Origin of the sequence: Bradyrhizobium manausense (assembly GCF_018129685.1) — a bacterium.
GTDB classification, from domain to species: Bacteria; Pseudomonadota; Alphaproteobacteria; order Rhizobiales; family Xanthobacteraceae; genus Bradyrhizobium; species Bradyrhizobium manausense_D.
This window is the reverse complement of record NZ_JAFCLG010000011.1, coordinates 115,344-173,014: the sequence shown is the minus strand read 5'-3', so window position 1 is coordinate 173,014 and position 57,671 is coordinate 115,344. Positions and strand designations below refer to the sequence as shown.

At 64.1% G+C, this 57,671-nt stretch carries 45 protein-coding genes (2 of these 45 cut by a window edge); 26 read left to right on the top strand and 19 right to left on the bottom strand.

Annotation, left to right across the window (positions count from 1 at the left end; genetic code table 11):
• From JQ621_RS24335 to pcaF, 4 genes are all read right to left on the bottom strand, one after another.
• On the bottom strand, positions 1-292 hold the 5' portion of the coding sequence (locus JQ621_RS24335; RefSeq protein ID WP_212237391.1) for a methyl-accepting chemotaxis protein. 1,703 nt of this gene lie to the left of the window's left edge; the window shows 292 of its 1,995 coding nt (coding positions 1-292); it begins with the start codon at positions 290-292; the stop codon falls past the left edge of the window.
• 214 nt (positions 293-506) lie between these two features.
• Complete coding sequence (gene pcaG / locus JQ621_RS24330; protein WP_212237389.1) at positions 507-1,109, bottom strand: protocatechuate 3,4-dioxygenase subunit alpha; 603 nt, start codon at positions 1,107-1,109, stop codon at positions 507-509.
• A 1-nt stretch (position 1,110) separates the two neighbouring features.
• Entirely contained in the window at positions 1,111-1,812 is a 702-nt protein-coding gene (gene pcaH, locus JQ621_RS24325; protein ID WP_212237387.1) for a protocatechuate 3,4-dioxygenase subunit beta, read from the bottom strand.
• Between the two features lie 260 nt (positions 1,813-2,072).
• Positions 2,073-3,281: a 3-oxoadipyl-CoA thiolase gene (pcaF, locus tag JQ621_RS24320; protein WP_212237385.1), complete on the bottom strand. Its 1,209-nt coding sequence runs from the start codon at positions 3,279-3,281 to the stop codon at positions 2,073-2,075.
• A gap of 219 nt (positions 3,282-3,500) precedes the next feature.
• On the opposite strand from pcaF, the gene mutS reads away from it, so the two are divergent.
• Positions 3,501-6,239 carry a DNA mismatch repair protein MutS gene (gene mutS / locus JQ621_RS24315; RefSeq protein ID WP_212237383.1) on the top strand — a complete coding sequence of 913 codons (2,739 nt, stop codon included), beginning with the start codon at positions 3,501-3,503 and terminating at the stop codon, positions 6,237-6,239.
• A 23-nt stretch (positions 6,240-6,262) separates the two neighbouring features.
• On the opposite strand, the gene JQ621_RS24310 is transcribed toward mutS, so the two are convergent.
• The 5 genes from JQ621_RS24310 to JQ621_RS24290 form a co-directional block, all read right to left on the bottom strand.
• On the bottom strand, positions 6,263-7,069 hold the full coding sequence (locus JQ621_RS24310) for a hypothetical protein (protein ID WP_212237381.1): 807 nt from the start codon (positions 7,067-7,069) through the stop codon (positions 6,263-6,265).
• Between the two features lie 174 nt (positions 7,070-7,243).
• Positions 7,244-7,753, bottom strand: coding sequence for an OsmC family protein (locus JQ621_RS24305; protein ID WP_212237379.1), 510 nt, complete (start codon positions 7,751-7,753; stop codon positions 7,244-7,246).
• 54 nt (positions 7,754-7,807) lie between these two features.
• Positions 7,808-8,593 carry an ABC transporter ATP-binding protein gene (locus JQ621_RS24300; protein ID WP_212237377.1) on the bottom strand — a complete coding sequence of 262 codons (786 nt, stop codon included), beginning with the start codon at positions 8,591-8,593 and terminating at the stop codon, positions 7,808-7,810.
• Between the two features lie 4 nt (positions 8,594-8,597).
• Complete coding sequence (locus JQ621_RS24295) at positions 8,598-9,443, bottom strand: ABC transporter permease (RefSeq protein WP_212237375.1); 846 nt, start codon at positions 9,441-9,443, stop codon at positions 8,598-8,600.
• Between the two features lie 215 nt (positions 9,444-9,658).
• Positions 9,659-10,630: an aliphatic sulfonate ABC transporter substrate-binding protein gene (locus JQ621_RS24290; RefSeq protein WP_212237373.1), complete on the bottom strand. Its 972-nt coding sequence runs from the start codon at positions 10,628-10,630 to the stop codon at positions 9,659-9,661.
• 188 nt (positions 10,631-10,818) lie between these two features.
• Between JQ621_RS24290 and JQ621_RS24285 the strand changes: the two genes are divergently transcribed.
• Positions 10,819-13,608: a [protein-PII] uridylyltransferase gene (locus tag JQ621_RS24285; RefSeq protein WP_212237371.1), complete on the top strand. Its 2,790-nt coding sequence runs from the start codon at positions 10,819-10,821 to the stop codon at positions 13,606-13,608.
• Positions 13,609-13,768: 160 nt separating this feature from the next.
• Here JQ621_RS24285 and JQ621_RS24280 read toward each other — a convergent pair whose 3' ends face one another.
• Positions 13,769-14,299 carry a methylated-DNA--[protein]-cysteine S-methyltransferase gene (locus JQ621_RS24280; protein WP_212237369.1) on the bottom strand — a complete coding sequence of 177 codons (531 nt, stop codon included), beginning with the start codon at positions 14,297-14,299 and terminating at the stop codon, positions 13,769-13,771.
• A 48-nt stretch (positions 14,300-14,347) separates the two neighbouring features.
• On the opposite strand from JQ621_RS24280, the gene JQ621_RS24275 reads away from it, so the two are divergent.
• From JQ621_RS24275 to JQ621_RS24265, 3 genes are all read left to right on the top strand, one after another.
• Complete coding sequence (locus tag JQ621_RS24275; protein WP_212237367.1) at positions 14,348-14,746, top strand: DUF1304 domain-containing protein; 399 nt, start codon at positions 14,348-14,350, stop codon at positions 14,744-14,746.
• Positions 14,747-14,919: 173 nt separating this feature from the next.
• Complete coding sequence (locus JQ621_RS24270) at positions 14,920-16,161, top strand: ABC transporter substrate-binding protein (protein ID WP_212237359.1); 1,242 nt, start codon at positions 14,920-14,922, stop codon at positions 16,159-16,161.
• Between the two features lie 238 nt (positions 16,162-16,399).
• Positions 16,400-17,626 carry an ABC transporter substrate-binding protein gene (locus JQ621_RS24265; protein ID WP_212237357.1) on the top strand — a complete coding sequence of 409 codons (1,227 nt, stop codon included), beginning with the start codon at positions 16,400-16,402 and terminating at the stop codon, positions 17,624-17,626.
• Positions 17,627-17,754: 128 nt separating this feature from the next.
• On the opposite strand, the gene JQ621_RS24260 is transcribed toward JQ621_RS24265, so the two are convergent.
• Entirely contained in the window at positions 17,755-18,180 is a 426-nt protein-coding gene (locus JQ621_RS24260) for a DUF1330 domain-containing protein (RefSeq protein WP_212237355.1), read from the bottom strand.
• Between the two features lie 167 nt (positions 18,181-18,347).
• On the opposite strand from JQ621_RS24260, the gene JQ621_RS24255 reads away from it, so the two are divergent.
• Entirely contained in the window at positions 18,348-20,585 is a 2,238-nt protein-coding gene (locus JQ621_RS24255) for a transglycosylase domain-containing protein (protein WP_212237353.1), read from the top strand.
• 264 nt (positions 20,586-20,849) lie between these two features.
• Here the strand turns inward: JQ621_RS24255 and JQ621_RS24250 are convergent, their stop codons facing one another.
• The 4 genes from JQ621_RS24250 to JQ621_RS24235 form a co-directional block, all read right to left on the bottom strand.
• A complete protein-coding gene (locus JQ621_RS24250) occupies positions 20,850-21,689 on the bottom strand; it encodes a M48 family metallopeptidase (RefSeq protein ID WP_212237351.1) in 840 nt (279 codons plus the stop codon).
• A gap of 218 nt (positions 21,690-21,907) precedes the next feature.
• A complete protein-coding gene (locus tag JQ621_RS24245) occupies positions 21,908-23,236 on the bottom strand; it encodes a polyhydroxyalkanoate depolymerase (protein ID WP_212237349.1) in 1,329 nt (442 codons plus the stop codon).
• Positions 23,237-23,357: 121 nt separating this feature from the next.
• Positions 23,358-24,176, bottom strand: a complete 819-nt coding sequence (locus JQ621_RS24240; protein ID WP_212237346.1) for an ABC transporter permease — start codon at positions 24,174-24,176, stop codon at positions 23,358-23,360.
• A 285-nt stretch (positions 24,177-24,461) separates the two neighbouring features.
• Positions 24,462-25,280, bottom strand: coding sequence for an ABC transporter ATP-binding protein (locus tag JQ621_RS24235; protein ID WP_212237344.1), 819 nt, complete (start codon positions 25,278-25,280; stop codon positions 24,462-24,464).
• Positions 25,281-25,407: 127 nt separating this feature from the next.
• On the opposite strand from JQ621_RS24235, the gene JQ621_RS24230 reads away from it, so the two are divergent.
• Both JQ621_RS24230 and JQ621_RS24225 read left to right on the top strand, forming a co-directional pair.
• Positions 25,408-26,718 carry an ActS/PrrB/RegB family redox-sensitive histidine kinase gene (locus tag JQ621_RS24230; RefSeq protein ID WP_212237341.1) on the top strand — a complete coding sequence of 437 codons (1,311 nt, stop codon included), beginning with the start codon at positions 25,408-25,410 and terminating at the stop codon, positions 26,716-26,718.
• Positions 26,719-26,822: 104 nt separating this feature from the next.
• Positions 26,823-27,377, top strand: coding sequence for an ActR/PrrA/RegA family redox response regulator transcription factor (locus tag JQ621_RS24225; protein WP_212237339.1), 555 nt, complete (start codon positions 26,823-26,825; stop codon positions 27,375-27,377).
• A 125-nt stretch (positions 27,378-27,502) separates the two neighbouring features.
• Here JQ621_RS24225 and JQ621_RS24220 read toward each other — a convergent pair whose 3' ends face one another.
• On the bottom strand, positions 27,503-27,994 hold the full coding sequence (locus JQ621_RS24220) for an MmcB family DNA repair protein (RefSeq protein WP_212237337.1): 492 nt from the start codon (positions 27,992-27,994) through the stop codon (positions 27,503-27,505).
• A gap of 265 nt (positions 27,995-28,259) precedes the next feature.
• On the opposite strand from JQ621_RS24220, the gene JQ621_RS24215 reads away from it, so the two are divergent.
• Positions 28,260-29,957: an alpha-amylase family protein gene (locus JQ621_RS24215; protein ID WP_212237328.1), complete on the top strand. Its 1,698-nt coding sequence runs from the start codon at positions 28,260-28,262 to the stop codon at positions 29,955-29,957.
• Positions 29,958-30,051: 94 nt separating this feature from the next.
• Here the strand turns inward: JQ621_RS24215 and JQ621_RS24210 are convergent, their stop codons facing one another.
• Complete coding sequence (locus JQ621_RS24210) at positions 30,052-31,707, bottom strand: alpha-amylase family glycosyl hydrolase (protein WP_212237326.1); 1,656 nt, start codon at positions 31,705-31,707, stop codon at positions 30,052-30,054.
• 172 nt (positions 31,708-31,879) lie between these two features.
• Here JQ621_RS24210 and JQ621_RS24205 point away from each other — a divergent pair, with 172 nt between their 5' ends.
• Complete coding sequence (locus JQ621_RS24205) at positions 31,880-32,548, top strand: MBL fold metallo-hydrolase (RefSeq protein ID WP_212237324.1); 669 nt, start codon at positions 31,880-31,882, stop codon at positions 32,546-32,548.
• A gap of 60 nt (positions 32,549-32,608) precedes the next feature.
• On the opposite strand, the gene JQ621_RS24200 is transcribed toward JQ621_RS24205, so the two are convergent.
• Positions 32,609-33,793: an extracellular catalytic domain type 1 short-chain-length polyhydroxyalkanoate depolymerase gene (locus JQ621_RS24200; RefSeq protein WP_212237322.1), complete on the bottom strand. Its 1,185-nt coding sequence runs from the start codon at positions 33,791-33,793 to the stop codon at positions 32,609-32,611.
• Between the two features lie 502 nt (positions 33,794-34,295).
• Between JQ621_RS24200 and sthA the strand changes: the two genes are divergently transcribed.
• From sthA to JQ621_RS24125, 15 genes are all read left to right on the top strand, one after another.
• Entirely contained in the window at positions 34,296-35,687 is a 1,392-nt protein-coding gene (gene sthA, locus JQ621_RS24195) for a Si-specific NAD(P)(+) transhydrogenase (protein ID WP_212237320.1), read from the top strand.
• Between the two features lie 128 nt (positions 35,688-35,815).
• The gene (locus JQ621_RS24190; protein ID WP_212237318.1) at positions 35,816-37,051 is read left to right on the top strand and encodes an LLM class flavin-dependent oxidoreductase; all 1,236 of its coding nucleotides are present in this window, start codon (positions 35,816-35,818) and stop codon (positions 37,049-37,051) included.
• 57 nt (positions 37,052-37,108) lie between these two features.
• A complete protein-coding gene (locus JQ621_RS24185) occupies positions 37,109-38,518 on the top strand; it encodes a cytochrome P450 (RefSeq protein ID WP_212237303.1) in 1,410 nt (469 codons plus the stop codon).
• A gap of 178 nt (positions 38,519-38,696) precedes the next feature.
• Positions 38,697-39,662, top strand: coding sequence for a sensor histidine kinase (locus JQ621_RS24180; RefSeq protein ID WP_212237294.1), 966 nt, complete (start codon positions 38,697-38,699; stop codon positions 39,660-39,662).
• Between the two features lie 293 nt (positions 39,663-39,955).
• Positions 39,956-41,692: a putative bifunctional diguanylate cyclase/phosphodiesterase gene (locus JQ621_RS24175; protein WP_212237292.1), complete on the top strand. Its 1,737-nt coding sequence runs from the start codon at positions 39,956-39,958 to the stop codon at positions 41,690-41,692.
• 291 nt (positions 41,693-41,983) lie between these two features.
• The gene (locus JQ621_RS24170) at positions 41,984-43,426 is read left to right on the top strand and encodes a sigma-54 interaction domain-containing protein (RefSeq protein ID WP_212237290.1); all 1,443 of its coding nucleotides are present in this window, start codon (positions 41,984-41,986) and stop codon (positions 43,424-43,426) included.
• A 195-nt stretch (positions 43,427-43,621) separates the two neighbouring features.
• Positions 43,622-44,932, top strand: a complete 1,311-nt coding sequence (locus JQ621_RS24165; protein ID WP_249125522.1) for an MFS transporter — start codon at positions 43,622-43,624, stop codon at positions 44,930-44,932.
• A gap of 105 nt (positions 44,933-45,037) precedes the next feature.
• Entirely contained in the window at positions 45,038-47,083 is a 2,046-nt protein-coding gene (locus JQ621_RS24160) for an acyl CoA:acetate/3-ketoacid CoA transferase (RefSeq protein WP_212237278.1), read from the top strand.
• A 104-nt stretch (positions 47,084-47,187) separates the two neighbouring features.
• On the top strand, positions 47,188-48,372 hold the full coding sequence (locus JQ621_RS24155; RefSeq protein WP_212237276.1) for a substrate-binding domain-containing protein: 1,185 nt from the start codon (positions 47,188-47,190) through the stop codon (positions 48,370-48,372).
• 165 nt (positions 48,373-48,537) lie between these two features.
• Positions 48,538-49,314, top strand: coding sequence for an ABC transporter ATP-binding protein (locus JQ621_RS24150; protein ID WP_212237262.1), 777 nt, complete (start codon positions 48,538-48,540; stop codon positions 49,312-49,314).
• A complete protein-coding gene (locus tag JQ621_RS24145) occupies positions 49,311-50,033 on the top strand; it encodes an ABC transporter ATP-binding protein (protein ID WP_212237260.1) in 723 nt (240 codons plus the stop codon). Before JQ621_RS24150 ends, JQ621_RS24145 begins: the two co-directional genes overlap by 4 nt.
• Entirely contained in the window at positions 50,030-51,040 is a 1,011-nt protein-coding gene (locus JQ621_RS24140; protein WP_212237258.1) for a branched-chain amino acid ABC transporter permease, read from the top strand. Before JQ621_RS24145 ends, JQ621_RS24140 begins: the two co-directional genes overlap by 4 nt.
• Entirely contained in the window at positions 51,037-52,122 is a 1,086-nt protein-coding gene (locus JQ621_RS24135; RefSeq protein WP_212237256.1) for a branched-chain amino acid ABC transporter permease, read from the top strand. Before JQ621_RS24140 ends, JQ621_RS24135 begins: the two co-directional genes overlap by 4 nt.
• A 215-nt stretch (positions 52,123-52,337) precedes the next feature.
• The gene (locus tag JQ621_RS24130; RefSeq protein ID WP_212237436.1) at positions 52,338-55,415 is read left to right on the top strand and encodes a bifunctional diguanylate cyclase/phosphodiesterase; all 3,078 of its coding nucleotides are present in this window, start codon (positions 52,338-52,340) and stop codon (positions 55,413-55,415) included.
• 1 nt (position 55,416) lies between these two features.
• Positions 55,417-56,484, top strand: a complete 1,068-nt coding sequence (locus JQ621_RS24125) for a sensor domain-containing diguanylate cyclase (protein WP_212237254.1) — start codon at positions 55,417-55,419, stop codon at positions 56,482-56,484.
• A gap of 621 nt (positions 56,485-57,105) precedes the next feature.
• On the opposite strand, the gene JQ621_RS24120 is transcribed toward JQ621_RS24125, so the two are convergent.
• The gene (locus JQ621_RS24120; protein ID WP_212237252.1) at positions 57,106-57,288 is read right to left on the bottom strand and encodes a hypothetical protein; all 183 of its coding nucleotides are present in this window, start codon (positions 57,286-57,288) and stop codon (positions 57,106-57,108) included.
• A gap of 149 nt (positions 57,289-57,437) precedes the next feature.
• Between JQ621_RS24120 and JQ621_RS24115 the strand changes: the two genes are divergently transcribed.
• Positions 57,438-57,671, top strand: the 5' portion of a protein-coding gene (locus tag JQ621_RS24115) for an Ada metal-binding domain-containing protein (protein WP_212237250.1). It continues 36 nt past the right edge of the window; only the first 234 of its 270 coding nucleotides appear in the window; the start codon lies at positions 57,438-57,440; its stop codon lies beyond the right edge, outside the window.

The window sequence follows — 57,671 nt, the reverse complement described above, 5'->3', positions numbered from 1 at the left end:
TGCGGTCTTCATAGTCCTTGCGGAGCTGGACGAGACGCTCGCCGTGAGCGGCAAGCTGATCCGGCTCGCGCATGGCCAGCGTTGCTTCCAGATAGGCTTCGAGCACGTAGGCCGGCGGCGGCAGAATGTCGGCGACCAGGTCGTTGCCGAGCTTGATGTCGGAATAGAGCGGACCGCCGACCTTGAGTTCGCGCAGCGCATAAGCGCCACTGGCGACGACCGCCGCGAAGCCCAGCACTAACAGAATACCAAATGCGATGATGGCCGAGGAAATCGACAAACGCAGTTTCATGACGGTGCTCGCAATATGAATCGCTCGACTCATATCGTAGTGGCGTCAACGGACCCTGAATGCGACTATCGAAATTCAGCAGGCCGTGCTTCCGTAGGACAACTGAGGTCGCGCGGCGCGACGCGAGCACTCGCCCACCAACAATCGAAGCTTGAAACACGAATGCCCGGGCAAGGCCCGGGCATTGCAAAAAGAACGTCGCGAACTCGGTGGTTCACACGTCGAAGAATACCGTCTCGTTGTCGCCCTGCAAGCGCAGGTCGAGCTTGTAGACGGCCTTGCCGGCCTCACGGACCGCAGTCAACGTGGCGCGGCGGTCGGCAGGGACCAGCGCCAGCACGGGATCGGCGGCGTTGCCGGCCTCGTCGCTGAAATAGATGCGGGTATAGAGATGCCGCAGCATGCCGCGCGCAAACACCGCCAGCACGACGTGCGGCGCCTGCGGCTTGCCATCGGGATCGGGAACGACGCCCGGCTTGATGGTGTCGAAGGAATAATGGCCGTCCTTATCGGTGCCGCAGCGGGCGAAGCCGCGGAAACTGGCGTTCGGCAGCGCGCGCTTGTCCTGCGGGTCGGCGTAGCGGCCCTGCGCATCCGCCTGCCAGATCTCCAGCATGGCATCAGGCACGACTGCGCCGTCACCATCGAGCACCCGGCCCTCGATGCGGACGCGGTCGCCTGACACGTCCGGTGTCAGCGTCGAATTGGTGAACGCGTCGTTCCAGGAATATTCGCCTGTTGGCGTCAGGCCGTATTTGAAGAACGGGCCGACGGTCTGCGACGGCGTGATCCCATCGGGCTTCACAGAATCCTGCACGTTACTTGGTCTCCATGGGGGTGGCGTTCTGGCCGCGCAGCACGATGTCGAAGCGGTAGCACAGCGCCCATTCGGGCTTGGTATTCTCGAGGTCGAACGACGAGACCATGCGCATCCGCGCCTTCTCGTCCGGTACCGAGTTGAAGATCGGATCGAACGGGAACAGCGGATCTCCCGGGAAATACATCTGCGTCACCAAACGCGAGACGAAGGAATGGCCGAACACCGACAGATGGATGTGGGCGGGGCGCCAGGCATTGTGGTGATTGCCCCAGGGATAGGCGCCGGGCTTGATGGTGACGAAGCGATAATAGCCTGATGCATCGCTTAACGTGCGGCCCGCGCCGGTGAAGTTGGGATCGAGCGGCGCCGGATGCTGGTCGCGGACATGGACGTAGCGGCCGCAGGCATTGGCCTGCCAGATCTCGACCAGGGAGTCCGGCACGCCGCGGCCGTCCTCGTCACGGACATGGCCGTGCACGATGATGCGCTCGCCGAGCGGCTCGCCCTTGTGCTGGGTGGTGAGGTCGCTGTCGCCCTCGCGTACGGTCTCGTGACCGTAGACCGGGCCGGTCAATTCCGACAGCGTGTGACGCATCGGGATCAAGGGCTTGTTCGGCGCGCGCTTGATCGAGCTCTTGTACGCGGGCGACAGCGGCAGCGGATGCGCCTTGTTGCTGCCGGTGGGATAGATGAATGTCATTGGCGAGTTCCTCCCCCGGCCGTTTTCAGTCCAGCCGGTCAACGCTTTCGCCGATCATTATAGGATATAACTAATCGGGGGAAGCGGATTTCGGGGACCCTGGCTCCTCGCTTCCGTCATGGCCGGGCTTGTCCCGGCCATCCACGACCTTCGGGCGTCGCCAAGAACGTGAATGCCCGGGACAAGCCCGGCCATGACGAATTTGTGGCGTAGGGACTCCGCCCACCTCTCCGTGCAAATGCCGGGAGAAGGAGGGAGAGTCAGTTCACCTTCTCGATCGCAACCGCGACGCCCTGGCCGACGCCGACGCACATGGTGGCGAGCGCGAGTTTGCCGCCGCGCTTCTCCATGCCGTGCACGGCGGTGAGCGCGAGACGGGCGCCGCTCATGCCGAGGGGATGGCCGAGCGCGATGGCGCCGCCATGCGGATTGACGAAATCGGCGTCGTCGGCGACGCCGAGCTGGCGCATGCAGGCAATGCCCTGCGAGGCGAAGGCTTCGTTGAGCTCGATCAGGTCGAAATCGCTGATCTTCTTGCCGAGCCGCTCCATCAGCTTGCGGGTCGCCGGCACCGGGCCGATGCCCATGATGCGCGGCGGCACGCCCGCCGAGGCGAGCCCGAGGATGCGCGCGCGGGGCGTGAGGCCATGCTTCTTCACGGCGGCCTCCGATGCGAGGATCATCGCCGCCGCGCCGTCGTTGACGCCCGAGGCATTGCCCGCGGTCACCGTGCCGGGGTTGCGCACGATCGGCTTCAGTTTTGCCAAGCCTTCCAGCGTGGTCTCGGGACGCGGATGCTCGTCCTTGTCGATCGTGATCGGGCCGGCCTTGCCGCCGGGAATGGTGATCGGGGTGATCTCTTCCGCGAAATAGCCTGATGCGATCGCCGCACCCGCGCGCTGCTGGGAACGGATGGCGAAGGCATCCTGGTCGGCGCGCGAGACCTGGAATTCCTCGGCGACGTTCTCGCCGGTCTCCGGCATCGCATCGACGCCGTACTGCGCCTTGAGCAGCGGATTGATGAAGCGCCAGCCGATCGTGGTGTCGAAGATTTCGGCAGAGCGCGAGAAAGCTTCCGCCGCCTTGCCCATCACGAAGGGCGCGCGGGTCATGGATTCCACACCGCCGGCGATGGCAAGCTCGATCTCGCCGGAACGGATGGCGCGCCCCGCCGCACCGACCGCATCGAGGCCGGAGGCGCAGAGCCGGTTCAGGGTCTGGCCGGGAACCGAGTCCGGCAGACCCGCGAGCAGCAGCGCCATGCGCGCGACGTTGCGGTTGTCCTCGCCGGCCTGGTTGGCGCAGCCGAAGAAGACTTCGTCCACCTGCGCCCAGTCCAAATTCGGGTGCTTGGCCATCAGCGCCTTGATCGGGGCCGCGGCGAGGTCGTCGGCGCGCACCTTGGCGAGCGAGCCGCCGAAACGGCCAATCGGGGTCCGCACGGCATCGCAGATAAAGACGTCACGCATCATGGTTCTCCCTGAATGCCGCGGTTCGGCGGAAATTCTTCAATGTCGGCGGAGTTTTAGGAGCGCGCCCGCGGCAGGTCAATTGACGGTTTCGCAGGCTGAGCATTCCGCCCTCGCCGTCATTCCGGGGCTCGCCCTTCGGGCGCCCCGGAATGACGGGGTGGAAAACCGGCCAAAGCGATAGGAGCAGGAGGCGAAATTTTGTAGGTTGCGCCGCCCATGACCATGCAACAGCCGATCCCCGCACCGCCTCCCGACGAAGCGCCAGCACCGGCAGCAGAAGCCGCCGCGCGCGTCACGCCGATGATGGAACAGTATCTGGAGATCAAGGCGGCGCATCAGGGCTTGCTGCTGTTCTACCGGATGGGCGATTTCTACGAGCTGTTCTTCGAAGATGCCGAGATCGCCTCCAGGACACTCGGCATCGTCCTGACCAAACGCGGCAAGCACCAGGGCAACGACATCCCGATGTGCGGCGTGCCGGTGGAGCGCTCCGAGGATTATCTCCATCGCCTGATCGGCGCCGGCCACCGGGTCGCGGTGTGCGAGCAGACCGAGGATCCAGCGGCGGCGAAAGCGCGCGGCAACAAGAGCGTCGTGCGCCGCGGCGTGGTTCGGCTGGTCACGCCGGGCACGCTGACCGAGGACACGCTGCTCGATGCGCGCGCCAACAATTACCTGCTGGCGATCGCGCGAGCACGTTCATCGGCCGGCGGCGATCGCTTCGGGCTTGCCTGGATCGACATCTCGACCGCCGAATTCATGGTCACCGAGGTTTCGGGCGGAGAACTCGCCGCGACGCTCGCGCGCATCAATCCGAACGAAGCGATCGTCACCGACGCGCTCTATGGCGATAACGAACTCGCACAGACCTTGCGCGAGCTGCCGGCCGTGACGCCGGTGACCCGCGACGTCTTCGACGGCGCGACCGCCGAGAAGCGGCTCTGCGACTATTTTGCCGTCGCGACCATGGACGGTCTGGCGCAGCTCTCGCGGCTCGAAGCCACAGCTGCCGCCGCCGCCGTCACCTATGTCGACCGCACCCAGGTCGGCAAGCATCCGCCACTGTCGCCGCCCGCACGCGAGGCCCCGGGCGCGACCATGGCTATTGATCCGGCCACCCGCGCCAATCTGGAGCTGACGCGGACGCTTGCCGGCGAACGCCGCGGCTCGCTGCTCGATGCCATCGACTGCACGGTGACCTCGGCGGGCTCGCGCCTGCTGGCACAACGGCTCGCCGCGCCCTTGACCGACGCGCCGGCGATCGCACGCCGGCTCGATGCCGTCAGCGCCTTCGTCGCGGATTCGGCCACGCGCGAGGACATCCGCAGCATCCTGCGCGGCGCGCCGGACATGTCTCGCGCGCTGGCACGTCTCTCGGTCGGCCGCGGCGGCCCGCGCGATCTGGCCGGTCTGCGCGATGGCATCATCGCCGCCGACCAGGTGCTGGCGCGGTTGTCCGAACTCGACCAGCCGCCACAGGAGATCGCGGCGGTGATCGCGGCCCTGCAGCGTCCGTCGCGCGAGCTCGCCGCCGAATTCGCCCGCGCGCTCGACGAGCAGCTGCCGCTGATCAAGCGCGACGGCGGCTTCGTTCGTGCCGGCTATGAACCGGCGCTCGACGAGGCGCGAAACCTGCGCGATGCCTCGCGCCTGGTCGTCGCCTCGATGCAGGCGCGCTACGCCGACCTGACCTCGGTCAAGGGCCTCAAGATCCGCCACAACAACGTGCTCGGCTATTTCGTCGAGGTGACGGCGCAGCACGGCGACAAGCTGATGTCGGCGCCGTTGAATGCGACCTTCATCCATCGCCAGACGCTGGCGGGCCAGGTGCGCTTCACGACGTCGGAGCTCGGCGAGATCGAAGCCAAGATCGCCAATGCCGGCGATCGCGCGCTCGGGCTCGAGCTCGAGATCTTCGAGCGGCTCTGCGCCAGGGCGCTGGAGATCAGCGACGACTTGCGCGCCGCGGCGCAGGGCTTTGCACTGCTCGATGTCGCGACGTCGCTGGCCAGGCTCGCGGTCGACGAGAATTACGTGCGGCCTGAGGTCGACGGTTCGCTCGGCTTTGCCATCGAGGCCGGCCGCCATCCCGTGGTCGAGCAGGCCCTGAAGCGCAATGGCGAGCCGTTCATCGCCAATGCCTGCGACCTCTCGCCGGCGCCTGGCCAGAAGTCCGGCCAGCTCTGGCTGCTCACCGGCCCCAACATGGCGGGCAAATCGACCTTCCTGCGCCAGAACGCGCTGATTGCGCTGCTGGCGCAGATCGGCAGCTTCGTTCCGGCGAGCCGCGCGCGGATCGGCATCATCGACCGCCTGTTCTCGCGCGTCGGCGCGGCCGACGACCTCGCCCGGGGACGCTCGACCTTCATGGTGGAGATGGTCGAGACGGCCGCGATCCTGAACCAGGCCGGCGAGCGTGCGCTGGTGATCCTGGACGAGATCGGCCGCGGCACCGCCACCTTCGACGGCCTCTCGATCGCCTGGGCCGCGATCGAGCATCTGCACGAGAGCAACCGCTGCCGCACGCTGTTCGCGACGCACTATCATGAGCTGACGGCGCTCTCGGCCAAGCTTCCGCGCATGTTCAATGCGACCGTGCGGGTGAAGGAATGGCAGGGCAACGTCGTGTTCCTGCACGAGGTGCTGCCGGGCTCGGCCGACCGCTCCTACGGCATCCAGGTCGCAAAGCTCGCCGGCCTGCCGCCGGCCGTGATCGCGCGCGCCAAATCGGTGCTGGCGAAACTGGAAGCCCAGGATCGCGGCCAGACCGCCCGCGCGCTCGCCGACGACCTCCCGCTGTTCGCCGTCCCCTCGCGCGCAGCCGCGGAAGCCGCACCGCCGACCGAAGCCGAACTGCTGATGGACGCCGTGAAGGCCTTGCATCCCGACGAGATGTCGCCGCGCGAGGCGCTCGATGCGCTATATGCGCTGAAGGCCAAGCTGCCGAAGCAGTGACGATTACGCTTCGCTAAAACACCCTACGAAGCCGCGTCCACCAGCCGCTTCCGCCGCCCGTTCCACCACAGCGTCAGATTCCAAGCGATGCAGGTTGCGAGCGCCATGCCGAGCCCGATCGCGGAGCCGAAATCGGCAGCCCCGACCTGCAGCACCGCAATCGCCATGCCGAAGCCGAGCAGGCCCCAGGCGGAGTTGGCGAGCACCGCCGCAGTCGGCGGACCGCCGATGCGCGGATGCAGAATCACCATCATGCTGGTGAAAACGATCGGATAGAGCGCGATCACGCCGGAGACGCGCGGACCGACCCAGCTCGACGTGGAAACGACGATCGCAACCAGCGCCGCGACCAGCGAGGCGCGGAACGGGATGTCGTACCAGCGGCGCGTCACCAGCGGCATCTTCGCGTGGCGGTACTTTGCGAGCAGCGGAATACAGATGCCGAAGGCGACGAGATTCGCGACGAGTCCCGCGGTGAGCGTCCAATCGAACAGGCGGATGATGGACGCCAGCATGAGCCACACTCCGACCGCGCTTCCGACACTGGCGGCAAAGCTGTGCCGCTGCGCGAGCACGACATAGGTGAGGCCCATGAAGATCGTCGCCGCATTGACCGGCAGGCTCGACAGCGCGCCCTGCGCAATGAACGCGGCGTCGTGGTCGATGGCGAGGAAGACATAGGAGGGCCCCGCCGAGACCGGCAGTGTCGCGACCAGCGCGCCGATCACCGGCCCCGAGCGCTCGGTGATAACAGAAGCCGACACGACGAACGCCGCCGCGATCGCCATGCGCAGGACGAGGAAGAGGATGACGTGGAGGTCGAGGGACATTTTTTTCGTCGTCCTGGACAAGCGAACGAAGTGAGCTCTGATCCAGGACCCATAACCACAGACTTCGCTGTGTTGGACGGTCGCAGTACCCAGTGTCGCAACACAGTCAGCGGCGGGGCAATGGGTCCTGGCTTTCGCCAGGACGACGCCGATTGCTGGGCTGCGCTCGTCGCCTCACATCCTTTGCATCGACACCGATACCTTCGGGCCGTTCTTGATGGTCTGATAGACCACGCAGTAGCGCTCGGTGAGCTTGAGCAGGAGATCGAGCTTGTCCTGCGGCGCCGGCGTGTCGACCTCGAAGCGCAGGCGGATCTCGGCGAAACCCACCGGGGTCTCCTTGTCGATGCCGAGCGTGCCGCGGAAATCGAGGTCGCCCTCGGCATAGACATTGCCGGTTTTCAGCGGCACCTCGATCGCGGTCGCGACCGATTTCAGCGTGACGCCGGCGCAGGCGACCAGCGCCTCCAGCAACATGTCGCCGGAACAGAGTTCGAGGCCGGAGCCGCCGGTGGCCGGATGCAGGCCAGCAAGCGCGATGGCACGGCCGGTTTCGACCTTGCAGGCGATGCCTTCGCCGTCGGTCGACCCCTTGGCCTTCAGCGTGATCATCGCGGTCTTGGGATCGGTCTTGTAGCGTTCCTTGATCGGGGCCTGCATCTGGCGCAGTTGGGCGGCGTCCATCTTGTTCTCTCCCGGGAAAATTGCCTCTCGATGTACCGGCTCGGAGAGAAAAAGTCACCACCACATGGCCTGACCGGGACCCTGGGTTGCGTCACGGTCGGGCACGCTGCGGTCAAGCGAACGGTCGAGTGACGTCAGCACACTTCGCTTGAAATTCTCGAACAGCGGCGAATTGCGGTCGCGCGGCCGGGTCAGATTGATCTCGATCTGGTCGAACAGCCGGCCGGGCCGCGGCCGCATCACGAGCACGCGGTCGGCCAGTACCACGGCCTCGTCGACGTCATGCGTGACGAGGATCAAGGTCGGCCGCGTGTCGGCCCAGAGGTCGAGCAGATGATCCTGGAGATCCCTGCGGGTGAAGGCATCGAGCGCGGAGAACGGCTCGTCGAGCAGCAGCACCTCGGGCTGCGGCACCAGCGCGCGGGCAATCGCGACACGCTGCGCCTGCCCGCCGGACAGCTCGCGCGGCCAGGCCTGCGCCTTGTCGGCGAGCCCAACGCGGGTGAGCGCCCGCGCCACCTTGTCGCGGCGTTCGGCCGCTAGCAGGTCGGCGAGACCAAACCCTATATTGTCGGCGACGCTGAGCCAGGGCAGCAGCCGCGGCTCCTGGAAGATGATGCCGATCTTCGCATGCGGTGAAGTGATCGCTTCGCCGTCGAGCGTCACGGTACCGGAGCTCGCGCGGTCGAGGCCGGCGATGGCGCGGAGCAGCGTGGATTTGCCACAGCCTGAGCCTCCGATGATGGCGACGATCTCGCCCTGCTTGATCTCGGCAGAGAAGCGCGCCAGCGCGTGCACCCCATTGGGATAGGTCTTGCTGACCCGATCGAGCGCCAACATCGCGTTACGCTCCCTTCGTCCGGCCAAAGGCGTCCTGCCAGCGCAGGAAGGGCATCGCGGCAAGTTCGATCAGCCAGTCCGTGAGCTTGCCGAGGATCGCGAAGATCACGATCGCCGCCATGATCTGCGCGGGCTTGCCGAGCTGCTGACCGTCGAGCAGGAGATAGCCAAGGCCCTCGGAGGCGCCGATCAGTTCGGCTGCGACGACGAACATCCAGCCGAGCCCGAGACCGACGCGCAAGGACACGACATAGGCCGGCAGCACTGCGGGCAGCAGGATGCGGCGGATCATCGCCGGACCAGAGAGGCGGAACACGCGACCCACCTCGAAGATCTTGCGATCGACGGAGAGGATCGCACCCATCACGCCGAGATAGACAGGAAAGAACACGCCGACCGCGATCAGCACGATCTTGGAGGTTTCGAAGATGCCGAGCCAGAGGATGAACAGTGGCACCCAGGCGAGCGACGGGATCGCACGGAGCGCCTGCACGGTCGGATCGAGCAGCCGCCGTGCCAGCGACCAATAGCCGGAGATGGCGCCAAGCAGCGTGCCAGCGATGACACCGAAGGCGAAGCCGAGACCGACCCGCCACATCGTCGCGGCGATGTGGCGGAGCAGCTCGCCGGAACCGGCGAGATCAGCGATGGTGGCGAAGACCCGCGAGGGCGGCGGCACCAGCCGGCCATTGGACCAGCCTGACCAGACCACCAGCTCCCAGCCGAGTGCGAGGATCAGTGGCAACAGCAGTCCTAGCATCGGCCGCGCATAGCGGGACAACCGCGAGGGCGCGGCGACGCCTTCGGCCGGTTCCGATGATTGTTGCAGGACTGGCACGTCGGAGATCATGGCCGGTAGGAAGCGCGTCTTGTTAGGGAATGCAAGGGCGGGCGGCAATCTCCGCCGTCGTCCCGGCGAAGGCCGGGCCCATAACCACGAGGGTGAGTTGCCGCGCTAGCAGGCCGCTCCGAGTCATCGCCAAATAATCTGCACGGAGTATGGGTCCCGGCCTTCGCCGGGACGACACCGTTATTGTTGCGACAGCTGCTTCTTCCCACCCAGCGTCAATTCGTCGGCAGCGGGACCTGATCGTCGATCAGCGCATCCAGCGTCGCCTTAACGTCGACCTTGGCATCGACGACGCCGGCCTGTTGCAACGCAAGGCCTGCAGCGAGGATCGACTCGCGCTGCGGCGCGCCGATGCGGCTGTGGGTGAGCTCGGTGCGCTCCTTGAGCTGCTTGTCGACGACGGCCTCGGGAAGCCTGGTTACAGCGATGAAGGTCTTCTTGAGATCATCGTAATTCGCCAACGAATATTTGCGCGCTTCCTCGTACACCGCGAGAACGCGACGGGCGGCGTCCGGATAGTCCTTCAGGAACTGCTCGCGCACATTGAGGATGCCCCAGGTGTTGGCGTCCGCCTTGCGGTAGAACAGTTTTGCGCCCTCCTCGATCTCGGCCTGCGCCATCATCGGATCGAGACCGGCCCAGGCGTCGACGTCACCGCGGATCAGCGCGGTCTTGCCGTCGGCGTGCTGGAGCAGAACAGGCGTGATGTCCTTTTCGGTGAGGCCGGCGCCGAGCAGCGCGCGCACCAGGAAGATGTGCGGATCGGTACCTCGCGTGACCGCGACGCGCTTGCCCTTGAGGTCGGCAACGCTTGCGATCTTGGAATCCTTACCCGTCACCAGCGCCGTCCATTCGGGACGCGAGTACACGTAGATCGACTTGATCGGGTTGCCATTGATGCGGGCAACCAGCGCCGCCGAGCCCGCGGTCGAGCCGAAATCGATCGAACCGGCATTGAGGAATTCGAGCGCCTTGTTGGAGCCGGCCGACTGCACCCAGGTGATGGTGATGCCGTCCTTGGCGAACTCTTTTTCCAGGAGCCCTTTCTGCTTCAGCACCAGCGACACCGGATTGTAGGTCGCCCAGTCGATGCGGATTTCCTTGAGCGGATCAGCGGCCTTGGCCGCTTGGGTCACGGCGAGCGCGATGGCTCCCGCCAGCAGAATGCGTCGCGTTATCTTGGTCATGCCCAGCCTCCTCTAAAATTTCATTGTTTTTCAATGAGTTATCTCTAGAGGTCAACGAGAAAATCCCACCCCTGGAAGCGGGCAGCGTGAGAACAATCTTGCTCGATGCCGGCCTTTTCAAGCATGGAACGACTATTGCCGGAGAATGGCTGATGACAGCGCCTGCCGCCTCTTATATCCGGTGAGACATGGATAGCGTGACGACTGAGCATAGGCCGCAGGCCGATGATCGCTTCGACACCGCGCGGATCACCGCGGCGGTTGATGCCCTTGCCGAAAAGCATCAGGGCCGCGAGGACGTGTTCCGCACAGCGACCGCGCAACTGCTCAAGGCCGAGCTGATGACCGCGCGCGCCGCGGCACAGGCGATCCTGCTGAAGGACCGCCACGGCCGTCGCTGCGCCGAGCGGCTGTGCCACGTGCAGGACGAGATCATTCGCATCCTCTATTCGGCCGCGACCCGGCACCTCTATCGTTCGCCGATCCCGAGCGGCGCGGAGCGCATGGCGGTGGTTGCGACCGGCGGCTATGGTCGCGGTTTGATGGCGCCCGAGTCCGACATCGATCTGCTGTTCATTCTGCCCTACAAGCAGACCGCCTGGGGCGAGCAGGTGGCCGAGGCCATCCTCTATTGTCTCTGGGACATGGGGCTGAAGGTCGGTCACGCCACGCGCTCGGTCGATGAATCGATCCGCCAGGCGCGCGGCGACATGACCATCCGCACCGCGATTCTGGAGACGCGCTTCCTGACCGGCGACCAGCCGCTCTATGACGAGCTGGTCGACCGCTTCGACAAGGAAGTGGTGCAAGGCACCGCCTCCGAATTCGTCACCGCAAAACTCGCCGAGCGCGAGGAACGTCACCGCCGCGGCGGCCAATCGCGCTATCTGGTCGAGCCCAACGTCAAGGACGGCAAGGGGGCGCTGCGCGACCTGCACACGCTGTTCTGGATCGCCAAATACGTCTACCGCGTCCGCGACACCGACGAGCTGGTCGAACGCGGCGTGTTCGACGCGCAGGAATATCGCACGTTCCGCCGCTGCGCCGACTTTCTCTGGTCCGTGCGCTGCAACCTGCACTTCTACTCGGGACGACCGGAAGAACGCCTGTCCTTCGATCTCCAGCGCGAGATCGCTGTCAGGCTCGGCTACACTTCGCATCCCGGCATGCAGGACGTCGAGCGCTTCATGAAGCACTACTTCCTGGTCGCTAAGGAAGTCGGCAACCTCACCGCCATCCTCTGCGCCAAGCTCGAGGACCAGCAGGCCAAGCCCGCGCCCGTGCTGAGCCGGATGATGGCGCGGCTGCGCCCAACGCCGGTGAAGCGGCGCGTGCCCGATAGCGACGATTTCATCGTCGACAACAACCGCATCAACGTCGCCGCACCCGACATCTTCAAGCACGATCCGGTCAATCTGATCCGCATCTTCCGCCTGGCGCAGAAGAACAACCTCGCTTTCCACCCGGACGCGATGCGCGACGTGACGCGCTCGCTTGGCCTGATCAACGCGCAGATGCGCGAGAATCCCGAGGCCAACCGTCTCTTCATGGAGATCCTGACCTCGGACAACGCCGAGATCGTGCTGCGGCGGATGAACGAGACCGGCGTGCTCGGTCATTTCATCCGCGCCTTCGGCAAGATCGTCTCGATGATGCAGTTCAACATGTATCATCACTACACGGTCGACGAGCACCTGATCCGCTGCGTCGGATTCCTCCAGGACATCGAGCGCGGCGGCATCGAGGAATTCGCGCTCGCCAGCGATCTGATGCGCAAGATTCGCCCCGAGCACCGCGCGGTGATCTACATCACGACGCTGCTACACGACATCGCCAAGGGGCGGCCCGAGGATCATTCGATCGCCGGCGCCAAGGTGGCGCGGCGGCTGTGCCCGCGGCTCGGCTTCAGTGCTGCCGATACCGAGCTGGTGGCCTGGCTGATCGAGGAGCATCTCACGATGTCCACGGTCGCGCAGTCGCGCGATCTCTCCGACCGCAAGACCATCGAAAACTTTGCCGCCGTCGTACAATCGGTCGAGCAGATGAAGCTCTTGACCATCCTGACCACCGCCGACATTCGCGGCGTCGGCCCCGGCGTGTGGAACGGCTGGAAGGCGCAGCTGCTACGCTCGCTGTACTACGAGACGGAACCGGTGCTGACCGGCGGCTTCTCCGAGGTCGACCGCGGCAAGCGCCTCACGGCCGCCTACGCCGAATTCCGGCACGCCTTCGCCGAATGGCCGGCGGACGAGCTCGATGCCTATATCGCCCGGCATTATCCGGCCTACTGGCTCAAGGTCGAGCTGCCGCGAAAAATTCGTCACGCGCGCTTCGTTCGCTCCAGCGAGCAGGCCGGCCACAAGCTCGCGATCAATGTCGGCTTCGACGAGGTCCGCGGCGTCACCGAGCTCACGATCTTCGCCGCCGACCATCCCTGGCTGCTGTCGATCATCGCGGGTGCCTGCGCCTCGGCCGGCGCCAACATCGTGGACGCGCAGATCTACACGACGACCGATGGCCGCGCGCTCGACACCATCTCGATCTCGCGCGAGTACGATCGCGACGAGGATGAAGGCCGTCGCGCCACCCGGATCGGCGAGATGATCGAGGACGTGCTGGAGGGCAAGCTGCGCCTGCCCGAGGTGGTGGCGCGGCGCACCGTGCGCAGCAAGGCGCGGCCGTTCGTGATCGAGCCGGAAGTGACCATCAACAACCAATGGTCCGACCGCTACACGGTGATCGAGGTCTCCGGCCTCGACCGCCCCGGCCTGCTCTATGAGCTGACCACCGCGATCTCCAAGCTCAACCTCAACATCGCCTCGGCCCATGTCGCGACCTTCGGCGAGCGCGCCCGCGACGTGTTCTACGTGACCGACCTTCTGGGCGCACAAATCAACGCCCCGACCCGCCAGGCCGCAATCAAGAGCGCGCTGACCCATGTGATGGCCGGCGACAAGGCGGTTCAGCCGGCGGCGTGAAGCGAGTTGCTCGCACGCGCCTCTCTCCACTCGTCATTCGGGGATAGCCCGAAGGGCCAGGCCCGGAATCCATAACCCCGGCTGGTGGATATGGATTCCGGGCTCGCCGCGGCGCGGCGCCCGGAATGACGATGGAGCGGGTTCGCGCACGCCACGCCTTTCAAACCTCCACGCCCTCGTGCCGCAGTAGCCAGCGTTTGCGCGCAAGGCCGCCGCCATATTTCACCAGCGAGCCATCCGCACCGATCAGCCGATGGCACGGCAACACCACGCTGATCGGGTTGGAGCCGTTGGCATGGCCGACGGCTCTGATGGCCTTGGGCATCTCGATCTTCGCGGCCAACGCGCCATAGCTCATCGTGGTGCCGGCGGGGATTTTCGCCAGCGCTCCCCAGACTTTTTGCTGGAACGGCGTGCCGGCGATGCGCCATTCGATTCGCGCGAGCTGGCCGAGGTCGCCCTCGAAATAGGCCGACAGCGCTGTCTTCATCGCTGCCGGCGCGGGCCGGTCAACCAGTTCGACTGCACCATGATGCAGGCGCAGCAGTTCGCGCATGCGGTGCTCGTAGTCGTCCCAGTCGAGCGCGCGCAATGCGCCGTCGGCATCGGTCACCAGCAATGCGATCCCGATCGGCGTCGAGAGGCGATCGAGGCCGAAGCGTTCGGGAGTCCCGGTTGATCGAGCAGCCATTGCGACACCATTGCATCAAAACACACCATCGCAGTTGCCACGCGCCCCATGCTATCGTCCACCCGAAAGCTGGGGGAGCTCAAGTTGATCTGGATCGCAAATGTCCTGGTGGCGCTGGTCGCCGCGCTGCACGCCTACTTCCTGATCCTGGAGATGTTTCTCTGGGACAAGCCGCTTGGTTTGAAGACATTCCGCAACACGCCTGAGAAGGCCGCGATCACGAAGGTGCTGGCCGCCAATCAGGGCCTCTATAACGGCTTTCTCGCCGCCGGCCTGATCTGGGGTCTGGTGCACGGCAACCCCGCCTTCGCATTCCAGGTCAAGGTGTTCTTCCTGCTCTGCGTGATCGTGGCCGGCGCCTATGGCGCGGCGACCGTGAGCACGCGCATCCTGATCGTGCAGGCGCTGCCGGCCGCGATCGCGCTGGTTGCACTGTTCCTGGCTTAAGACTCTTGTCCTGACCTAAGACTCTTGGCCTAGCCTGAGACACGACCGCGCGGCGCCGCGATCCTTGCGCGCGGCCTGCCCTTCCTCCACACTCTTCGGCAGCGATGGCGACCGTTGCAACGAACGGGAAAAGACCATCGGCCGGAAAATTCCGTCAGGAGGAACAACCCAACATGAGCACTCGCAGAGCCTTCATTGCTGCCACGGCGGCGCTCGCCTTCGCGTTCTCCGCCAACCAAGCCTTCGTAAGTGAGGCCTTGGCCCAGAAAAAATACGACACCGGTGCGAGCGACACCGAGATCAAGATCGGCCAGACCGTGCCGTTCTCCGGCCCCTACTCCGTCTACGCCAATATCGGCAAGACCCAGGCCGCCTACTTCAAGATGATCAACGATCAGGGCGGCATCAACGGCCGCAAGATCAATCTGATCCAGTATGACGATGCCTATTCGCCGCCGAAGACCGTCGAGCAGGTGCGCAAGCTCGTCGAAGGCGACGAAGTGCTGTTCACCTTCCAGATCATCGGCACCGCGGCGAACGCCGCCGTGCAAAAATATCTCAACGGCAAGAAGATCCCGCAGCTGCTCGCCTCGACCGGCGCCGCGCGCTTCAACGATCCGCAGAACTATCCCTGGACCATCGCCTATAATCCCAACTACGTGTCCGAGGGACGGATCTACGCGAAATATATTCTCAAGGAGCATCCAAACGCCAAGATCGGCGTGCTCTACCAGAACGACGACATGGGCCGCGACTATCTCGCCGGTCTCAAGAGCGGGCTCGGCGACAAGGCCGCCAGCATGATTGTCGGCGAAGTCTCCTACGAAGTCACCGATCCCACGGTGGACTCGCAGGTGGTGAAGCTGAAGTCGATGGGCGTCGACCTGTTCTATGACGCCTCCACGCCGAAATTCGCGGCGCAGGCGATCAAGAAGCTCGCCGACCTCGGCTGGACGCCGGTGCACATCCTCGACATCAATGCGAGCCCGATCTCGGCGACGCTGAAGCCGGCCGGCCTCGACATCTCCAAGGGCATCATCTCGACGCAATACGGCAAGGAGCCGGGCGATCCCCAGTGGAAGGACGATCCAGGCGTGAAGGCCTTCTTCGCCTTCATGGACAAGTATTTCCCTGAAGGCGACAAGCTCAACACCGTCAACACTTACGCCTATTCGGTGGCGGAACTGCTGGTACAGGTGCTGAAGCAATGCGGCGACGACCTGACGCGCGAAAACGTCATGAAGCAGGTCGCAAATATCAAGGACTTCACGCCTAGCTTCGCGCTGCCCGGCATCAAGATCAACACCGGGCCAAACGACTACCGCGTCAACAAGCAGATGCAGATGATGAAGTTCAACGGCGAACGCTGGGAGCTGTTCGGACCGATCATCGAGGATTCCGGTCCGGCGGGTTAAACGAGGGTGGGCTAACGTCAGCATAATCCACCTCTTTGGAATCCGCGGAAATAGAGGCGGTGGGTTAGGCCCAGCGGACTGCGCTTCGCGCAGCCCGCAAGGCTGACCCACCCTACTACGAATGCCCACCTTGCGTTGCAGCAACGCCTCCTCCACTATCGGCCGCAGCGGTGACGTCCGGTGCGCACGAGCGTGCCGGACAGATCACCCGCATATAAACAGACTGAGGAAATTGCGAATGAGGAACGGAATTCTGCATCTGGCCGCGGCAACGGCGCTGACCCTGGCGCTGTCGGTCTCGGCGGCCAATGCCCAGAAGAAATATGATCCGGGCGCCAGCGACACCGAGATCAAGATCGGACAAACCATGCCGTTCTCGGGACCGGCGTCGGCCTATTCGTCGATCGGCAAGACCCAGGCCGCCTATTTCAAGATGATCAACGACCAGGGCGGCATCAACGGTCGCAAGATCAACCTGATCCAGTATGACGACGCCTATTCGCCGCCGAAAGCCGTGGAGCAGATCCGCAAGCTGGTCGAGAGCGACGAGGTCCTCCTGACATTCCAGATCATCGGCACGCCCGTGAACGCGGCCGTGCAGAAATACCTCAATTCCAAGAAGGTGCCGCAGCTGTTCGCGGCCACCGGCGCTTCGCGGTTCACCGATCCGAAGAACTTCCCGTGGACCATGGGGTTCAATCCGAACTACTTCGTCGAAGGCCGCATCTACGGCCAGTACATTCTGAAGGAGCATCCGAACGCCAAGATCGGCGTGCTCTATCAGAACGACGACCTCGGCAAGGATTATCTGAACGGCCTCAAGGCCGGCCTCGGCGACAAGGCCGCCAAGATGATCGTGACCGAAGCCTCCTACGAGGTCTCCGATCCCACCGTCGATTCGCAGATCCTCAAGATCAAGGACGCCGGTGCCGACCTGTTCTTCAGCGCGACCACGCCGAAGCAGGCCGCGCAGGCGATCAAGAAGATCGCCGAGATGGACTGGCATCCGGTCCAGATCGTCGACATCAACGCCACCTCGGTCGGCGCGGTGCTGAAGCCGGCAGGCTTCGAGGCCGCCAAGGGACTGATCAGCGTCAACTACGGCAAGGAGCCGCTTGATCCGACCTGGAAGGACGACGCCGGCCTGAAGCGGTATTTCGACTTCATGGCGAAGTACTATCCCGATGGCGACAAGGATTCGAACTTCAACACCTATGGCTACGCCACGGCGCAGTTGCTGGCCTATGTGCTGAAGCAGTGCGGTGACGATCTCACCCGCGAGAACGTCATGAAGCAGGCCACTTCGCTGAAGGACTTCGCCTGGGACACCGCGCTGCCCGGCATCAAGGCCAATACGTCGCCGACCGACTACCGCGTCAACAAGCAGCTTCAGATGATGAAGTTCAACGGCGAGCGCTGGGAGCTGTTCGGCCCGATCCTGGAGGACGCCGGTCCAGCGGGCTAGTTCTCAGATACAAACTGCGGCAACGACGTCATGCCCGGGCTTGTCCCGGGCATCCACGTTCTTGGGGCTGAGAAGTAAGGCGTGGATGGCCGGGTCAAGCCCGGCCATGACGATGAAGAGAGCAGCACTCAGGTCGGTATCTCTCCAAAATTCTTCCCCACCGGCAGCACCGCGTGCCGGATCAGGCGTGAATCCTCTACCGCGGCCTGGCGGTGTTTCACTGCCTCCCGATAGACGGGATCGCGGATCATCTCGACGAAGGCGGCGACGCTCGGATATTCGGCGATGAAGCAATGATCCCAGTGTTCCTCTTGCGGGCCAATCAGCATCAGCTCGAATTTGCCTTGCCAGACGATGCGGCCGCCGAGGCGCGTAAACACCGGGCCGCTCTCACGACCATAGGCCGCGTAGGCTTCCGCGCCGCTGGCCTTGCGGCCGTCTGGATAGGCCGCGTCCTTGCGCAGCCGTACCAGGTTGAGCATGTGGATCGGGCCCGGGCGGTCGTTCTCCCGGAATTGCGCGAAGACATCCTTGGTCGGATCGATGTGGCCCATAGGTGTTCCCTCTTGTTATGCCCCAAGATCGTATCGCCGGTGCCCCGGAAGCGGAACTGCAGTGGGCGAATGCCGTACCTCCTAATCACGCGTTAACTTCGGGGTAACCGGGCCTTAAACAGCGACCGCTAGCGTGCGGCGGGGCGGGGTGACCGGGCGTTTTGCGTATGGGGTCGGGAAAGAAAAAGGGTGGGCGGAAGGAGCCGCTGTTCGGCTTGCCCGCCGCGCTCGCCGATCTGCGCCTGACGGCTGAAGACCGCATCCCGGGTGGCGGCGACGACAGGGCGAAGAAATCCGCCAAGCGCAAAAGCGAACCCGACGACGAGCCGCCGCGCGAACGCAAGGCAGCGGCCAAGAACCCTGCCAAGAGCAGCGGCGGCAAGCGCCGATCGAGATCATCCATCAGCGCTGGCCTGGGCCGCCTCGTCTATTGGGGCGCCGTGCTGAGCCTGTGGGGCGTGATCGCCGTGATTGGCGTCGTGATCTGGGTCGGCGCCCATCTGCCGCCGATCCAGTCGCTGGAGATTCCCAAGCGACCGCCGACGATCCAGATCGTCGGCATGGATGGCAGCCTGCTGGCACAGCGCGGCGAGATGGCCGGCGCCAATGTCGCCCTGAAGGACCTGCCGCCCTATCTGCCCAAGGCCTTCATCGCCATCGAAGACCGCCGCTTCTATTCGCATTTCGGCATCGACCCCGTCGGCATCCTACGCGCGCTCGTCACCAATTTGCTTCATCGCGGCGTGTCGCAAGGCGGATCGACGCTGACGCAGCAGCTCGCCAAGAACCTGTTCCTGACCCAGGAACGCACCCTGGCGCGCAAGCTGCAGGAGGCGGAGCTCGCGATCTGGCTCGAGCGCAAGCATTCCAAGAACGAGATCCTGGAGCTCTATCTCAACCGCGTCTATTTCGGCTCCGGTGCCTACGGCGTCGAGGCCGCCGCGCAGAAATATTTCGGCAAGCCGGCGAAGAACGTGACGATCGCGGAAGCCGCAATGCTCGCCGGCCTCGTCAAATCGCCCTCGCGCCTGGCGCCGAACCGCAATCCGGAAGGTGCGGAGCAGCGCGCGCAAATCGTGCTCGCGGCGATGGCGGATGCCAAATTCATTACCGACGCACAGGCCCAGGCCTCGATCGGCCATCCCTCCTACAATGTGAAACCGGTCGGCGCCGGCACGGTGAACTACGTGGCCGACTGGATCGGCGAAGTGCTGGATGATCTGGTCGGCCAGATCGACGACAGCATCAAGGTCGAGACCACGATCGATCCGAAACTCCAGGCGGTGGCGGAATCCGCAATCATCGACGAGCTCGCGGCCAAGAGCGTGAAGTTCAATGTCAGCCAGGGCGCGCTGGTGGCCATGACGCCCGACGGCGCGGTGCGCGCCATGGTCGGCGGGCGGAACTATTCCGAGAGCCAGTACAACCGCGCAGTCACCGCCAAGCGCCAGCCGGGCTCCTCGTTCAAGCCGTTCGTCTATCTGACCGCGATGGAGCAGGGGCTCACGCCCGACACCATCCGCCAGGACGCGCCGATCGAGGTCAAGGGCTGGAAGCCCGAGAACTACACCCATGAATATTTCGGCCCGGTGACGCTGACGCAGGCACTGGCGATGTCGCTCAACACGGTCGCCATCCGCCTCGGCCTCGAGGTCGGGCCGAAGAACGTCGTCCGCACGGCGCACCGGCTCGGCATCTCCTCCAAGCTCGAGCCGAACGCCTCGATCGCGCTCGGCACCTCCGAAGTCTCCGTGGTCGAGCTGGTCGGCGCCTATGCACCGTTCGCCAATGGCGGCTTCGCGGCCGTGCCCCACGTGGTGACGCGGATCAGGACGCTCGACGGCAAGCTGCTCTACATGCGCCAGCCCGAAGAACATAATCAGGTGATCGAGCCGCGCTACGTCGGCATGATGAATACGATGATGAAGGAGACGCTGATCTCGGGCACGGCCAAGAAGGCCGAGATCCCGGGCTGGCAGGCGGCCGGCAAGACCGGCACCAGCCAGGATTATCGCGACGCCTGGTTCATCGGCTACACATCGAACCTCGTCACCGGCGTCTGGCTCGGCAATGACGACAACTCGCCGACCAGGAAGACGACCGGCGGCGGCCTGCCGGTGGAAGTCTGGACCCGCTTCATGCGCGCGGCGCACGAGGGCGTGCAGGTCGCGGCCCTGCCGAACCTGCAGAGCAATTGGGGACCGTCGAACCTCGTGCAGATCTCATCGCAGGTGTCGCCACCGACGCAGGCGACAACGCCGGGACCAGCACCGATGCAGGCACCGGTCGGCAATGGCGGTTATCGGCCACCGCCGCCGACGCGCACCAATGTCAACGCGCGGCCGGAAGCCGCCGCAGGGCTGGATGGCTGGCTGATGGACCGGCTGTTCGGCGGGAATCGATAGAGCCCAAAACAAAAGCGCGAAAACAACCCCATGCACAGTAGGCGGTGGATTGCGGCGTGATGTGCGGTGGAATTTGTGTTGGCGTTGATTTGGCAGGCAGATCGGCGATAGTGGCGCAAACCGCGCTCTCTCCGCTGTCATTGCCCGCGAAAGCGGGCAATCCAGTACGCCGCGGCTTCTCGGCTCCACAATAATTGTCTCTGGAATACTGGGTCGCCCGGTCAAGCCGGGCGACGACAGTGCGTGTTGGGCTAACGGCCAGCCCTAATCCTCGACGCCGTACCGGTGCAGATCGTTGCCGTAGGTGTCGAGCCACTTCTTGGCGCGTTCCATCGACGGACAGATCTTGCCGCAGACGCGCCAGAAACGCGCCGAATGGTTCATCTCGACGAGATGGGCCACTTCATGCGCGGCGAGATAATCCAGCACGAAGGGCGGCGCCAGGATCAGGCGCCACGAGAACGACAGCGAGCCCGCCGAGGTGCACGAGCCCCAGCGGCTGGACTGATCGCGGATCGAGAGCCGCTTCACCTTGACGCCAAGCTCGGCGGCATGGGCCTCCGCGGAGCGCTGCAGATCCTTGCGCGCCTCGCGCTTGAGGAAGTCGCTGACGCGGCGATCGACATGCTCGAGACCGCCGGCGACACAGAGAATGCGTTCGCCGCTGTCGCGAATTTCGGTCCACACCGTGCCGCGGCTGCCTGCGCGGTGCACGATGCGATGGGGAACGCCGCGAAGCGGTATCACCGTGCCAGTCTGGAACGGTGCAGCCTTCGGCAAACGACCGAGACGTGCCGCAATCCATGCGCCATGGCGCTGCGCGAAGTCCTTGGCCTCGGCGAGCGTGCCGCGCGGCGGCATCGTGAGGATCGCCTCGCGGTCACTCGGATGGATTCTCAGCGTGTATCGACGCGCGCGACGATGCCTGCGCAGCCGAATCGCAAAGAATTGCGACCCATGGGTGATCAGAAGCGTCTTCGGTTCGTGAGGCCGACGGTAGAGGAGCGCGCGAGTGGCCATGTCTGTGAGTCCGGGGAGCAAGAGTTCGCCCGGATTCTGCCATAACCGCCGCCAGGGAAAGCGCTCGGCGCAAAAACAAATCATTTGCCCAATATACAGGGGTATGGGGTCCGGGAGACCCTACAGACTGGGGTTGGAACCGACTTTTTTCGCCCCCGCTGAACGCATGCGACACCCCCAAGGGGTGAGGGGTGACTCACTCCTATGAGACTACCTAATTACCTCGAATCTGGCAGGGAACAAAGCCCTCCTGGATCCTCCGGCAGGGCCTGAAATTCGACGGGAAAGCCGAAATATGTGAGCTATTCGGCCGCTAACGCCCGCAACGAGCTCGGATTCGCAGCCGACACCATGAAGTCATGGATGCGCGGCACGATTTCCGACTTGAAGCGCGAGCCGTTGAACACACCGTAATGTCCAACGCCCTTCTGGACGTAGTGAACGCGGCGATGATCCGGGATCGCACTGCATAATGTGTGCGTTGCTTCGGTCTGACCGAGACCGGAGATGTCGTCGTTCTCGCCCTCGACCGTCATCAATGCAACGCGCGTGACCTTCGACGGGTCGACGCGAGTTCCGCGATGGGTCATCTCGCCCTTCGGCAGCGAATGCTTGACGAACACGGTGTCGACCGTCTGCAGATAATACTCGGCCGAGAGGTCCATCACCGCGAGATATTCGTCATAGAAGTCGCGATGCTTGTCGACGAGATCGCCGTCGCCCTTCACCAGATTGGCGAAGAGCTGCTTGTGGGCGTCCATGTGCCGGTCGAGGTTCATGCTGATGAACCCGTTGAGCTGGAGGAAGCCCGGATAGACGTCGCGCATCATGCCCGGATGCGGGAATGGCACCTTGGTGATGACGTGATTGCGGAACCAGTCGATGCCGCGCTCCTGCGCAAGATTGTTCACTCCGGTCGGATTGCGGCGGGTGTCGATCGGACCGCCCATCAGCGTCATCGAGGTCGGCACGAAGGGATCGCGACGCGCCTCCATGATCGAGACCGCGGCGACGACGGGCACCGAGGGCTGGCACACCGCCAGCACATGGGTATTGCCGCCGAGCACGTGCAGCATCTCGATGACGTAGTCGATGTAATCGTCGAGATCGAAGCGGCCTTCGCTGAGCGGCACCATGCGGGCGTCGGCCCAATCGGTGATGTAGACCTCATGCGCCGGCAGGAAGGCCTCGACCGTGCCGCGGAGCAAGGTCGCGTAGTGGCCGGACATCGGCGCGACGATCAGCACGCGCGGCTGCGGGCTCCGCAGCGGACGGGTGAACTTGCGATCGAAGTAAAGCAGCCTGCAGAACGGCTTTTCCCAGACCGAACGAACCTCGACGGGCACGCGGATGCCGTTGACCTCGGTGTCGTTGAGACCCCATTCCGGCTTGCCATAACGGCGCGTGGTCCGTTCGAACAATTCGCAGGCCGCAGCGACGGACTTGCCGACCTCGGTGCGCGCCCAGGGATTCAGCGGATTCTGAAACAGCAGCTTGGTCGCATCGGTGACCGCGCGTGCCGGATTGAGGGAGGCGTGCGCCATCTCGTACATCCAGTACATCGGCGTGGTCAGGACCGGACTGCCTTCTGCCGCCAGGGGCGGTGCGCCGCCAAACTCACCAATAGGCATGGTCAAAATCCTCTTCGCATCGCAGCATACTGCCGAATGCGTAATATTGCGTCAATCCATGGTTCCGTACATCTACGTGGCCGCAGCGGCGAAACCAGCCTGAATCCACGAGAAAGTGACATTATTCGCCGCCCGACAGGAGCGAGCCGTGCATCTTGGCGCTGCGCAAAAGGGCAAGGAATGCCCAAAAAGAAGCAACCAGAAGCCCCGCATTGATGGCCAACGCTTCCAGCATCAAATCGGTCCGGAAGGTGTTCTCGATCAGGAGGGCCCGCATGCCTTCGAACACGTAGGTCGGTGGCAGCGACCAGGCGACATATTGCAGCCAGCCGGGCAAGACGCTGACCGGATAATAGATGCAGGCAAGCGGCATGATGGCGAACATCAAGGTCCAGACGATGCTTTCGGCGCCGAGGCCGTTCCGCAGCACCAGGCCCGAGACGAAGATGCCGACCGACCAGCTGGTGAAGATCAGATTGCAGAAGAAGGCGATCAGCGGCAGGCCGAGGCCGTAGAAGTTGAAGTGAAACAGGAACAGCGCGAGCAGCGTCATCGGGATGACGCCGATCGCGAGCCGGATCAGGCTCATCACCGTCAGCGAGAGCAGAAATTCGATCGGCTTCAGCGGGCTCATCATGAGGTTGCCGAGGTTGCGCGCCCACATCTCCTCGAGAAAAGAGATGGAGAAACCGAGCTGGCCGCGGAACAGGATGTCCCAGAGGATGACGGCGCCGATCAGCGTGCCACCCGCACGCGCGAAGAAGTTGGCGTTCTGCGCGACGTAGGACTGGATGAACCCCCAGGTGATGACCTGGAGCGCCGGCCAGTACAACAGTTCCAGCAACCGCGGCCAGGACGACATCAGGAGATACCAGTAGCGCAGGATCATCGCGCCGATGCGGTGAAGGGAGATCCCGTGGTGGAGGGAGAGGTCGGTCATTTGGGTAACTCGTAGCCCGGATGGAGCGAAGCGTAATCCGGGGTGCGGCGCCAGCCACAAACACCGGCGTCATCCTGAGGTGCAAGCCTTGCGATGCGTAGCGCATCGCAAGGCTTGCCTCGAAGGATGGGCCACATACGCTTGCAATTCATCCTTCGAGGCGCGCGAAGGGCGCGCACCTCAGGATGACGGCTGTGGGCTCGGATAGAGCAATCAAGGCCCCCATGCGCGACGCGGCCTGCCGCAAGCGACAAGGGTCCCGGATTACGCTGCGCTCCATCCGGGCTACGAGGACAGTTGCTCATCCTGCCCCTCCTTCGCGTCGTTCACCCGACCGCGCGCGACGTCGAGGAACACCTCCTCCAGCGTGGTGCGGTTATAGCGGGCCATAATGGCGTCCGGCGTGTCGTCGTCCTCGACGCGGCCGCGCTTCATGATGATGACGCGGTCGCAGAGACGCTCGACCTCGAGCATGTTGTGCGAGGCCAGCAGGATGGTCGCGTTGTTGTCCTTGCGATACCGCTCCAGGTGCGCCCGCACCCAATCGGCCGTGTCAGGATCGAGCGAGGCGGTCGGCTCGTCCAGCAGCAACAGCTCGGGCTCATTGATCAGCGCCTTCGCCAGCGCGACGCGGGTCTTCTGCCCGGCGGAGAGCTTGCCATTGGCGCGGTCGATGAAGTCGTTGAGATCGAGCTCGGCGGCGAGTTTGGCGATGCGGTCGGGAAGATGCTTCACGGCATAGAGCTTGCCGAAAATGGTGAGGTTCTGCCGCACCGTCAGCCGCATCGGCATGTCGACATAGGGGCTTTCGAAATTCATCCGCCCCAGTACCTCCGCGCTCTCTTCGGGCATCCGGTGCCCGAGCACGCGGACGCGGCCTGACGTCGGCAGAACCAGCCCCATGATCATCGCGATGGTGGTGGTCTTGCCGGCGCCGTTGCCGCCGAGCAACCCGGTGATGCTGCCGCGCGGAAGCGAGAAGGAGATGCCGTCCACCGCGCGGGTCTGCTTGTAGACCTTGACCAGACGATCGACCTCGATGGCCGCGGACAAAGTGCTGTCCGCGACAGTCGGCCGACTTGATGCCTTGGCGTTCTCAGTCATGCTAGAGGCGTTCTTCCGCCATTGCGCGGTGGAGTGCAAGACTTGTCGCTCGAAGGATTTGTAACTCGTTGGAATCGTGGGCCAGCGTGTTTGTGATCGGACACGCGCACCGCTAGATTGGCCTGTCATGACCGAGACCGCCGCCTCCGACTTCCGCCCGTCGCAACGACACATCCGCCTGGACACCATCCTGCGGCTGCGCTGGCTCGCGGTGCTCGGCCAGTTGGCGGCGATCTTCGTCGTGGCGCAGGGGCTCGAGTTCAATGTCGAGGTCGTTCCCTGCGTCACCATCATCGGCCTGTCGGCCATGCTCAATCTGGGGCTCCAGACCGCGGTCAATCCGATGCGGCGGCTGGAGCCGATTCACGCCGCCGCGCTGCTGGCGCTGAACATCCTGGAACTGGCAGGCCTGTTGTTCTTCACCGGCGGATTGCAGAACCCGTTCTCGTTCCTGTTCCTGGCGCCGGTGCTGATTTCGGCCACCGCCCTGCCGGCCCGGCTCACTTTTGCCCTCGGCCTTCTGGCCGTGGCCTGTGCGTCGATCCTGTTCTTTGTTCACCTGCCGCTGCCATGGGACGCCGAAGATCCCGTGGTGCTGCCGCCGATCTATCTCGTCGGCGTCTGGCTTTCGATCGTGCTCGCGATCGGCGTCACCAGCCTCTACTCGTTCCAGGTGACCGAAGAGGCGCGCAAGCTTGCGGACGCGCTCGCCGCGACCGAGCTGGTGCTGACGCGCGAACAGCACCTGACCCAGATCGACGGCCTCGCCGCCGCAGCCGCGCACGAGCTCGGCACGCCGCTCGCGACCATCTTCCTGATCTCGCGCGAGCTGGAGAAGACCGTGAAGGACCCGAGCATCGCCGCCGATCTCAAGACCTTGCGCGAGCAGACGCAGCGCTGCCGCGACATCCTCGGCAAGATCACCCAGCTCTCCTCCTCCGGCGCGCCGTTCGACCGCATGAAACTGTCCGAGCTGATTGAGGAGGTGGTGGCGCCGCACCGCGATTTCGGCATCGACATCAAGGTTCGGATCGCGGTGGCGGCGACACCGGAGCCGGTCGGATCGCGCAATCCCGCGGTGCTCTACGGCGTCGGCAACATCATCGAGAATGCCGTCGATTTCGCGCGCACCACGGTAGAAGTGAATGCGTGGTGGAACAACGAAACCATCGAGATCGTGATCTCCGACGACGGCCCGGGCATTCCGCCCGATCTCATGAACCGGATCGGCGAGCCTTATTTGTCGCGCCGGCGCACCCAGGACGCCGGCGGCGGCCTCGGGCTCGGCGTGTTCATCGCCCGCACGCTGCTCGAACGCACCGGCGCCAAGGTCTCGTTTACCAACAGGACCTTTCCGGATCACGGTGCGGTGGTCCAGATCGCATGGCCCCGCGCGCGTTTTGAGACTGCCGAGAACGTCGAGGAAACAACAGGATAGGCCGCGACCTTGCGTCGCACGTCGTGCCCGATCGACTATTGGCGGCCTTGGCACCGCCTGATTGCGACGCCATATTCAGGTGCGCAAGGAGAGAGGACAGGACCTTGAACGCCATCACTGAGCTGAACGAACATACCGACCGCTCGCTTCTGATCGTGGAAGACGACAAGCCATTCCTGGAGCGCCTGTCGCGCGCCATGGAAACGCGCGGCTTTGCGGTGACGTCATGTGACACGGTTTCGGATGGTCTTGCACAGATCGGCAGGTCCGCGCCCGCCTTTGCCGTGGTCGATCTTCGCCTCGGCGACGGCAACGGCCTCGACGTCGTCTCCGCGCTCAAGAAGAAGCGCCCCGAAGCGCGCGCGATCGTGCTGACCGGCTATGGCAACATCGCCACCGCGGTCACCGCCGTGAAGATGGGCGCGGTCGACTATCTCTCGAAGCCTGCGGATGCCGACGACGTCGTCGCCGCGCTGCTTTCGACCAGCACGGACAAATCCGAGCTGCCGGCAAACCCGATGTCCGCCGACCGCGTGCGCTGGGAGCACATCCAGCGCATCTACGAGATGTGCAACCGCAACGTTTCGGAGACGGCGCGCAGGCTCAACATGCACCGCCGCACGCTGCAGCGGATTCTGGCAAAGCGCGCGCCGCGGTAATGGTGTCGTAGGGTGGGTTAGCCGCGCAGATGCGCAAAGCGCAGCTGCTCGGCGTAACCCACCACTTCTGTCGCCGCGGAAACCAAAGAGGTGGGTTACGCCTTCGGCTAACCCACCCTACGCATTCATTCCCAGAAATCCGCATGGCCCTGCGGATCGACCAGGCGGTTGATCCGCAAGGCCGCGGTCATGCCAAACCGCACCGTCATCTGCTTGCGCGTCGCAGCCGCGATCCTGTGCTCGGGCGCTTCACAATGCATGTGCGCACCATAGGCGTCCGCAATGATCAGGCCGGTGCCGTCAGGAAAAATCTCGCACGGCAAATCCTGCGTGAAGGCGAAGAACAGCCGATCGCAATGGGCGCGGTATTCGTGCCATTTCTGATCGGCGCGCAAATCCTCGATCGATGACTTGATCTCGACGATCCAGATTTCGCCGCGCTCGTTCAGCGCGACCAGATCGGCGCGGCGGCCCGACGGCAGCGGCAATTCGCTGATGCAGGTGAACCCCAGCGAGCGCAACAGCCGCGCCGTGCCGCGCGCGATGGCGAGCGCTGTTTCCGACTGGCGGCGGTCAGGCGGGGGAACAAGGGCGATGTTGCGGGCGGGGCTGTCCATGGGGAGAGTTTAGCCGATTCCATTCCCCCCGTCATTCCGGGGCGCGCGAAGCACGAGCCCGGAATCCATAACCACAGGCAGCGGTCGTAAGGCGAACAAGTAGCTCCGAGTCTTCGCCAAACTCTTGCTGCGGCGTATGGGTCCCTGATCTGCGCGCGCTTGGGGCGCGCTTGTCCGGGACGACACCGGTGCGGAACCTCCCCTTCCCCTCGCACTTATCACGCAGCCGCCGCTACCCTCGGCGGGACCACCGAGGCTGCCTCGCATGATCGACGATCTCTGGTACAAGAATGCCATCATCTATTGCCTCTCCGTCGGCACCTACATGGATGCCAACGGCGACGGCATTGGTGACTTCAAGGGGTTGTTGCGCCGGCTCGATTATCTGCATGGCCTCGGCATCACCACGATCTGGCTGATGCCGTTCCAGACGTCGCCCGGCCGCGACGACGGTTACGACATCGCCGACTATTACAGCGTCGATCCCCGTTACGGCACGCTCGGCGATTTCGTCGAGTTCACCCATGGCTGCAAGCAGCGCGGTATCCGCGTCATCATCGATCTCGTCGTCAACCACACCTCGGACCAGCACCACTGGTTCAAGGAAGCACGGCGCGACAAGAACTCACCTTATCGCGACTGGTACGTCTGGTCGGACAAGAAGCCGGCCAATGCCGATAAGGGCATGGTGTTCCCCGGCGTGCAGAAGTCGACATGGACGCGCGACAAGGAGGCCGGCGCCTGGTTCTTCCATCGCTTCTACGATTTCCAGCCCGATCTCAACACGTCGAACCCGCACGTGCAGGCGGAGATCCTCAAGATCATGGGCTTCTGGATCCAGCTCGGCGTGTCCGGCTTCCGCATGGACGCGGTGCCCTTCGTGATCGCGACAAAGGGCCCGAAGGTGAAGAAGCCGATCGAGCAGTACGACATGTTGCGCATGTTCCGCGAATTCCTGCAATGGCGCGAGGGCGACGCCATCATTCTGGCCGAAGCCAACGTGCTGCCGGAAACAGACATGGAATATTTCGGGCGCGACGGCGACCGCATGCACATGATGTTCAATTTTCACGTCAACCAGCACCTGTTCTACGCGCTGGCGTCCGGCGACTCGCGCCCGCTTGCAAAGGCCTTGAAGGCAACAAAGCCGCGGCCGGCCGCGGCGCAATGGGGCCTGTTCCTGCGCAATCACGACGAGCTCGATCTCGGCCGCCTGACCAGGGCACAGCGCGACACCGTGTTCGAATCGTTCGGCCCCGACAAGGACATGCAGCTCTACGACCGCGGCATTCGCCGCCGGCTTGCACCGATGCTGGGCGGCGACCGCCGACGCCTCGAGCTCGCCTACAGCCTGATGTGTACGCTGCCGGGAACACCGGTCATTCGCTATGGCGACGAGATCGCCATGGGCGACAATCTCGCGCTGCCCGAGCGCAATTGCGCGCGGACGCCGATGCAATGGTCGACCGAACCGCATGGGGGTTTCACCAAGAGCGACAAGCCAGCCACCCCCGTGATCGACGGGGGGCCTTACGGCTACGAGCACGTCAACGTCGCAAAACAGCGGCGCGATCCCAACTCGATGCTGAACTGGACCGAGCGCATCGTCCGCATGCGCAAGGAGGTGCCCGAAATCGGCTGGGGCGATTTTGCAATCATCGCGACGCGCGATCCCGCGGTCTTCATCATGCGCTACGACTGGCGCAACAACTCCGTGCTGTTCGTGCATAATCTCGACGAGAAGCCGCGGGAGACGGCATTCTCGGTGGGGCTACCCGGCGATGCCGGCGAACACCTGATCAACCTGCTCGCGGAGGACCACAGCCACGCCGACGAGCGCGGCCAGCACCGGATCGTGCTGGAGCCGTATGGCTATCGCTGGTATCGCGTCGGCGGATTGGATTATCTGCTGAAGCGGAGTGATATCGACGAGAGCAACGCTGGGAACAAACATCCGGGGTAGTGCCGCAGCGTCGTCCTGGCGAAAGCCAGGACCGATTACCCCAAGGGGTTCGCCGTCGCCCGAGCTAGTAACCACCAGCCTTCGTTCCAACTCCTCACTGGGGTAATGGGTCCTGGATCTGCGCTTCGCTTGTCCAGGACGACGGTTGGGTATGAGGCAACGCCACCACGACCCCCTCATTGCCTCGCAAATCCAGCACGCCCTCTAACTTCTCCCCCTCTCTATCCAAAAACGTCGACAGCAAGATCTCGCTGTCAAACCGTATCGCGCTGGTCGTCACCGCAACCGGCTCCGGCCCGAGATTGAGCACGACGACGAGCGCCTTGCCCTCGGCCTCGCGGCGATAGATGAGCAAATCGCCTTGCGCGGCGATTGGATGGTAGTCGCCGGCCACCAGCACCCGTGAACTCTTCCGCAACGCGATCAGCCGCTTGTAGAGGTGGAGAATCGAGCGCGTGTCGGCCTCGAGATTGACCACGTTCTCGCGGAGATGATCCTCCGGCAGCGGCAGCCACGGCTTCGATTCCGAGAAACCGGAGAAATTGGACGAATCCCATTGCATCGGCGTGCGACAGCCGTCGCGCCCCACACCGATGCCCGGCACGTTCTTCTCGAAGGGATCCCTGACATCCTCCGGCGCGATGGCGAGCTGATGCATGCCGATCTCGTCGCCATAGTAGAGCGTCGGCGTGCCGCGCAAGGTCAGAAGCAGCATGGCGGCAACGCGGGCCTGCTCCGGCCCGACGCGGCTTGCAACACGCGGGCGATCGTGATTGCCGAGCACCCAGTTCGGCCAGGCGCCGCGCGGCAGCGCCTTCTCGTAGTCGTCGATGATCTTCTCGATCGAGCGCGCGCTCCAGAAGGTCGAGAGCAACGCGAAATTGAACGGCATCTGCGCGCCGGTGAGGTCATTGCCGTAATAGGCCATCAACCGGTGCAGCGGCAGATAGACTTCACCGATCAGCACGCGGGCGGAATAGGCGTCCGTCACGCGCCGCATCTCGGCGATGACGTCGAACACCTCGGGCTGGTCGGTGGAATATTGCGTCAGGATTTTTTCGTTCGGCGGCCGTCCCTCGACGTAATGCGGGTTGGGCGGGTTGTCGCGGAATTCGGCGTCCTTGATCAGATGCCAGATCACGTCGACGCGAAAGCCGTCGACGCCCTTCTCCAGCCAGAACCGCATCGCATCGTAGATCGCAGCGCGGACCTGCGGATTGCGCCAGTTGAGGTCCGGCTGCTGGCTGAGGAAGGCGTGGTAGTAGTACTGCCCCGTGGTCTCGTCGAATTGCCAGGCGCTGCCACCGAACTCCGACAGCCAGTTGTTCGGCACGCCGCCATCCGGGGCCGGATCGCGCCAGATGTACCAATCACGCCTGGGGTTGTCCCGCGAGGCGCGGCTCTCGACGAACCAGGGATGCTGGTCGGAGGTGTGGTTCGGGACGAGGTCGAGGATCAGCTTCAGCCCATTGTCATGCACGGCCGCGAGCAACGCATCGAAATCAGCCATCGTGCCGAACAGCGGGTCGATGCCGGTATAGTCGGAGATATCGTAACCGAAATCGGCCATCGGCGATGGAAAGATCGGCGACAGCCAGATCGCATCGACGCCGAGCGATTTCAAATAAGGCAGCCGCCGCAGAATGCCGGCGAGATCGCCGACGCCGTCGTCATTGCTGTCCTGAAAGGAGCGCGGATAGATCTGATAGAAGATGCCGTCGCGCCACCAGATGTCGCCGCCCTGTGCCATCGAAAAATCCCACCCGGAAATCTGTGCTCCGCGCGGGAGAACGCGGAACGAGCGCCCCGGTTCAAACACCCACGCGAATCGGGACCTCTATGTGACGGCGGGCGCTGTTGTTCCGCGGGCCGGCCACGACTATTTTGCTTGGCGGCGCGGCAAAAATCGGCATTGTGACGCCATGACCGAGCAAAACGACACGAAGGCCAAGGCCGGCGCGATCATCGTCCCCGTGACGCTGTTCGAGCAGAACTGCACCATCATCTGGGACGAACCCGGCAAGAAAGCCGTGGTGATCGATCCGGGCGGGGACGTGCCGAAGATCCTCGACGCGATCAAACAGACCGGCGTCACCGTGGAGAAAATCTGGCTGACCCACGGGCATATCGACCATGTCGGCGGCGCAGCCGACTTGCGCGACGCGCTGAAGGTGCCGATCGAGGGCCCGCATATCGCGGACAAATTTCTGCTCGACAACGTCGTCGAAAGCGGCGCGCGCTTCGGCATGACCGGCGTGCGCAATTTCGCGCCGGACCGCTGGTTAGAGGAGGGCGACACCGTGTCGATCGGCGGATTGACATTCGACATCCTGCACTGCCCGGGTCACTCGCCGGGCAGCGTGGTGTTCTTCAACAAGGATCTGCGCTTCGCCCATGTCGGCGACGTCCTGTTCGCGGGCTCGGTCGGACGTACCGACCTGCCCGGCGGCAGCCACGCCACGCTGATCAACTCCATTCGGACAAAACTGCTGCCGCTCGGCGACGATGTCGGCTTCATCTGCGGCCATGGCGCCGGCTCGAGCATCGGGCAGGAGCGGATGACCAATCCGTTCATCACCGGCGAGATGTAGCTTTCCGGTCGAGCGCGATACGATCGCACGGCAGCGCCGCCGACCACAGTCGGGCCGGGTCTACTTCATCAAACCCGCGGCCGTCAGCGCGCGGGTGATGATCTGGCCGAGATCGAAGCCTTTGCCTTGCCCGCGCTTCGACTTCGCCGGCTCTTCCGCGACCGCAGCACGGATCGAACGGGCGAGATGCGGGGCGGGTGAGCGTGCCGGCGCCACTGCCTTCACCGGCGCAGCCGGCTTTGCCTCGGCCTTCTTGGCGTCTTGTATCCAGCCGGTAAGACCGAAGAACTTTGCGATGTGATAGGACGAGGAAATGCCGGCTTCGATCAGGAATGCGCCTTCGACGCCGTACCGCTGATCGTTATCGGCAAGGCCGAGCGGTGTGCCGTGGGCCATGCCGGTGATGGCGTAGGACTCCACCAGCGTCTCGCCATCCTTGTTCCACCAGGACTGGCGCGGATAACCGTCGACATTGATCTCGGCCATCGGCGTCAGCGGCAGATCGTGCAGGTCGAGCCACTGCTTGACGATCTCGTTGGCATTGCCGGGATTGACGGTGCGATCGGCGCTGCCATGCCACACCGAAATCTTCGGCCACGGGCCCTGATAGCTCGAGGCCCGCCGCACGAAATCGCCGAGCTCGCGCTCGGGCCGCGCAGGCGAATTGAACATGCCGTCGAGCGCCTCGCGCAAATTCGACGCGATGCCGTAAGGCAGGCCTGCGATGATCGCGCCGGCTGCGAACACTTCCGGATAGGTCGCGAGCATGACCGACGCCATGCCGCCGCCGGCCGAGAGTCCGGTGATGAAGACGCGCTTGGGATCGATGCGATGGGCCTCGGCCATATGCGCGATCATCTCGCGGATCGAACGCGCCTCGCCGCTGTCGCGCACGGTGTCTTCCGGATTGAACCAGTTGAAGCAGGTGTTGGCGTTGTTGATGCGCTGCTGCTCGGGCATCACCAATGCAAAGCCGTAGTGACGCGCGAGCGTCGACCAGCCGGCGCCGAGATCGTAAGCCGCCGCCGTCTGGCCGCAGCCATGCAGCACGACGACAAGCGCGCGCGGCTGCTGCCATTGCGCCGGCACGAACGCGAACATGCGCAGGGCGCCCGGATTGTCGCCGAAGCCGGTGACTTCCGTCAGCGGGCTGGACGTGTCAGCGCTCGCGCCGAAGCCGGGCAGGCGCAGACCGTCCATCCTCGGAAGGCGTCTCAAGAGATCGACATTTCGGGCAAGCGACACGGCTGATTCCTGGTGGGCAGCTTTCAACGTTCACCCGAGCAGATAGTTGCTGCAGTGCAAAATGAAAAGACCGTGTGCCGTCGATCATCCGCGGATCGCGCAAATTCCCGCAGAATTCCGCACGTGTTAACCGTAGTGCCTCAACTTCGTGCAGCGGCGCGACGCGTCCATGACAGGAATGCGGCGCAGATCGTGATTAACGTCACAAACAGCGCAAGCGAGACGAGAAAACCTGCGCGCGCTGAGTGCAGCGATTCGATCGCGAAGAACACCGCCTGGATGCGCAACCTCTGCTCAACGACCGGGAGCCGCAACACCGATAAGCAGCTACGCCTTGCAGATCCGCTTTGTGACGGCTTGATGCAGTGGCGCACGCGTCCTCGGGTATTTATTTTCGCGCGAATGCAACGGGATGAGCGTCATCTGTACAATGGTCGGCTTGCCGCCCTGGCCTGATTGCTGCATGTCGGTTCCGGCTGATTCGGTAGACCCGGAAGTTTCGATGTACGACTACGACATGGTGGTGATCGGCTCGGGCCCGTCGGGGCGCCGGGCCGCGGTGCAATGTGCCAAGCTCGGTAAGGCCGTGCTGGTGGTGGAGAAGGGCCGGCGGGTCGGCGGCGTCTCCGTGCACACCGGCACGATCCCCTCCAAGACACTGCGCGAGACGGTGCTGAATCTCTCCGGCTGGCGCGAGCGCGGCTTTTACGGCCGCTCCTACCGCGTGAAGCAGGACATCGCCGCGAGCGATTTGATGACACGCCTGCAGAAGACGCTCGACCACGAGGTCGAGGTCCTGGAGCATCAGTTCAGCCGCAATCTCGTCCGCACCGCCAATGGCGAGGCGCGCCTCGTCTCGCCGCACGAGGTCGAGATCACAAGCGCGATCGGCGAGACCAAGACGGTATCGGCCGCGTTCATCCTGATCGCCTGCGGCACGCGCCCGTTCCGGCCCGACTATGTGCCGTTCGACGGCGCCACCGTGCTCGACAGCGACGAGATCATCGAACTGCCAAAACTGCCGCGGAGCCTCGCCGTGATCGGCGCCGGCGTGATCGGCGTTGAATACGCGACCATCTTCAGCGCGCTCGACGTGCCCGTGACCTTGATCGAACCGCGGCCGACCTTCCTCGACTTCATCGACAAGGAATTGATCGACGAGTTCATGCACGAGCTGCGCGACCGCAACGTCGCGCTGCGGCTCGGCTCCAAGGTGACGTCGATCGAGAAGACCGCGCAGGGCGGCATCGTCACGCATCTCGCCGACGGTCGGCACGTCACCACGGAAATGCTGTTGTTCGCGGCCGGCCGCGTCGGCGCCACCGACCGGCTTAATCTGGAAGCCGCCGGCATCGAAGTCGATCATCGCGGCCGCATCAAGGTGGATCCCGTGACGCTGCAGACCAGCGTGCCGCATATCTATGCCGCGGGCGACGTGATCGGCTTTCCGAGCCTCGCCTCGACATCGATGGAGCAGGGCCGCGTCGCAGCCTGCCACGCGCTCGGCATGGAGCCCTTGGCGCCGCCGGAATTCTTTCCCTACGGCATTTATTCGGTGCCGGAGATATCGACCGCGGGCCTGACCGAGGAAGAGGTGCGCACGCGCGGCATCCCCTACGAGGTCGGCATCGCGCGCTTCCGCGAGACCTCGCGCGGCCACATCATGGGGCTGAACAGCGGCATGATGAAGATGATCTTCTCGACCAAGACCCGCCGCCTGCTCGGCGTGCATATTCTGGGCGAAGGCGCCACCGAGCTGATCCATATCGGCCAGGCCGTGCTGAATCTCAAAGGCACGATCGACTATTTCATCCAGAACACGTTCAACTATCCCACCCTGGCCGAGGCGTACAAGATCGCCGGGCTGGATGCGTGGAACAGAATGACGCGGTAGCGGCCCCCGCCGCCTCTCAGCACATGCCTGCATTCCGTAGCGCGGGACATCGGGCGATTGCGTTCGCTTGCCCCAGCACGTAGCTTCATCGCTCAACAAAACAGAAAATGACAGCCGGAGAGAACGCCATGGCGCGCCTGAAGTTTGGGGCTTTCCTTGCCCCGCATCACCCGATCGGGGAGCACCCGATGCTCCAGTTCCGGCGCGATCTCGACCTGGTCGAGCAGCTCGACGCGCTCGGCTATGACGAATTCTGGTGCGGCGAGCATCATTCGTCCGGCTGGGAGATGATCGCTTCGCCCGAGATGTTCTTGGCCGCGGCCGGTGAGCGTACCAAGCGGATCAAGCTCGGCACCGGCGTGATATCGCTGCCCTATCACCATCCCTTCAACGTGGCCCAGCGCATGGTGCAGCTCGATCACATGACGGGCGGCCGCGCCATCTTCGGCTCCGGCCCGGGCGCGCTCGCCTCCGACGCGCATACGCTCGGCATCGATCCGATGACACAGCGCGACCGCCAGGACGAGGCGATCGACGTGATCCGCCGCCTGTTCAACGGCGAACGCGTCACCGCCAGGACCGACTGGTTCACCATGAACGACGCCGCGCTGCAGATCCTGCCGCTGCAGGAGGAGATGCCGTTCGTGGTGGCGTCGCAGATCTCGCCCTCGGGCATGACGCTCGCCGGCAAATACGGCATCGGCATCATCTCGCTCGGTTCGATGACGACGCAGGGCCTGATGTCGCTGCAACAGCAATGGCAGTTCGCCGAAGATGCCGCCAGGAAGCACGGCACCACGGTAAGCCGCGCCGACTGGCGCGTGCTGCTCTCCTTCCACATCGCCGAGAGCCGCGAGCAGGCGCGGAAAGAGGCCGGCGCCGGGCTGATGCGCTGGCACAATGAATATAATGTCGGCACGCTGCAGCGGCCGGGCCTCACCGCGTTCGCCTCGCCCGACGAGGCCGTGGACAAGACAGCCTTCGTCGAAGGTGCCGCCTCCACCATCGGCACGCCCGACGATCTCGTCAAGACCATCAAGAACGTGATGGAGGTCTCTGGCGGCGTCGGCGCCATCATCGGCTTCGTGCATGACTGGGCCAATCCGGAAGCCACGCGCCGGAGCTGGGACATGGTGGCGCGCTATGTCGTGCCGGAGATCAACGGCTATATCGACGGCCTGCGCAGGTCGCAGAAATTCGTGATCGAGAACCGCGCGATCTTCGAACGTGCCGGCCAGGCCGTGATGGCCAAGATCATGCAGAACGAGAAGGCCGCTGAAGCGCTGAAGGTGACCGGCCCCGGCCGAGTCGCGATTCCCGCCGTCAATGCGCCGGATCTGCAGAAGGAGGCGGCCAAGCGGTAGGGCGACCCTTCGTCCGCGGATTGTGCTATATTGGCTGGGTGAACCGGAGCAATCGTCATGTCGATGCAGAACGTGGCCTCACCTGCGCTTGCGTACACAGCGCCCAAGCGCAACGAACTGACGCATATCCCCGGCGACGAAGGCTGGCCGGTCATCGGCAAGACCTTTCAGACGCTCGCCGATCCCAAAGGGCACGTCGAGGCGAACGGCGCCAAATACGGCCCGGTCTATCGCACCCATCTGTTCGGCGAGACCAACGTCGTGCTGCTCGGGCCCGAAGCCAACGAGCTCGTGCTGTTCGACCAGCAAAAGCTGTTCTCGTCGACGCACGGCTGGAACAAGGTTCTCGGCCCGTTGTTTCCGCGCGGATTGATGCTGCTCGATTTCGACGAGCACCGGCTGCATCGCAAGGCGCTGTCGGTCGCGTTCAAGTCCGGGCCAATGAAGTCTTACTTGAGCGATCTCGACCGCGGCATCTCTGCGCGTGTCGCCCGTTGGAAGGCGGAGCCCGGCGAGATGCAGCTTTATCCGGCGATGAAGCAGCTCACGCTCGACCTCGCCGCAGCGTCTTTCCTCGGCGCCGGCATAGGGCCCGAGGTCGACGAGATCAACCGCGCTTTCGTGGATATGGTCGCGGCCGCCGTTGCCCCGATCCGCCGTCCCCTGCCCGGCACCCAGATGGCGGCGGGCGTCAGGGGCCGCAAGCGCATCGTCGCCTATTTCCGCGAGCAGATTCCGCTCCGCCGCGGCAATCACGGCGGCGATGATCTGTTCTCGCAGCTCTGCCGCGCCACCCATGAGGACGGTGCGCTACTGTCCGACCAGGACATCATCGACCATATGAGCTTCCTGATGATGGCCGCGCACGACACGCTGACATCGTCGCTGACCTCCTTCATCGGCGAGCTCGCCGCCGACAAGGACTGGCAGGACAGACTGCGCGCGGAAGTTCTCGCGCTCGGGCTGGCTCCCGGCGCGCCGACCAGTTTCGATGATCTCGAAAAGATGCCGCTGTCGGAGATGGCGTTCAAGGAAGCGCTGCGGATCAAGCCGCCGGTCCCTTCGATGCCCCGCCGCGCGATGCGCGACTTCACCTTCAAGGGCTTTACGGTTCCGGCCGGCACCGCGGTCGGTGTCAATCCGCTCTACACGCACCACATGAAGGACATCTGGCCGGAACCGGACCGTTTCGATCCGCTGCGTTTCACCGAGGAAGCCCAGCGCAACCGGCACCGGTTCGCCTGGGTGCCGTTCGGCGGCGGCGCGCATATGTGCCTCGGCCTGCACTTCGCCTACATGCAGGCGAAATGCTTCGCGCGGCACTTCCTGCAGAACATCGAAGTGTCGCTCGCGCCCGGCTACAAGCCGGACTGGCAGATGTGGCCGATCCCGAAGCCGCGGGATGGATTGAAGGTGCGGGTGAAGGTGGTTTTAGCACAGCCCTCGTGGCTTCGTGGGGTGGGTTAGCCTTGCGACTGCGCGAAGCGCAGTTCGCCAAGTGTAACCCACCACGTCTGTCACCGCGGGCACTCAAGAGGTGGATTTACGCCTTCGGCTAATCTACCCTACGGCATCACGCCTCGCCTTCCGGTAGTCGGCGGCCTCCCATCACAATTTTGGCACCTTCGGCAACGATGACTTTGGCATGGGGAAGCTGATCGACGAATTCCGCAAGGGCTGGCAGGGCGTGGCGCCGCCATCGCTCGGCCTGAGCATTGCGTTCGCGGTGGCTTGCCTGCTGCTCTCGACCCTCGCGCGCTGGGGGCTCGCGCATGTGCGCCCCGACGTCTATTTCACGCCGTACTTTCCTGCCGTGTTCTTTGCAGCCGCCTTCGGCGGGCTTCGGGTCGGCGTCGTGACGGCGCTTGTCGGCGGCGTGCTCGGCGTCGTCGTGAATTTCGACCATCTGTCTGCCGATCGCGCACGGTTTGCCTTGCTGACCCTTTATTGGGGCGTCTGCGCGCTCACCATCTGGGGCGTCGAGCATTACCGCACGATGCTGGCGGAGCAGCGCCGGATCTCCAGGCGCCTGATTGAAGAGGAAGACTATCGCAAGGTGCTGGTCGACGAGCTCCAGCACCGGCTCAAGAACAAGCTATCGACCGTGCACGCCGTGCTGCACCAGGTGCTGCACGATCAGCCACAGGTCTGGGCCCGGATCGACCCGCGCCTGCGCTCGCTGGCCGCGACCGACGATCTGATCTCGCGGATCGACAAGGCCGGATGCGACATCCGCGATCTGCTGATTTCCGAACTCGGCCCTTACGGCCATGTCCGCTTCACGCTCAATGGCGATCGGCTGTTCCTGCCGCCGAAGCTCGCAGTGACGCTGTCTCTGATGTTTCATGAGCTCGCCACCAATGCCGGCAAATACGGCGCGTTCTCCTCACCGCGCGGATTGTTGCAGGTGTCATGGGCCGTCACCGACGATCGCCTGACCGTCACATGGGACGAAACCGAGGGACCGACTGTCGGCGACATCTCCGAGCCCGGCTTCGGCACCAAGCTCCTGAAGTCGGCGCTGTCGGCCTTCGACGGCAAGACCGAGATTTCCTATCTGAAGACCGGATTGCATTGCATCATGCAGTGCCGCATTCCCCGGAGTGAATGAGTCACCTCTCCCCGACGGGGAGAGGTGCCGATCGAGGCTCGCGCCGATTTTCATCAAAGCCATCGCGCGGTGAGGCGCGCTGCAACCGAAAGTGAACCGCGCATTCCGCCCGCGCATTCGCCGGCGCCGTTGACCTTCTGTTAATGACGATCGGCGGCGCGCTCCGCATCGCGACATGTTTCTCGCAAAACATCCCCGTATTTCTTCGGACCCCTTAACCAAAGCTAAGAGGGAACCGCGCATGATCGCGCCCATTGCAAAGGCGCGCTGAAACAACAAGATTCATGACTTCTATGAATGACAACAAATATTCCGGCGCGAGCGAAGCCGAACTCGGATTTCTCAAGGAAATCGTTAGAATGCTGCCTGCCGGCCTGACCGTGCAGGACGCTCAAGGCAAGCTTCTGCTGGTTAACGATGTCGCCGCAGCCCAGCTCGGCATGGACGGCAGCCGTCCTTCGCCGGATCTCGCGCAGCGCCGCGATGCATGCGAGCGCGCGCTCAGGGCCGGACAAGCTGTCGTCTCCGAAGAAGCGATCCAGGACGGCGCCGCGCGCCAGGTGCTGCTGACCACCCATCGGCCGGTCCGGCTCGCCGGACGCGAGCTGTTGATATCGGCATCCGCCGATATCACCGAGCAGAAGAATTTCGAGGATCAGCTGTTTCGTTCGGCCTATTTCGACGAACTGACCAACCTGCCCTCACGGCGCGTGATCGAGCATCGCGCCAACAGCCTGCTGGCGCCCGGTCGCGCCGGCGAGCGTTTTGCGCTGGCCTTTCTCGACGTCGACAATTTCAAGCACATCAACGACTACTACGGTCATGCCGTCGGCGATGCGCTGCTGGTCGAGCTGTCGAAGCGGCTCGGGCGCGACCTGCGCGAGTCCGACATGCTGTCGCGCATCTCCGGCGACGAATTCCTGCTGCTGCTGTCGCCGATCCAGAGCCAGGAGGAAGTGGCCGAATTCATGCGGTCGACACTGGAGCGGCTGACCGCGCCGTTCTTCATCGACAATTCGGAAGTGTTCGTCTCCACCTCGGTCGGCGTCAGCCTCTATCCCGATCATGGCCGCAGCTTCGAGACGCTGCGCCAGAACGCCGACATCGCGATGTACCGCATCAAGAACAATGGCAAGGGCACCGCCGCCTTTTTCGATGCAGGCATGGAGCGCGAGGCCTTGGCGCGGATGAAGATCGAGCAGTCGCTGCGGATGGCCATCCTCGAAAAGCGTTTCTGCTGCGCCTTCCAGTCCAAGGTCGACATCCGCACCCAGGCCGTGAAGGGCATCGAGGCCCTGGTGCGCCTGCGCGACGACGAGGGCGTGATCCAGGCGCCGGGCTCGTTCATCAACCTCGCGGGCGAGCTTGGGCTGATCGACGAGCTGACGCATCTCGTTCTCGCGGAGATCGTCAAGTCGATCGACCCGATCAACGACACGTTTGGCGCCGAAGCCACCATCAGCATCAACGTCGCCGCCAAGCAGGCGGGCAATCCCGAATTCATGCGAACATTCGCGCAGGCGCTCGAGGATACCGGCTTTCCCCAGCGCTTCATGATCGAGGTGACGGAAGACGCCTTCGTCGCCAAGAATCATTTTCAGGCCGAAATCCTGCCGATGTTCCGCAAGCTGGGTGTCGGCATCTCGATCGACGATTTCGGCACCGGCTATTCGTCGCTGTCGGCGCTCGCCGACATCACCGCCGACGAGATCAAGATCGACCGCTCCTTCATCACCGACATCCATAAACGGCCGCGCAGCCAGGGCATCCTGCGCGCGATCGAATCCTTAAGCGAAGCGCTCGGCATGACCGTCATCGCCGAGGGCATCGAATCCTACGAGGAACTCGCCTATCTCCAGGCCGCAACCAAGATCCGCTACGCGCAGGGCTATTATTTCGCGCGGCCGATCTTCCTGGAGGAGCTGAAGCTCGCCACCCCCGCCTCGAGCGAATCCCGCGGCACCGTCTCCGCCCGCCCCGCGCAGCAGAACCGCCAGGGCTATTCGCGGGCAACCGGGTATCGGCGGTAATCTCTATTAGAGTTACGTGATAGTTCCGTCATCCTGAGGTGCGAGCCATGCGACGCAACGCGGCGCATGGGGAGCCTCGAAGGATGTACGGCCGATCTGCCAGCCGGGCCGTTCATCCTTCGAGGCCTCCGCCCAGCGGCGCGATTGCGCCGCAAGGCTCCGGCACCTCAGGATGACGGGGGTTAGATCGTGCGCGCAACCGGACGCCGGCGTTAACCCCTTCGCACCAATTCCCCCTTTGAAATCGCTGCCTTTTTGGTAATACACAGGCGGACCTCCTCGAGGCGCGCCATGTCCCACACCTCCCCCGTCGTCAGTGATCCCGCCTATATCCGCGCCCGCGCGATGGAGACACTGTTCGAGCGGTTGGAGCATCTGTGCGAAGGCGCCATAGCGATCGATCGCAGCGGGCGCGTGGTCTATGTCAACGAGAAATACGTGACCGCGATTGGCCTCTCGCATGAATCCGAGGCGCTCGGCCGCCCGATCGAGGAGGTCATCCCCAACAGCCTGATGCGCAGGGTCGTGGAAACGGGCGAGCCGATCATCCTCGACATCATGGAGCTCGGCGGTCAGCAACTGGTCGTCACCCGCATGCCGATCGAGGACGAGAAGGGGAACATCATCGGTGCGATCGGCTTCGTGCTCTATGATCGCCTCGAAGGCCTGAAGCCGCTGCTCGGTCGCGTCGCGCAGCTCGAGAACGACCTGCGGCTGGCGCGACGACAATTGTCGCACGCGCGCGCCGCGCGCTTCACCTTCGAGGACTATGTCGGCAACACCGCAGGCATCGCGCAGGCCAAGAAGCTCGCGGGCCGCGCAGCGCGCCAAAGCGTCACCGTCCTGCTTACCGGCGAGACCGGCACCGGCAAGGAAATGCTGGCGCAGGCGATCCACAATGCATCCGCGCGCGCCGAAAAGCCTTTCGTGAGCGTCAACGTCGCGGCGATCCCGGATACGCTGATCGAATCGGAGTTCTTCGGTGCGGCACCGGGCGCCTACACCGGCGCGGACCGCAAGGGCCGCGAAGGAAAATTCCGGGTGGCCGACGGCGGCACGCTGTTTCTCGACGAGATCGGCGAGATGCCGCTGCAATTGCAGGCCAAGCTGCTGCGCGTTCTGCAGGAGCGGGAAATCGAGCCGCTCGGCTCCGACAAGGTCACCAAGGTCGACGTGCGCGTGATTGCTGCCACCAATGTCGACCTGCACAAGCGGGTCAGCGAGGGGAGGTTCCGGGCCGATCTCTACTACCGGCTCAACGTGCTCTCGATTGTGCTGCCGCCGCTGCGTGACTGCCTGGACGACTTGCCGGAGATCTGCGGCCGGCTGCTCGAAGACATCAGCGCATCCGGCGACTATCTCAATGCCAGGATCACGCCCAGCGGCCTGACTGCGCTTGCGCGGTACGGCTGGCCCGGCAATGTCCGCGAGCTGCGCAACATCCTGGAACGGGCGCTGATCCTGAGCGATTCGGGACGCCTCACCAGCGACGACTTCGATCGCATTCTCCCCGTGAGCGCAGAGATGATACCCGCGGCACCATTGCGGCCGACCGGTCTGGTCCTGCCCTATGCAGAAGCCGAAGCCGAGTTCGAGAAGCACACGCTGGAGCAGGCGCTTGCCGCCAGCAACGGCCAGATCTCGGAAGCCGCCAAGATGCTCCAGATCTCGCGCGCGACCTTCTACAAGAAGCTCGCCAAGTTTGGCCTCGCCTCGGGCGCCGCATCCGTCTGAGTTTCGAGACATCGCATGTCCGGAGTCTCGGATTCCCGACATGGCGCATGGCGCTTTGGCGGCGCCGCCCACACTGAAACTGATGGATTTTCCGCCATCTTGCGCAAACCTGCGGCATCTGGCGCGGAGCTTGCTCTTCGCTTTGCACAATGACGCATGCTGCACATGCGCATTCGCAACCAGGGAGAACGCCAGATGAGTGGAGCGATCACCGTCAATCAGGTTCAGGCCCGACACCCCTCACACGTCACGGTCGCCACCGCGAGCCTGATCGGCACGGCCATCGAGTGGTACGACTTCTTTCTCTACGGCACCGCTGCGGCGCTGATCTTCAACAAGCTGTTCTTTCCGACCTTCGACCCGATGATCGGAACGCTGCTGGCCTTCGCCACCTATGCGCTCGGCTTCATCGCGCGTCCGCTCGGCGGCGTCGTGTTCGGCCACTACGGCGACAAGATCGGCCGCAAGACCATGCTTTATCTCACGCTGCTGATCATGGGCGCCGCGACGGCCGCGATCGGATTCCTTCCGACCTATGAGACCGCCGGCGTCTGGGCCGCGATCCTGCTCGTCACCTGCCGCCTGGTCCAGGGTTTTGGCCTCGGCGGTGAATGGGGCGGCGCGGTGCTGATGGCGGTCGAACATGCGCCCGAGGACAAGAAGGGCTTTTACGGCAGCTGGCCGCAGCTTGGCGCGCCGCTCGGCCTCGTGCTCGGCACGCTGGTGTTCACGGTGGTGTCCTCGACACTATCAGACGCCCAGCTCTATGCCTGGGGCTGGCGCATTCCGTTCCTGTTCTCGATCGCGCTGGTTCTGGTCGGCTTGTGGATCCGCTTCACCATCGCCGAATCGCCGGAATTCCAGAAGGTCAAGGATACCAAGCAGGAAGTGAGGATGCCGATCCTCGAGGCGATCAGGATGTATCCCAAGAACATCCTGCTGGCGATGGGCGCGCGCTTTGCGGAAAACGGCTTCTTCTACATCTACGCGACCTTCGTGCTCGCCTATGCCACGCAATCGCTCGGCATGAACAAGCAAGACATGCTGAACGGCGTGCTGATCGGAGCCGCGATCGAGACCTTCACCATTCCCGCCTTCGGCGCACTGTCCGACAAGGTCGGGCGCCGGCCGGTCTACATTTTCGGCGCGGTGTTTTCCGCGCTGATGTCGTTCCCGCTGTTCATGCTGCTGGCGACCAAGAACCCGCAATACGCCTGGATCGCGATCGTGCTCGGCCTCGCGGTCGGACATGCGGCGATGTACGGCCCGCAGGCAAGCTTCCTGTCGGAGCTGTTCGGCACCAAGGTGCGCTATAGCGGCGTCTCGCTCGGCTACAACCTCGCCTCGATCTTCGCCGGCGCGCTGTCGCCGTTGATCGCGACGGGCCTGATGACGGCTTACGCGCCGGCGACCTGGCCGATCTCGCTCTACATGATCGCGCTCGCGATCATCACCATCGTGTCGGTCTACTTCGCCACCGAAACACGCAAGATAGTTCAGGCTTAAACTCCTGACGCGCCGCGAGGAGCCGCCTGTTGCAGGGCCGCTCCTCGCGCTAAGATCGACGCAACAACGATAACAGCCTTTGGTCCAGGGATCGGGAGGAACGCCGTGAGCCAGCACCCGGCACTGCCCTATTTGCCCCATTCAGAAAAAGGCAAGATCGTCACGGCGACTGAAGCCGTCATGCTGATCCGCGACGGCGACACGGTCGCGACCGGCGGCTTCGTCGGCATCGGTTTTGCCGAGGAGATCGCAATCGCGCTGGAGGAGCTGTATCTGGCGAACGAGGGCGATGCGCCCTATACGCAAGGCAAGCCGCGCAATCTGACGCTGGTCTATGCCGCAGGCCAGGGCGACGGCAAGCATCGTGGCCTCAATCATTTCGCGCATGAGGGCCTGGTCCGCCGCGTGATCGGCGGGCACTGGGGCCTCGCGCCCAAGCTTCAGCAGCTCGCGATCGCTGGCCAGATCGAAGCCTATAATCTGCCGCAGGGCGTGATCACGCATCTGTTCCGCGACATCGCGGCACATCGACCGGGCCATGTTACCCGCGTCGGCATGGGCACCTTCGTCGACCCCAGGCACGGCGGTGGCAAGCTGAACGCGCGTACCACCGAGGACATGGTGGAGCTGATCACGCTGCGCGGCGAGGAATGCCTGCTCTATCGCACGTTCCCGATCAATGTCGGGATCATCCGCGCCACCACCGGTGATCCCGACGGCAATCTGACCATGGAGAAGGAAGCGCTGACGCTGGAGGCGCTGGCGATTGCCATGGCCGCGCATAATTCCGGCGGCATCGTCATCGCCCAGGTCGAGCGCGTCGCCGAGAGCGGCAGCCTCAATCCGCGCCAGGTCAAGATTCCCGGCGTGCTCGTCGATTGCGTGGTCGTGGCCAAGCCCGAACATCACTGGCAGACCTTTGGCACGCAATATAACCCTGCCTATTCCAGCGAGATCCGTGTGCGTACGACGTCGCTGCCGGTAATGCCGCTGAGCGAGCGCAAGATCATCGCACGACGCGCCGCCTTCGAGCTGAAAGCCAACAGCGTCGTCAATCTCGGCATCGGCATGCCCGAGGGGATCGCCTCCGTTGCCAATGAAGAGCGCATCATCGACCTGATCACGCTGACCGCCGAACCCGGCGTGATCGGCGGCATCCCCGCAAGCGGCATCGATTTCGGCGCGGCGATCAACACCCAGGCGGTGATCGACCAGCCCTATCAGTTCGACTTCTATGACGGCGGCGGGCTGGATGCCGCCTTCCTCGGGCTCGCGCAGGTCGATCGCACCGGCAATCTCAATGTCAGCAAGTTCGGGCCGAAGCTTGCCGGCGCGGGCGGCTTCATCAACATCAGCCAGAATGCCAAGGAGGTGGTGTTCGTCGGCACCTTTGCCGCCGGCAGGCAGCGTATCGCGGTCAACGACGGACAGCTCGCCATTGTCGAGGAAGCGAAATCCCGCAAATTCGTCGAGAAGGTTGAGCACGTCACCTTCAGCGGTCCCTTCGCCGCGGCGCGCGGGCAGCGCGTGCTCTATGTCACCGAGCGCTGCGTGTTGACGCTGCGGCCCGACGGGCTCGAGCTCACCGAGGTCGCGCCCGGCATCGACATCGAACGCGACATCCTGAGCCTGATGGATTTCAGGCCGCTGATCCCGCGCGATCCCAGCCTGATGGATGCACGCATCTTCCGCGACGTCCCGATGGATTTGCGCGAGCGGCTGCTGACCATCCCGCTCGACCAGCGTTTCACGCTCGACGAGCAACAAAACCTGTTCTTCGTCAATCTGGAGCGCTATCCCTTGCGCAGCAAGGCCGAGATCGACGCCATCGCGCGCATCGTCGAGGCCAGGCTCAGCACGCTCGGCCGCAAGGTCTACGCCATCGTCAATTATGACAACTTCTCGATCGTGCCGGAGCTGCTGGACGATTACTCGGCCATGGTGCGCAGCCTGGTCGACCGCTTTTATTCCGGCGTGTCGCGTTACACCACGTCGGGCTTCCTGCGCATCAAGCTCGGCGAGGCGCTCGAGCGGCGCGGCGTCGCGCCGCACATCTTCGAGAGTGCGGAAGAGGCGCGGTCGGACTGGCAGATCGAGGCAGGTGGCGCGAGTGACGGCTCGCGGCTCACGGCCCGGCAAGGTCAAAAATGATGCAGAGCTTGCGGGCAGCAGCCTCAGCCGTAAGGTCGAATTGCAATGTTCGTCAGGCTGTGCAAATCGCTATTGCCCAACAAATGAAGTCAGGAGGGACCATCGTGCGTCGATCACTCGTCATAACAACAACCATTCTCGCTTTGGCCGCGGTCACCTCCGCGCACGCCGACGACCTCAAGATCGGGCTGATCTACGGCAAGACCGGCCCGCTTGAAGCCTATGCCAAGCAGACCGAGACCGGCCTGCAGATGGGCTTCGAATACGCCACCAAGGGCACGATGACGATCGACGGTCGCAAGATCGTCATCATCACCAAGGACGACCAGGGCAAGCCGGACCTCTCGAAGGCGGCGCTCGCCGAAGCCTATCAGGACGACAAGGTCGACATCGCCATCGGCACGACATCGTCGGCCGCAGCGCTCGCCATTCTTCCCGTTGCAGAAGAGAACAAGAAGATCCTGATCGTCGAGCCAGCGGTGGCGGACCAGATTACCGGCGAGAAGTGGAATCGCTATATCTTCCGCACCGCGCGCAATTCGTCGCAGGACGCGATCTCGAACGCGGTCGCGATCGGCAAGCAGGGTGTGACCGTTGCGACGCTTGCCCAGGACTACGCTTTCGGCCGCGACGGCGTTGCGGCCTTCAAGGAAGCGCTCGCCAAGACCGGCGCGACGCTTGGCGCGGAAGAATATGCTCCAACCAGCACCACGGACTTCACCGCGGTCGGCCAGCGCCTGTTTGATGCGCTGAAGGACAAGCCCGGCCGCAAGGTGATCTGGGTGATCTGGGCCGGCGCCGGCAATCCGCTCGCCAAGCTGCAGGACATGGATCCGAAGCGCTACGGCATCGAGCTTTCGACCGGCGGCAACATCCTGCCGGCGCTCGCGGCCTATAAGAGCCTGCCGGGCATGGAAGGCGCGACCTATTACTACTACGACATCCCGAAGAATCCGGTGAACGACTGGCTCGTCGCCGAGCACCAGAAGCGCTTCAACGCGCCGCCGGACTTCTTCACCGCCGGCGGCTTTGCCGCCGCGATGTCCGTCGTCACCGCCGTCACCAAGGCGAAGTCGACCGACACCGAGAAGCTGATCACGGCGATGGAAGGCATGGAGTTCGATACGCCGAAAGGCAAGATGGTGTTCCGCAAGGAGGACCACCAGGCGCTGCAGAGCATGTATCACTTCAAGGTCAAGGTCGATCCGAACGTCGCCTGGGCCGTGCTCGAACCGGTGCGCGAGCTGAAGATCGAGGACATGGACGTTCCGATCAAGAACAAGCGCTGATCCTCCTCCCTTCACCTCTCCCGCTTGCGGGAGAGGCCGGGAGAGGGCTCTCACCTCTTGGGGGTCCTCGCCTGCGGAAACACCCTCCCCACCCCTCCCCCGCAAGCGGGGTAGGGAGCGCAGTGTGATCGTAGATACATCGCAACCCTCATTCGCCAGACTGCCATGGCCCTGACCCTCGAGACCCGCGACCTCACCATCCGCTTCGGCGGCCATGTCGCCGTCAACAACGTCACCTGCACGTTCCGCCCCGGCGAACTCACCGCCATCGTCGGTCCGAACGGCGCCGGCAAGACCACCTATTTCAACCTGATCTCGGGACAGCTGCGCGCGTCGAGCGGCAGCATCCTGTTCGACGGCACCGATATCACGGGGCATTCCGCGCCGCTGCGCACCCGTGCGGGACTAGGACGGGCGTTCCAACTGACAAATCTCTTTCCGAACCTGACTGTGGAGGAGAACGTCCGGCTCGCCGTGCAAGCAGCCAGCGGCACCCATTACGACATGCTGCGGCCCTGGATGGTCCGCCGCGACCTGATCGCACGCGCAGATGCCATCCTCGATCAGGTCGCGCTGGGCAACCGCCGCAGCGTCGCCGCGACGGCGCTGTCGCATGGCGACCAGCGCAAGCTCGAGGTCGCGCTGATGATCGCGCTGGAGCCCAAGGTGTTCATGTTCGACGAGCCGACCGCCGGCATGAGCATCGACGAAGTGCCCGTCGTGCTGAATCTCATCGCGCAGCTCAAGCAGGACAAGAGCAAGATCATCCTGCTCGTCGAGCACAAGATGGACGTGGTGCGCTCGCTCGCCGATCGCATCATCGTGCTGCATAACGGCCAACTCGTCGCCGACGGCCCGCCGGCCGACGTGATCGCTTCGCCGATCGTGCAGGAGGCCTATCTCGGCGTTGCCCCCAAGACGGTTGCCGAGGGCGCAGCATGACCGATCTTCTCAAGCTCTCGGGCGTGCACACCCATATCGGCCGCTATCACATTCTCCAGGGCATAGACCTCGCCGTCCCGCAAGGGCAGGTGACGATGCTGCTCGGGCGCAACGGCGCCGGCAAGACCACGACGCTGCGGACCATCATGGGGCTGTGGCAGGCCTCCTCCGGCGAGATCACACTCGGTGGGATGCGCATCGAGAGCCTGGCCACGCCCGACATCGCGAGACTCGGCGTCGGCTATGTGCCCGAAAGCATGGCCGTGTTTTCCGACCTCACGGTGAAGGAAAATCTCATCCTCGCCGCGCGCGACGCGGCGATGGACGACACGCAGCTGGAATGGATTTTCGGCTTCTTCCCGGCGCTGCGCCGGTTCTGGCTGTCGCGCGCGGGTAGCCTCTCCGGCGGGCAGAAGCAGATGCTGTCGATCGCGCGCGCGATCATCGAACCGCGCAAGCTGCTGCTGATCGACGAGCCGACCAAGGGTCTCGCGCCCGCGATCGTGATGGCGCTGATCGAGTGCCTGAAGGAGATCAAGCGCAAGGGCGCGACCATTCTCCTCGTCGAACAGAATTTCTTTGCCGCGCGCGAGCTCGGCGATAGCGTGCTGGTCATGGACAACGGCACCATCGTTCATCGCGGCGAGATGGCTGATCTCGCCGCCGACGTGCCGCTGCAGGAGCGGCTGCTGGGCCTGAGCCTGGAGGCACATCAGTGACTGAGCTCGCCGCATCCGATCCGCTGCCCAAGCCGAAGCGCGACTTCGCGCCGGTCCTGCTGCCGATCGCACTCGCGCTTGTCATGATTCCGCTGGTCGGATCGCCCTCGACCTGGCTGACGCTGACCGCGGCGAGCCTTGCCATGGGCATGATGATCTTCATCATGGCCTCCGGCCTGACGCTGGTGTTCGGCCTGATGGACGTGTTGAATTTCGGCCACGGCGCCTTCATCGCGGTCGGTGCCTATGTCGCGACGCTTGTGTTCGCGCCGTTCGCAGCTTCCGTTCAGGCGGATTCGCTCTGGGTCAATCTCGCAGTGTTGGCGCCGGCGGCGCTGCTGTCGATGGCGGTCTCGGGCGCGCTCGGCCTCGTCGTCGAGCGCGTGCTGATCCTGCCGGTGTACGGCCAGCATCTGAAGCAGATCCTGATGACGACGGGCGGGCTCATCGTCGCGGAGCAGACGCTGTACGCGCTGTGGGGACCGCAGATCATTCCCATGCCACTGCCATCGTCGCTGCGCGGCTCCTTCATCTTCGGCGACGTTGCGATCGCCAAGTACCGCGTGCTGGCGACGCTGATCGGGCTCGCGGTCTTCGTCGCGATCCAGCTCGTGCTCAACCGCACCAAGCTCGGCCTCCTGATCCGCGCCGGCGTCGAGAACCGCGAGATGGTCGAGGCGCTCGGCTATCGCATCCGCCGGCTGTTCCTCGGCGTGTTCATGACGGGATCGGCGCTGGCCGGCCTCGGCGGCGTGATGTGGGCGCTCTATCGCGAGCAGGTCCATGCCTCCATGAGCGACGAGCTCACGGTGTTGATCTTCGTCGTGGTCATCATCGGCGGGCTTGGATCGATCGGCGGCTGCTTCATCGGCGCGATCCTGGTGGCGATGATCGCCAATTACGGCGGCTTCCTGGTGCCGAAACTCGCTCTCGTTTCCAATATCCTGCTGATGGTGGCCATTCTGATGTGGCGGCCGCGCGGCCTCTATGCGGTGACCAGCCGATGATGATCCTGTCAGGCGATCCGCCGAAGAGCCGCGTGCTCACGCTCATTCTCGTCGTCATCATCCTGGCGCTGGCGGCGACGCCGTTCCTGTTTCCGGGAGCAAAAGCACTGAACGTCGCGGCCAAGATCTGCGTCTTTGCCGCCTTGGTCGCGTCCTACGATCTGCTGCTCGGCTATACCGGCACGGTGTCGTTCGCGCACACGATGTTCTACGGCATCGGCAGCTACGCGATCGCGATCGCGCTGTACGGCATGGGCCCGAACTGGGCCGCGGTCGCAACCGGCATCGTCGTCGGCCTGCCGCTCGCCGCGCTGCTGGCGCTTGCGATCGGCCTGTTCTCGCTGCGGGTGGCCGCGATCTTCTTCGCGATGATCACGCTGGCGGTCGCCTCCGCCTTCCAGGTGCTGGCTTCGCAGCTTTCGTGGCTCACGGGGGGCGAGGACGGGCGCAGCTTCCAGCTGCCGGGGCTGCTGCGCCCCGGCACGGTGCTGATCTCCAGGAACCTGCTCGGCTTCGAGATCAACGGCCGTATCCTGACCTTCTATCTGGTGTTCGCGATCTCGGCCCTGATGATCCTCGCGCTGCTGCGCGTGGTGAACTCGCCGTTCGGCCGCGTGCTGCAGGCGATCCGCGAGAACCGCTTTCGCGCCGAGGCGCTCGGCTTCCGCACCGTCTTTCATCTCACTTACGCGAACTGCCTCGCGGCCCTGGTCGCCGCCAGCGCCGGCATTCTCAATGCGCTGTGGCTGCGCTATGCCGGCCCGGACACATCGCTCAGCTTCTCCATCATGCTGGATATTCTCTTGATGGTCGTGATCGGCGGCATGGGCACGATCTATGGCGCGATCATCGGCGCCACGATCTTCATCCTCGCCCAGAACTATCTGCAGTCGCTGATGGGCGTCGCCTCCAAGGCTGCAAGCGAGGCCGGCCTGCCGCTGCTGCCGGGGCTGCTGCATCCCGACCGCTGGCTGCTCTGGCTCGGGCTGCTGTTCATCGCCAGCGTCTATTTCTTCCCGACCGGTGTGGTCGGACGGCTGCGCCAGCGCGGTGGCGAGAGGAGCGCCGGCGCTTCGCATTAAGCGTTCGTTAACGATGCAGCGCAGCGCGCTTCACGTCGCGCGCAACCGACACGTGACGCGCGGCGGCTCCCGCGCTGCTGGATATCCGTACTATTCCGCCACCTGTTTAAGCCATGGGTAACCGGCTTTCCTAAGCATTGCGCCATGTGTCCATGGTATTTCTGCTCCTCCAGGGGAGTGGGATGCGCCAGGTTTTGCGACAGATGGCAGCTGCGATGGTCCTGGCCGCGAAAGGCGGCTGGGACGCGGCCATGCGGCGCGGCCCGGTGCTGTGGTTGACACTGTCGGGCATGTTGCTTGTCGCCGGCATCTTCGTCGTGACCGCGATGGCCGTCGGCGAGTTTCGCGAGAGGACGCTCACCAACCGCGAGCGCGAGATTGAAAACACCGTGCAGCTGATCGCACGGCACTTCGATCAGCAATTTGAAGATTCGGACGTCGTCGCGGCCGATCTAATCGATCAGATGCGGATGCCGGAGATCACCTCGCCGCAGATGTTCCGCGAGCGTATGTCGGGGCCCGAGGCCAACCGGATGCTGAGAGGCAAGATCAGCCCGGTCTCCTATCTCGGCGACATCGCGATCTACGATGCCGACGGTGAGCTGATCGCCTGGTCGCGCGCGGGGCCGCTACCCAAAATCAACATTTCCTCGCGAGCCTATTTCCAGTCGTTCAAGACCAATCCGGTGTCGGAGCCGGTGCTGCTGGAATCCGTGCGCAGCTTCCTGATCGGCAAATGGACCACGATCGTCGCGCGCCGGCTCAGCCTGCCCGATGGCACCTTCGTCGGTGTGATGGTCAGGCGGATCGACCCCGACAGCTATCAACGCTATTTCGCCTCCGTCGCGCTGGCCGAGGGCGCATCCATCTCGCTCTTCGATCGCGAAGGCGTGATGCTGGCGCGCTACCCGCATGTCGAATCGATGATCGGGACAAGCTTCAAGAGCGCGCCGCTGATGCAGAAGGTGCTGGCCCACGGCGGTCAGCATACTCTCCGCGTCAAGAGCCCGGTCGACGGCGAGGAGAGACTCGGCTCGGCCGTGTTGCTGACCCACTTTCCGCTGACCATCGTCGCCACCGATACCATGTCGACCGCGCTTGCCGACTGGCGGCAGCAGACCGGGTTCATGGTCACCACCGCCACGGTATCGGCCGCCGTGATCGCGTCGATCCTGTTCTTGATCATCCGTCAGATCAAGCGGCAGAACAGCGAGGCCCAGCAGCGGCTGGAGGCGGAGCGGCTGCGGCTCGACACCGCCATCAACAACATGTCGCAGGGGCTGATCCTGTACGACGCCGCCGGCTATATCGTCGCCTGCAATCGCCGCTATGCCGACATGTTCGGCCTCTCTCACGACGTCATCAAGCCCGGCTGCCACATCACCGAAGCGATGCGCCACCGCAAGGAGCGCAACGCGTTCAGCGGCGACGTGGAGGCGTTCTGCGCCGAGGTCATGAACGGCGTCGCCGAAGGCAAGGTCGCCACCAGAACGCATCAATTGCCGAACGGCCGCGCCTTCCAGGTCATCAACACGCCGCTCGCCCAGGGCGGTTGGGTCGCCACGATCGAGGAGATCACCGAACGGCGCAATCTGGAACAGGAGCGCGACCGCAACTACACGTTCCTGCGCGAGATCATCGACCACATCCCGTCGCAGATCACGGTCAAGGATGCCAGGACCCGCCAATACCTGCTCATCAACCGCACCGCTGCGGAGCAGTTCGGCCAGTCGCGCGAAGCCGTCGTTGGCAAGACCCCCCTCGACATATACCCTGGCGACATCGCCAGGCTCGTCAACGAGGCCGACGGCGAGGCGCTGCAGACGACCGGAGGCCTGTTCACGGACGAGCATCCCTGGCTGAGCCAGACCATGGGACTGCGCTACATCACCTCGACCCGGATCGGCATCCGCGACGGCTCGGGCGAGCCGCGCTACCTCATCAATGTCGTCGAGGACGTCACCGAGCGGCGGCGCGCCCACGACAAGATCGCGCATATGGCGCACTACGATGCGCTGACCGACCTGCCCAACCGCACGCTGTTCCGCGAGCAGATCGAGCGCGAGCTGGAGAAGGTCGCAGGCGGCGAGCAGTTCGCGCTGCTCTATATCGACGTCGACGAATTCAAGGGCATCAACGATTCGCTTGGCCACCACGTCGGCGACGAGCTGCTGAAAGCGATCGCGGGCCGCATCCGTGCCTGCCTCAAGCCTGATGATCTGATCGCGCGCCTCGGCGGCGACGAATTTGCCGTGATCCAGACCGGGGTCGGGTCATCCAGTGACGTGCTGGCCTTCGTGACGCAAATCCATGAAGCGATCCGCCGCCCCTATCACTGCCTCGGCCATCAGCTCTCCACCGACGCCAGCATCGGCATCGCGCTGGCACCGCAGGATGGCGCCGATCTCGACCAGCTCATCAAGAACGCCGACCTTGCGATGTACGGCGCCAAGGCGCAGGGCCGACGCACCTATCGCTTTTTCGTGCCGGAGATGGATGCGAGCGCCAAGGCCCGCCTCAGCCTGGAGCAGGATTTGCGCCAGGCGCTGGTCAATGGCGGCTTCGAAATCCACTACCAGCCGCTGGTCAATTTGCAGTCGGGCGAGGTCTCCGGCTGCGAGGCGCTGCTGCGCTGGCGCCATCCGGAACGCGGCATGGTGTCGCCGGCCGAATTCATTCCGATTGCCGAGGACACCGGCCTGATCAACGAGCTCGGCGACTGGGTGCTGCGCACGGCCTGCAACGAGGCCGCGACCTGGCCCGCCCATGTGCGTCTCGCCGTCAACGTCTCGCCGGTACAGCTCAAATGCGACACGCTGGCGCTGCGGATCGCGGGGGCGCTGGCCGCCTCCGGCCTCGCACCGCACCGGCTCGAGCTCGAGATCACCGAAGCCGTGCTGATCCGCGACGACGAGGCGGCGCTCGCGATCCTGCACCAGCTCCGCTCGATCGGCGTGCGCATTGCGCTTGACGATTTCGGCACCGGCTATTCCTCGTTGAGCTATCTGAAACGCTTCCCGTTCGACAAGATCAAGATCGACCGCTGCTTCGTCGCCGACATCGCCGAAACCAGCGAATCGCCCGTGATCGTGCAGGCGGTGGTGAACATCGCCTCCGCCAGCAACATGACCACCGTTGCCGAAGGCGTCGAGACCGAAGCCCAGCGCGACCTGCTGCGCAACCTGGGCTGCACGGAAATGCAGGGCTATCTGTTCAGCAGGCCGAGGCCGGCGGCCGAGGTGCGCGAGCTGTTCGGCGCCGGCGATGCGATTCCTGTCGCTGCGGTGGCCTGACATGGCAAGGCTCACCAAGACTCCCGCGAAGACCGTTGATGTCGCCGATTCCTACGCGGTGCGGCTGATGCAGCATCTGGTGGTGCCGACCTTCGTGATCGATCCGAAGCGGCGCGTCGTGATCTGGAACAGGGCCTGCGAGCGCCTGACTGGCGTTGCCGCCTCCGAGGTGATCGGCACCAACAGGCATTGGCAGGCCTTCTACGAGATCAAGCGCCCCTGCCTCGCCGATCTGGTCGCGCTCGACCGCCCCGAGCAGCTGCCGGAATTCTATTCGGAATACGCCGCGCGCGGCCACAACGGGCTCGGCTTCAGCGCCGAGAACTGGTGCGTGATGCCGAAGCTCGGCAGCCAGCTCTATCTTGCGATCGACGCCGGCCCGATCCACGACGAGGCCGGCAATCTGATCGCCGTGGTGGAGACGCTGCGCGATCTCACCGACCAGAAGCGCGCCGAGATGGCGCTGAAGGAGCTCGCGACCAAGGACGGGCTGACCGGGCTTTCGAACCGTCGCGCGTTCGATCAGATGCTGATGAGCGAATGGGCGCGCGCGCAACGGACGCAGAAGCCGCTGGCGCTGCTGTTCGTCGACGTCGATCATTTCAAGCTGTTCAACGACGCGCACGGCCACCAGACCGGCGACGAGTGCCTGCGCGAGGTCGCGCGCGTGGTCAGCCGCCATGCCGTGCGCCCGCTGGATCTCGCCAGCCGCTACGGCGGCGAGGAATTCGCGCTGATCCTGCCCGACATGAGCCGCGACGAGGCCTGCGCCATCGCCGAGGAGATCCGCAGCGCCGTGATGGGCTTGCGGATCACCCATGGCGCCAACGGGGCCGGCGAGCACGTCACCCTCAGTGTCGGCGTCGCCAGTCACGTCCCCGGCGAGGCCGATGGCTCCCCCGACGGTCTGCTGGGCGCAGCCGACCAGGCGCTCTATGCCGCCAAGCGGCTCGGCCGCAACCGGGTGGTCTGCTCCGAGCGGGTGCTGACCGAATTCGTAGGCCTCGGCCGGGATCATCCGACGGTTGGCGATCAGGTTCCTGGCCTCGCCCCGCGCAGATCGGCCTGAAGCGCAGCTATTGCCGTTTGAAGAACGACGTCGCGGTCGCGCCTGGGCGACGGCTAGCCTTTGTCGAAACCATGACCGCGAAAACAACCCCATGCACAGTAGACGGCTCTCGCCAAATCAAAGGCTTAGCACGAGCCCCACCGATGCGACGGCAGCCCGCGGGGAACGCAGCGCAATGCGGGATTTTGCCTGCGACTTGGACCTCGCCGAACGAGGCGCCATCGACTTCGGAAAATCCGTTGACGCGTCGGGCAAAACAGTGCCATGATGGCATCATCGCAAGTCAAGCGACGGTTGCCCATCCCTCGCCATTAGGCTATTGAGGCGGCGCTGCACCCGTAGCTCAGCTGGATAGAGCGTTGCCCTCCGAAGCTGGACCGGTAACATAGCTTTTTGCTGAAAAAATGAACTCCTCAAAGCGACCAGAGCGTCATTTTCTCCTCTGCGGCACGACCGGGCCACACTAGACGACGTGAAAACTATCTTCGCTCCGAAGAAGTTCGGCGAGCAATTGCAGCCAAAGCACTGGCCTATGAGCCTGCACTCGGACTCAACTCGCGATCGCTTTTTTATAGAAGCCTAACCTCGGCCTTTCCATTATGGCGGATCCGAAGAGAGGCCTCAGCTGGCGTTGCCTTCGGGAGACGCTCCTTCAGCAATAAGAAATTCGGCAAACACTTCCGCAAACGGAAAGTCGGTTAGAGGCTCCAAGAATAGAAACTGGCCCTGCGGGTTGATCTCGCCCTGGGCGTCGTCAGCAATGCACGAAAGCCTCAGCGACTCGAACTCTCCGTCCCCCGCCACGGTCTCCTCGACCAGCCAAGGCCGCCCCCGGAGCTCCACAAAAGCCCCAGCCTCAAGTTTCCCCGCTTCCAGTGTGGCCTTACTGACCCGGATAGGACAATAGTTGCGGCTAAGGCGCCACACAACTATTTGCTAGGGAAACGGAGAAGATGGAGAAAACCTATCGGTTGCTCGGCAAGGATCGGCAGATTTATTCGAGCAGCACACCGGGGGCGCTCGGCGGAAACGGCCAAATGAAGATTTACGGCCAGCTAAACTGCTCGTCTGCCATGCGAGCGGTTGCCGCTGGCAACAGCTACCAAAAACATCGAGTATTCTTTGCCGACGAAGCCACCGCGATCGGGGCTGGCTATCGACCGTGCGGTAATTGCATGCGTGAGAAA

Bases quoted from the DNA above. Each gene is read 5' to 3' on its own strand.
- JQ621_RS24270 (WP_212237359.1), top strand. From the start codon at position 14,920: ATGAGCACTCGCAGAGCCTTCATTGCTGCCACGGCGGCGCTCGCCTTC.
- JQ621_RS24175 (WP_212237292.1), top strand. From the start codon at position 39,956: ATGAATGACAACAAATATTCCGGCGCGAGCGAAGCCGAACTCGGATTT.
- JQ621_RS24165 (WP_249125522.1), top strand. From the start codon at position 43,622: ATGAGTGGAGCGATCACCGTCAATCAGGTTCAGGCCCGACACCCCTCA.
- JQ621_RS24265 (WP_212237357.1), top strand. From the start codon at position 16,400: ATGAGGAACGGAATTCTGCATCTGGCCGCGGCAACGGCGCTGACCCTG.
- JQ621_RS24235 (WP_212237344.1), bottom strand. From the start codon at position 25,280: ATGACTGAGAACGCCAAGGCATCAAGTCGGCCGACTGTCGCGGACAGC.
- JQ621_RS24280 (WP_212237369.1), bottom strand. From the start codon at position 14,299: ATGGCTGCTCGATCAACCGGGACTCCCGAACGCTTCGGCCTCGATCGC.
- JQ621_RS24135 (WP_212237256.1), top strand. From the start codon at position 51,037: ATGATGATCCTGTCAGGCGATCCGCCGAAGAGCCGCGTGCTCACGCTC.
- JQ621_RS24220 (WP_212237337.1), bottom strand. From the start codon at position 27,994: ATGGACAGCCCCGCCCGCAACATCGCCCTTGTTCCCCCGCCTGACCGC.
- JQ621_RS24190 (WP_212237318.1), top strand. From the start codon at position 35,816: ATGGCGCGCCTGAAGTTTGGGGCTTTCCTTGCCCCGCATCACCCGATC.
- JQ621_RS24245 (WP_212237349.1), bottom strand. From the start codon at position 23,236: ATGCCTATTGGTGAGTTTGGCGGCGCACCGCCCCTGGCGGCAGAAGGC.
- mutS (WP_212237383.1), top strand. From the start codon at position 3,501: ATGACCATGCAACAGCCGATCCCCGCACCGCCTCCCGACGAAGCGCCA.
- JQ621_RS24205 (WP_212237324.1), top strand. From the start codon at position 31,880: ATGACCGAGCAAAACGACACGAAGGCCAAGGCCGGCGCGATCATCGTC.
- JQ621_RS24260 (WP_212237355.1), bottom strand. From the start codon at position 18,180: ATGGGCCACATCGATCCGACCAAGGATGTCTTCGCGCAATTCCGGGAG.
- JQ621_RS24310 (WP_212237381.1), bottom strand. From the start codon at position 7,069: ATGTCCCTCGACCTCCACGTCATCCTCTTCCTCGTCCTGCGCATGGCG.
- JQ621_RS24215 (WP_212237328.1), top strand. From the start codon at position 28,260: ATGATCGACGATCTCTGGTACAAGAATGCCATCATCTATTGCCTCTCC.
- JQ621_RS24300 (WP_212237377.1), bottom strand. From the start codon at position 8,593: ATGTTGGCGCTCGATCGGGTCAGCAAGACCTATCCCAATGGGGTGCAC.
- JQ621_RS24275 (WP_212237367.1), top strand. From the start codon at position 14,348: ATGCTATCGTCCACCCGAAAGCTGGGGGAGCTCAAGTTGATCTGGATC.
- pcaF (WP_212237385.1), bottom strand. From the start codon at position 3,281: ATGCGTGACGTCTTTATCTGCGATGCCGTGCGGACCCCGATTGGCCGT.
- JQ621_RS24240 (WP_212237346.1), bottom strand. From the start codon at position 24,176: ATGACCGACCTCTCCCTCCACCACGGGATCTCCCTTCACCGCATCGGC.
- sthA (WP_212237320.1), top strand. From the start codon at position 34,296: ATGTACGACTACGACATGGTGGTGATCGGCTCGGGCCCGTCGGGGCGC.
- JQ621_RS24230 (WP_212237341.1), top strand. From the start codon at position 25,408: ATGACCGAGACCGCCGCCTCCGACTTCCGCCCGTCGCAACGACACATC.
- JQ621_RS24130 (WP_212237436.1), top strand. From the start codon at position 52,338: ATGGTCCTGGCCGCGAAAGGCGGCTGGGACGCGGCCATGCGGCGCGGC.
- JQ621_RS24250 (WP_212237351.1), bottom strand. From the start codon at position 21,689: ATGATTTGTTTTTGCGCCGAGCGCTTTCCCTGGCGGCGGTTATGGCAG.
- JQ621_RS24255 (WP_212237353.1), top strand. From the start codon at position 18,348: ATGGGGTCGGGAAAGAAAAAGGGTGGGCGGAAGGAGCCGCTGTTCGGC.
- JQ621_RS24285 (WP_212237371.1), top strand. From the start codon at position 10,819: ATGGATAGCGTGACGACTGAGCATAGGCCGCAGGCCGATGATCGCTTC.
- JQ621_RS24150 (WP_212237262.1), top strand. From the start codon at position 48,538: ATGGCCCTGACCCTCGAGACCCGCGACCTCACCATCCGCTTCGGCGGC.
- JQ621_RS24185 (WP_212237303.1), top strand. From the start codon at position 37,109: ATGTCGATGCAGAACGTGGCCTCACCTGCGCTTGCGTACACAGCGCCC.
- JQ621_RS24180 (WP_212237294.1), top strand. From the start codon at position 38,697: ATGGGGAAGCTGATCGACGAATTCCGCAAGGGCTGGCAGGGCGTGGCG.
- JQ621_RS24170 (WP_212237290.1), top strand. From the start codon at position 41,984: ATGTCCCACACCTCCCCCGTCGTCAGTGATCCCGCCTATATCCGCGCC.
- JQ621_RS24145 (WP_212237260.1), top strand. From the start codon at position 49,311: ATGACCGATCTTCTCAAGCTCTCGGGCGTGCACACCCATATCGGCCGC.
- JQ621_RS24305 (WP_212237379.1), bottom strand. From the start codon at position 7,753: ATGGACGCCGCCCAACTGCGCCAGATGCAGGCCCCGATCAAGGAACGC.
- JQ621_RS24125 (WP_212237254.1), top strand. From the start codon at position 55,417: ATGGCAAGGCTCACCAAGACTCCCGCGAAGACCGTTGATGTCGCCGAT.
- pcaH (WP_212237387.1), bottom strand. From the start codon at position 1,812: ATGACATTCATCTATCCCACCGGCAGCAACAAGGCGCATCCGCTGCCG.
- JQ621_RS24210 (WP_212237326.1), bottom strand. From the start codon at position 31,707: ATGGCACAGGGCGGCGACATCTGGTGGCGCGACGGCATCTTCTATCAG.
- JQ621_RS24295 (WP_212237375.1), bottom strand. From the start codon at position 9,443: ATGATCTCCGACGTGCCAGTCCTGCAACAATCATCGGAACCGGCCGAA.
- JQ621_RS24290 (WP_212237373.1), bottom strand. From the start codon at position 10,630: ATGACCAAGATAACGCGACGCATTCTGCTGGCGGGAGCCATCGCGCTC.